General features: G+C 41.5%; 46 protein-coding genes (1 of these 46 running past the window's edge). 11 read left to right on the forward strand and 35 right to left on the reverse strand.

Annotated features, from left to right (window positions below; genetic code table 11):
• From murD to ACH0BF_RS08590, 10 genes are all read right to left on the reverse strand, one after another.
• Positions 1-978, reverse strand: partial view of a UDP-N-acetylmuramoyl-L-alanine--D-glutamate ligase gene (gene murD, locus ACH0BF_RS08545; RefSeq protein WP_340854777.1) — the 5' portion only. 375 nt of this gene lie to the left of the window's left edge; the window shows 978 of its 1,353 coding nt (coding positions 1-978); the start codon lies at positions 976-978; its stop codon lies beyond the left edge, outside the window.
• Positions 979-1,953, reverse strand: a complete 975-nt coding sequence (gene mraY / locus ACH0BF_RS08550; protein ID WP_340854778.1) for a phospho-N-acetylmuramoyl-pentapeptide-transferase — start codon at positions 1,951-1,953, stop codon at positions 979-981.
• 1 nt (position 1,954) lies between these two features.
• On the reverse strand, positions 1,955-3,433 hold the full coding sequence (locus ACH0BF_RS08555; protein ID WP_340854780.1) for a UDP-N-acetylmuramoyl-L-alanyl-D-glutamate--2,6-diaminopimelate ligase: 1,479 nt from the start codon (positions 3,431-3,433) through the stop codon (positions 1,955-1,957).
• Positions 3,434-3,699: 266 nt separating this feature from the next.
• Positions 3,700-5,616, reverse strand: coding sequence for a stage V sporulation protein D (locus tag ACH0BF_RS08560; RefSeq protein ID WP_340854781.1), 1,917 nt, complete (start codon positions 5,614-5,616; stop codon positions 3,700-3,702).
• A gap of 169 nt (positions 5,617-5,785) precedes the next feature.
• Positions 5,786-8,047 carry a penicillin-binding protein gene (locus ACH0BF_RS08565; RefSeq protein ID WP_340854782.1) on the reverse strand — a complete coding sequence of 754 codons (2,262 nt, stop codon included), beginning with the start codon at positions 8,045-8,047 and terminating at the stop codon, positions 5,786-5,788.
• Positions 8,044-8,400 (reverse strand): cell division protein FtsL, encoded by a 357-nt coding sequence (gene ftsL / locus ACH0BF_RS08570; RefSeq protein WP_120037086.1) that lies wholly within the window; start codon positions 8,398-8,400, stop codon positions 8,044-8,046. The genes ACH0BF_RS08565 and ftsL overlap by 4 nt, the downstream gene beginning before the upstream one ends.
• 14 nt (positions 8,401-8,414) lie before the next feature.
• Complete coding sequence (gene rsmH / locus ACH0BF_RS08575; protein WP_340854784.1) at positions 8,415-9,353, reverse strand: 16S rRNA (cytosine(1402)-N(4))-methyltransferase RsmH; 939 nt, start codon at positions 9,351-9,353, stop codon at positions 8,415-8,417.
• Between the two features lie 22 nt (positions 9,354-9,375).
• Positions 9,376-9,807 (reverse strand): division/cell wall cluster transcriptional repressor MraZ, encoded by a 432-nt coding sequence (gene mraZ / locus ACH0BF_RS08580; protein ID WP_120037084.1) that lies wholly within the window; start codon positions 9,805-9,807, stop codon positions 9,376-9,378.
• A 481-nt stretch (positions 9,808-10,288) separates the two neighbouring features.
• The gene (bshC, locus tag ACH0BF_RS08585; RefSeq protein ID WP_340854785.1) at positions 10,289-11,920 is read right to left on the reverse strand and encodes a bacillithiol biosynthesis cysteine-adding enzyme BshC; all 1,632 of its coding nucleotides are present in this window, start codon (positions 11,918-11,920) and stop codon (positions 10,289-10,291) included.
• Positions 11,921-11,996: 76 nt separating this feature from the next.
• A complete protein-coding gene (locus ACH0BF_RS08590) occupies positions 11,997-12,893 on the reverse strand; it encodes a 2-dehydropantoate 2-reductase (protein ID WP_340854786.1) in 897 nt (298 codons plus the stop codon).
• A 172-nt stretch (positions 12,894-13,065) separates the two neighbouring features.
• Here ACH0BF_RS08590 and ACH0BF_RS08595 point away from each other — a divergent pair, with 172 nt between their 5' ends.
• Entirely contained in the window at positions 13,066-13,524 is a 459-nt protein-coding gene (locus ACH0BF_RS08595) for a GNAT family N-acetyltransferase (RefSeq protein ID WP_340854787.1), read from the forward strand.
• 63 nt (positions 13,525-13,587) lie between these two features.
• On the opposite strand, the gene ACH0BF_RS08600 is transcribed toward ACH0BF_RS08595, so the two are convergent.
• From ACH0BF_RS08600 to ACH0BF_RS08610, 3 genes are all read right to left on the reverse strand, one after another.
• Entirely contained in the window at positions 13,588-14,346 is a 759-nt protein-coding gene (locus ACH0BF_RS08600) for an enoyl-CoA hydratase/isomerase family protein (protein WP_340854789.1), read from the reverse strand.
• Between the two features lie 121 nt (positions 14,347-14,467).
• Positions 14,468-14,641: a 50S ribosomal protein L32 gene (gene rpmF / locus ACH0BF_RS08605; RefSeq protein ID WP_041099796.1), complete on the reverse strand. Its 174-nt coding sequence runs from the start codon at positions 14,639-14,641 to the stop codon at positions 14,468-14,470.
• A gap of 59 nt (positions 14,642-14,700) precedes the next feature.
• Positions 14,701-15,231, reverse strand: coding sequence for a YceD family protein (locus ACH0BF_RS08610; RefSeq protein WP_340854792.1), 531 nt, complete (start codon positions 15,229-15,231; stop codon positions 14,701-14,703).
• 132 nt (positions 15,232-15,363) lie between these two features.
• Between ACH0BF_RS08610 and ACH0BF_RS08615 the strand changes: the two genes are divergently transcribed.
• Complete coding sequence (locus ACH0BF_RS08615) at positions 15,364-15,609, forward strand: hypothetical protein (RefSeq protein ID WP_406909272.1); 246 nt, start codon at positions 15,364-15,366, stop codon at positions 15,607-15,609.
• A gap of 97 nt (positions 15,610-15,706) precedes the next feature.
• Positions 15,707-16,918, forward strand: a complete 1,212-nt coding sequence (locus ACH0BF_RS08620) for a nucleotidyltransferase (protein WP_406909273.1) — start codon at positions 15,707-15,709, stop codon at positions 16,916-16,918.
• A gap of 47 nt (positions 16,919-16,965) precedes the next feature.
• Here ACH0BF_RS08620 and ACH0BF_RS08625 read toward each other — a convergent pair whose 3' ends face one another.
• Positions 16,966-18,018 (reverse strand): SepM family pheromone-processing serine protease, encoded by a 1,053-nt coding sequence (locus ACH0BF_RS08625; RefSeq protein WP_340854796.1) that lies wholly within the window; start codon positions 18,016-18,018, stop codon positions 16,966-16,968.
• Positions 18,008-18,802 carry a patatin-like phospholipase family protein gene (locus tag ACH0BF_RS08630; RefSeq protein ID WP_340854797.1) on the reverse strand — a complete coding sequence of 265 codons (795 nt, stop codon included), beginning with the start codon at positions 18,800-18,802 and terminating at the stop codon, positions 18,008-18,010. Before ACH0BF_RS08630 ends, ACH0BF_RS08625 begins: the two co-directional genes overlap by 11 nt.
• A gap of 200 nt (positions 18,803-19,002) precedes the next feature.
• Between ACH0BF_RS08630 and ylbJ the strand changes: the two genes are divergently transcribed.
• Positions 19,003-20,208, forward strand: a complete 1,206-nt coding sequence (ylbJ, locus tag ACH0BF_RS08635) for a sporulation integral membrane protein YlbJ (protein ID WP_120037068.1) — start codon at positions 19,003-19,005, stop codon at positions 20,206-20,208.
• A gap of 68 nt (positions 20,209-20,276) precedes the next feature.
• Here ylbJ and coaD read toward each other — a convergent pair whose 3' ends face one another.
• The 3 genes from coaD to ACH0BF_RS08650 all read right to left on the reverse strand — a co-directional run bounded on the left by coaD (position 20,277) and on the right by ACH0BF_RS08650 (position 23,025).
• Entirely contained in the window at positions 20,277-20,762 is a 486-nt protein-coding gene (gene coaD / locus ACH0BF_RS08640) for a pantetheine-phosphate adenylyltransferase (protein ID WP_340854800.1), read from the reverse strand.
• 13 nt (positions 20,763-20,775) lie between these two features.
• The gene (gene rsmD, locus ACH0BF_RS08645; RefSeq protein ID WP_406909275.1) at positions 20,776-21,333 is read right to left on the reverse strand and encodes a 16S rRNA (guanine(966)-N(2))-methyltransferase RsmD; all 558 of its coding nucleotides are present in this window, start codon (positions 21,331-21,333) and stop codon (positions 20,776-20,778) included.
• A 285-nt stretch (positions 21,334-21,618) separates the two neighbouring features.
• Complete coding sequence (locus ACH0BF_RS08650) at positions 21,619-23,025, reverse strand: stalk domain-containing protein (RefSeq protein ID WP_406909276.1); 1,407 nt, start codon at positions 23,023-23,025, stop codon at positions 21,619-21,621.
• A gap of 203 nt (positions 23,026-23,228) precedes the next feature.
• On the opposite strand from ACH0BF_RS08650, the gene ACH0BF_RS08655 reads away from it, so the two are divergent.
• A complete protein-coding gene (locus ACH0BF_RS08655; RefSeq protein ID WP_120037060.1) occupies positions 23,229-23,804 on the forward strand; it encodes a hypothetical protein in 576 nt (191 codons plus the stop codon).
• 233 nt (positions 23,805-24,037) lie between these two features.
• Positions 24,038-24,430, forward strand: a complete 393-nt coding sequence (locus tag ACH0BF_RS08660) for a DUF7147 family protein (protein WP_406909277.1) — start codon at positions 24,038-24,040, stop codon at positions 24,428-24,430.
• 30 nt (positions 24,431-24,460) lie between these two features.
• On the opposite strand, the gene ACH0BF_RS08665 is transcribed toward ACH0BF_RS08660, so the two are convergent.
• The 5 genes from ACH0BF_RS08665 to ylbD all read right to left on the reverse strand — a co-directional run bounded on the left by ACH0BF_RS08665 (position 24,461) and on the right by ylbD (position 26,504).
• Complete coding sequence (locus tag ACH0BF_RS08665) at positions 24,461-24,736, reverse strand: YlbG family protein (RefSeq protein ID WP_340854808.1); 276 nt, start codon at positions 24,734-24,736, stop codon at positions 24,461-24,463.
• A gap of 122 nt (positions 24,737-24,858) precedes the next feature.
• Positions 24,859-25,308, reverse strand: coding sequence for a YlbF/YmcA family competence regulator (locus tag ACH0BF_RS08670; RefSeq protein ID WP_406909278.1), 450 nt, complete (start codon positions 25,306-25,308; stop codon positions 24,859-24,861).
• 52 nt (positions 25,309-25,360) lie between these two features.
• Entirely contained in the window at positions 25,361-25,756 is a 396-nt protein-coding gene (locus ACH0BF_RS08675) for a hypothetical protein (protein WP_340854811.1), read from the reverse strand.
• A gap of 44 nt (positions 25,757-25,800) precedes the next feature.
• Positions 25,801-26,139, reverse strand: coding sequence for a YlbE-like family protein (locus ACH0BF_RS08680; protein ID WP_340854813.1), 339 nt, complete (start codon positions 26,137-26,139; stop codon positions 25,801-25,803).
• 35 nt (positions 26,140-26,174) lie between these two features.
• Positions 26,175-26,504: a spore coat protein YlbD gene (ylbD, locus tag ACH0BF_RS08685; RefSeq protein ID WP_340854814.1), complete on the reverse strand. Its 330-nt coding sequence runs from the start codon at positions 26,502-26,504 to the stop codon at positions 26,175-26,177.
• Between the two features lie 213 nt (positions 26,505-26,717).
• Here ylbD and ACH0BF_RS08690 point away from each other — a divergent pair, with 213 nt between their 5' ends.
• The gene (locus ACH0BF_RS08690) at positions 26,718-27,200 is read left to right on the forward strand and encodes a PaaI family thioesterase (protein WP_340854816.1); all 483 of its coding nucleotides are present in this window, start codon (positions 26,718-26,720) and stop codon (positions 27,198-27,200) included.
• Between the two features lie 40 nt (positions 27,201-27,240).
• On the opposite strand, the gene ACH0BF_RS08695 is transcribed toward ACH0BF_RS08690, so the two are convergent.
• On the reverse strand, positions 27,241-28,272 hold the full coding sequence (locus tag ACH0BF_RS08695) for a CAP domain-containing protein (protein WP_259455731.1): 1,032 nt from the start codon (positions 28,270-28,272) through the stop codon (positions 27,241-27,243).
• A 307-nt stretch (positions 28,273-28,579) separates the two neighbouring features.
• On the opposite strand from ACH0BF_RS08695, the gene ACH0BF_RS08700 reads away from it, so the two are divergent.
• Positions 28,580-28,939: a YugN family protein gene (locus ACH0BF_RS08700; RefSeq protein WP_120037044.1), complete on the forward strand. Its 360-nt coding sequence runs from the start codon at positions 28,580-28,582 to the stop codon at positions 28,937-28,939.
• Between the two features lie 45 nt (positions 28,940-28,984).
• Here the strand turns inward: ACH0BF_RS08700 and ACH0BF_RS08705 are convergent, their stop codons facing one another.
• The 7 genes from ACH0BF_RS08705 to cyoE all read right to left on the reverse strand — a co-directional run bounded on the left by ACH0BF_RS08705 (position 28,985) and on the right by cyoE (position 35,560).
• A complete protein-coding gene (locus ACH0BF_RS08705) occupies positions 28,985-29,446 on the reverse strand; it encodes a DUF420 domain-containing protein (protein ID WP_182917118.1) in 462 nt (153 codons plus the stop codon).
• A gap of 81 nt (positions 29,447-29,527) precedes the next feature.
• The gene (gene ctaG / locus ACH0BF_RS08710) at positions 29,528-30,439 is read right to left on the reverse strand and encodes a cytochrome c oxidase assembly factor CtaG (protein ID WP_120037040.1); all 912 of its coding nucleotides are present in this window, start codon (positions 30,437-30,439) and stop codon (positions 29,528-29,530) included.
• 192 nt (positions 30,440-30,631) lie between these two features.
• Positions 30,632-30,964: a cytochrome c oxidase subunit IVB gene (gene ctaF, locus ACH0BF_RS08715; RefSeq protein WP_120037038.1), complete on the reverse strand. Its 333-nt coding sequence runs from the start codon at positions 30,962-30,964 to the stop codon at positions 30,632-30,634.
• Positions 30,965-30,967: 3 nt separating this feature from the next.
• Positions 30,968-31,597: a cytochrome (ubi)quinol oxidase subunit III gene (locus tag ACH0BF_RS08720; RefSeq protein ID WP_120037036.1), complete on the reverse strand. Its 630-nt coding sequence runs from the start codon at positions 31,595-31,597 to the stop codon at positions 30,968-30,970.
• On the reverse strand, positions 31,597-33,471 hold the full coding sequence (gene ctaD / locus ACH0BF_RS08725) for a cytochrome c oxidase subunit I (protein WP_120037034.1): 1,875 nt from the start codon (positions 33,469-33,471) through the stop codon (positions 31,597-31,599). The genes ACH0BF_RS08720 and ctaD overlap by 1 nt, the downstream gene beginning before the upstream one ends.
• 28 nt (positions 33,472-33,499) lie before the next feature.
• Entirely contained in the window at positions 33,500-34,585 is a 1,086-nt protein-coding gene (coxB, locus tag ACH0BF_RS08730) for a cytochrome c oxidase subunit II (protein ID WP_120037032.1), read from the reverse strand.
• An 87-nt stretch (positions 34,586-34,672) separates the two neighbouring features.
• Positions 34,673-35,560: a heme o synthase gene (gene cyoE / locus ACH0BF_RS08735; protein ID WP_120038167.1), complete on the reverse strand. Its 888-nt coding sequence runs from the start codon at positions 35,558-35,560 to the stop codon at positions 34,673-34,675.
• A 421-nt stretch (positions 35,561-35,981) separates the two neighbouring features.
• Between cyoE and ACH0BF_RS08740 the strand changes: the two genes are divergently transcribed.
• Entirely contained in the window at positions 35,982-36,908 is a 927-nt protein-coding gene (locus ACH0BF_RS08740; RefSeq protein WP_406909279.1) for a COX15/CtaA family protein, read from the forward strand.
• 36 nt (positions 36,909-36,944) lie between these two features.
• On the opposite strand, the gene pyc is transcribed toward ACH0BF_RS08740, so the two are convergent.
• The 3 genes from pyc to ACH0BF_RS08755 form a co-directional block, all read right to left on the reverse strand.
• Positions 36,945-40,382, reverse strand: coding sequence for a pyruvate carboxylase (pyc, locus tag ACH0BF_RS08745; RefSeq protein WP_406909280.1), 3,438 nt, complete (start codon positions 40,380-40,382; stop codon positions 36,945-36,947).
• An 83-nt stretch (positions 40,383-40,465) separates the two neighbouring features.
• Positions 40,466-41,617, reverse strand: a complete 1,152-nt coding sequence (locus ACH0BF_RS08750) for an FtsW/RodA/SpoVE family cell cycle protein (RefSeq protein ID WP_340854829.1) — start codon at positions 41,615-41,617, stop codon at positions 40,466-40,468.
• A gap of 101 nt (positions 41,618-41,718) precedes the next feature.
• Positions 41,719-42,000, reverse strand: a complete 282-nt coding sequence (locus ACH0BF_RS08755) for an Fpa/YlaN family protein (RefSeq protein WP_049661321.1) — start codon at positions 41,998-42,000, stop codon at positions 41,719-41,721.
• 159 nt (positions 42,001-42,159) lie between these two features.
• Between ACH0BF_RS08755 and ACH0BF_RS08760 the strand changes: the two genes are divergently transcribed.
• Entirely contained in the window at positions 42,160-42,660 is a 501-nt protein-coding gene (locus ACH0BF_RS08760) for a molybdopterin-binding protein (protein WP_120037024.1), read from the forward strand.
• 72 nt (positions 42,661-42,732) lie between these two features.
• On the opposite strand, the gene ACH0BF_RS08765 is transcribed toward ACH0BF_RS08760, so the two are convergent.
• On the reverse strand, positions 42,733-44,061 hold the full coding sequence (locus tag ACH0BF_RS08765) for a PhoH family protein (RefSeq protein ID WP_340854832.1): 1,329 nt from the start codon (positions 44,059-44,061) through the stop codon (positions 42,733-42,735).
• A gap of 169 nt (positions 44,062-44,230) precedes the next feature.
• Here ACH0BF_RS08765 and ACH0BF_RS08770 point away from each other — a divergent pair, with 169 nt between their 5' ends.
• A complete protein-coding gene (locus tag ACH0BF_RS08770) occupies positions 44,231-44,833 on the forward strand; it encodes a YhcN/YlaJ family sporulation lipoprotein (RefSeq protein WP_120037020.1) in 603 nt (200 codons plus the stop codon).
• Positions 44,834-45,027 lie beyond the last annotated feature (194 nt).

Below are 45,027 nucleotides of genomic sequence, written 5' to 3' on the forward strand. Positions count from 1 at the left end.
AAATTTCCGGCCGTTCCATTCGCGAACAAATTGTGTTCGATGTCTTACACCAGAAAAAGTAGTCAGCACTTCCTTAATCGCTTCGTTCGTCACCCCAGCCAATTTAGCTGCAGACACAGCTGCCAGGATATTCTCTAAATTATGAGCACCTGGCAGGGCAACCTCTGCAAGAGCTATAATTCTTTCGCCTCGAAAGACTATATACTTATCCTGCACACATGCACCTGTTGCTTTCAATTCCTTTGTCGAAAAAGGGACGAGTGCTGCTTCCGTCTTTTCTGTAAGCTGTAGCAAATGCTCCTGGTCCGCATTCACTATCAAAAAATCATTCTCTGTCTGGTTCTTCGTAATATTTAACTTTGCTTGCGCATATTCTTCCTTCGTTCCATGGTAATCAAGATGAGCCTCATACAAATTAGTAATAACCGCAATATGTGGGCGGAACTTGTCTATGCCAAGCAGTTGAAAAGACGACAATTCAATGATTACATGGTCCTTCGGCTGCGCTTCCTGCACTACCTCTGAAGCAACCTGTCCAATATTCCCGGCAAGTACTGCACTTTTCTTGTCCGCCTTAAACATTTCATAGATCAGTGTGGTTGTGGTCGTTTTTCCGTTTGTACCGGTAATTCCGATAAATGGCGCTTCAGAGATTAAATAAGCAAGCTCGATTTCTGTCAATACAGGAATCCCTCTCTCAGCCGCCCCGGCAACAAGCGGATTATGATAAGGAATTCCTGGGTTTTTCACGATGATCTCGAACCCTTCATCAAGCAATTCAATCGGATGGCTTCCACAAATCACTTTAATTCCCTGTTCAAGTAAATGTTGCGCTTCCGGATTTTCATTTAAGGGCTGCCGATCGTTTACCGTCACGAAAGCACCTAGTTTATGTAAAAGTAAAGCCGCGCTGACTCCACTTTTTGCAAGCCCTAAGACAAGAATTTTTTTATGCTGAAAGTTTGTTATTGTTTTCAATTAGATCCACGCTCCGATATAAATTCCGATCATCGCACACAGTACACCGACCGTCCAAAATGTAACTACTACCCGCCATTCTGACCATCCGCCCAGTTCAAAATGATGATGGAGCGGACTCATGCGGAACACACGCTTACCTGTTGTTTTAAAAGAGATAACTTGAATGATAACCGACAATGTTTCAGCCACGAAAACAGCGCCAATAACAAGCAGGAGAAATTCAGACTTAGTCAGGATAGAAATAGCCGCGATGGCGCCACCAAGAGCCAGCGATCCAGTATCTCCCATAAATACTTTTGCAGGGTTAGCATTAAATACTAAGAAACCAAGCACTGCTCCGACTACAGCAAAGGAAAAGATGGCAGTCTCATTGAGCCCTTGATTCCATGCAAGTACAGCAAAAGCACCAAAAGCGATAGCAGCCGTTCCGGACACGAGTCCGTCAAGCCCATCAGTTAAATTTACGGCGTTGGAAAAACCAACAAGCCAGAAAATAACGAATACAGCATATAAGATGCCAGCATCAAATGATATATCTGTTAAAGGAATGGTTAATTCTGTAGATAAATTATTTTTCGTGTAGATAATGTAAAACAGAACAGAGATAACAATTTGCCCTGCAAGCTTTTGCTTGGACGTTAATCCCAAGTTTCTCTTCATAACGACTTTGATAAAGTCATCAAGAAAACCGAGCAGGCCAAAGCCAATCGTTACAAGCAGCAGCAATATCGTTTCTGCTCCAATACTTGCATAAACCTGGGACATAAACAAAACGGTCACAATGATAGCGAGCAGGAAAACAATGCCGCCCATCGTCGGTGTACCGGATTTTTTTTGGTGCGATTCAGGCCCTTCCTCACGAATACTTTGGCCAAACTTCAATCTCCGTAAAAACGGAATGAACATCGGCGCTATAATAACGGTAACGAAAAAAGCCATAAACATTGTTAAAAATACATCTCTCTCCAGCATATTAATTCGCCTCTTTCTTTCGGCTGCTGAGTGCCTCTTTGGCAACTTCCCGGTCATCAAAGTCCAGAACTTTATCGCCAATGATCTGATAGGTTTCATGCCCTTTCCCGGCTATAACAACAGCATCCCCTGGTTGGGCATGTTCGATAGCATAGAAGATCGCTTCTCTCCGATCGGGTATGACTTCGTATAATTCTCCTGTGACCCCAGCTTCCATATCATTTAAAATAGTGGCCGGGTCCTCACTTCGTGGATTGTCTGATGTAAAGATCGCATTCGTTGCATATTTACATGCTACGCTAGCCATGATTGGGCGCTTTGTCCGATCTCGGTCGCCTCCACAGCCCACGATCGCAAACATCCGCCCTTCAGTTAATGGCTGAACAGTTTTTAATACATTAACGAGACTATCAGGCGTATGGGCGTAGTCAACGATAACAGCAATTCCCTGATCATTGGTTACCAGCTCAAATCGACCTGCTACTCCCTCTATCCGCTCAATCGCCCGCACCGCCGTTTCAACCTCTACTCCTCCCGCATAAGCAGCAGCAAGAGCAGCTAAAACGTTATAAACGTTAAACTTTCCGGCAAGCTTCGTTTCAACCTTTCTACTCCCTTCCGGATAACAAAGAAGAAATTCTGTTCCCTTAGATGTCAACTTGATATCCGTAGCCCGAAACATAGCTTCATGATCAATCCCGTAAGTCACAATATGAGCAGCTGTCTCTTTCTTGTAAAAGACAGTTGCTTCTTCATCCTCATTCAACACAGCGAATTTCGGCTTGTCAGTTGAATAGGTATTGCCTAGCTGAGCAAATAGCAGACCCTTTGCCCGCCGATACTCTTCCATTGTATGATGATAATCGAGATGATCTTGCGTTAGATTTGTAAAAACAGCGACATCATAATCACATCCCCACACTCGGCCTTCAACTAACGAATGCGAAGAAACTTCCATCACAGCAGCTGTCACATCGTTATCTTTCATTTTCTTAAAAGTTTTTTGTAGTGTCAGGCTTTCTGGAGTTGTGTTTTTCGTGTTGATCACTTCTTCTCCAATCTTCATGTACATCGTTCCGATCAAACCGGTTGTTTCGCCGGCTTCTTTATAAATCTCTGTTAAAAGATGGCTCGTCGTTGTCTTGCCGTTTGTACCAGTAATCCCAACAAGCTTCATTTTGGAAGTTGGCGATCCATAGTAAAAATCAGCGAGAATAGCCATTGCTTTTTTTGTATCCGTTACGGTAATAACAGGCGCACCTTCCACTTTAACCGGCTGTTCCGCCAATATAGCCCGTGCCCCTCTGTTAACCGCCTCCTGTGCAACCGTGTGACCATCAAATGTATAGCCTTTAATGCAAATAAATAAAGACCCTTCTTGCACTTGCCTATGGTCGTTCTCTAAAGATAAAATCTCCGGATTTGATGAATGAGATAATTTATAAAAAGGGAGAGACTTTAATAAGTCTGATAGATTCACTTTTTTCAATCCTTTCCGTACAGCTTCTGTATATGTATTGTTGTTTAAGCAAAGCCTTTTACTATTTTAACTAAAAAGAGAGAAGGATGCGACTTCTTTTCAGAAAAAATCACAACGACCATATTATCACAAATTAAATTTTTTGCATGATTTTTTAGTCATGATTTTGTTATTTCCTTCCCAATAAATGAAAGACCCGCCGATAAAAAGCGGCGGGAAATAAACTTTTGGTCGGCTGGATCTTTGAAAAGCCCCATATCTAACGGTTAATTCATGAATAATCTAATGGTCGAGCCGGCTTCCACTTTAGTGCCAGCTTCGGGAGATTGCTGAACAATCTTTTGCCCGTTTCCTTCAATCTCAAGCTTAAAATTATATAGCTGCTGGGAAAGGTCTTTTTTATCCATTCCTTTAAAATCAGGCACCGCTACAATTTGAGGGTCATTCCATTGCGTTTCTTTTTCGATCTGCTTTTTGCGAGGTTTGACATCAAGCACTTGCAAGCTATCCTCCATAATTTTCCCTACAATCGGCGCTGCTACAGTTCCACCGAATTGGACAGTTCCCTTCGGATTGTCAATGGCTGTGTAAACAACAATTTGAGGGTTATCGGCGGGTGCTACACCGATGAAAGAAACGATATGATTGTTTTCAAGATAGCGACCGTCCTTTGCTTTCTGAGCCGTCCCGGTTTTCCCTCCTACACGATACCCTTCGATAAATGCGTTTCTTCCTGTCCCTTTGGCCACCACACTTTCAAGTGCAAAGCGAATTTTTTCTGACGTTTCAGTTGAAATTACACGTCTTTTTACAACGGGTGCCTTTCGTTTGACTACTTCTCCTGTCGTTGGGTCAATAAGTTCCTTGGCTACGTATGGCTGGTAGAGAATCCCTCCATTGACGGCTGCAGAAACAGCTGTGACCTGCTGAATCGGCGTCACTGCTACCCCTTGTCCAAAAGCAGTGGTAGCCTGCTCCACTGGGCCGACTCTCCCCATGTTGAAAAGAATCCCCTTGCCTTCCCCTTGCAGATCAATACCTGTTTTCTCGCCAAAGCCGAAATTACGGATGTACTGAAATAATTTTTCTTTTCCTAAACGCTCGCCGAGTTCTACAAATCCTGGGTTGCAAGAGTTTTCCACCACTTCCAAGAAAGACTGATGCCCGTGGCCTCCCTTTTTCCAGCAGCGTAGCCTTGCTCCACCAACTTCCACCGAACCAGAATCATGAAAATGGTCCTTATACAAATCCACTTTCTTTTCTTCGAGAGCAGCTGCCAGCGTAATAATCTTAAAGGTCGATCCTGGCTCATATGTGCTCCAAATCGGTAAATTGCGGTTATAAATTTCCGGAGAGACGTTTTGAAATTGCTCTGGGTTAAACGAAGGACGGCTTGCCATCGCCAAAATCTCTCCATTATTTGGGTTCATCGCAATGGTAATGGCTCCATCCGGCTCATATTTTGCTTCAGCAATATCAAGCTCTCTTTCCACGATTGTTTGGATATTTGAATCGATGGTCAATCTTAAGTCCAGGCCATCCACCGGTGCTGCATAACCATCCGGCATTTGCGGCATCCTTTTTCCTTTTGCATCTGAGAAGAACCTCATAGAACCTTTCTGTCCACTTAATTCCGCATCATAATAGGCTTCCAAGCCCATAAGCCCTTGGTTATCAATTCCAGCAAAACCAAGGACGTGAGCTAAGCTTTTTCCAAAGGGATAATGTCTTTTCGAATCCTCCGCGATATATATCCCTTTAATGCCAAGCCTTCGTATTTCCTCGGCTTTTTCAAATGAGATTTTTCTCCCTTCTGGGTGGATCCTTTCAATAGATGACTTTTTCGTTAAGTGAAGATAGGCTTTTTTCTCTTCAATATTTAAGACGGATGCCAGCTTCTTGGCCGCTTCCTCCGGGTTCTCTATTTGTCGTGGAACAACATAAACAGTGGGTGCACTTTTATTCTCTGCTAGAGCCGTTCCATTTCGATCGATAATCTTTCCTCTCTCCGGTTCAAAAGGGATATTGCGGCTCCATAAATCTTGTGCCTTGTCCGTCAAATCATCGCCTAAAGCGAACTGTACATACCCAAGCCTCAGCCCGATAATCATAAATATGGTAATGCCGGCGAGCAACGCGAACACAAGCCGTTTTCTAATCGTGACAGCTGAAACTCTTCTCAAGCATGTCCCCTCCTTCCATTCTCATTCAATATATGTAATAAGGAGGGGATTATGATTATAAGAAAACAAGAGTGTCCTTATTAAAGAGACAGAGCAAGATATATACAAAAAAAGAAAGCTGCCTGTAGCAGCTTTCTACAAAGGATCATCAAGCCTGACGCATACTCCCTCAGCCTGTTGTTTCCTCACTTGCTTCTGATGTTTCCGATTGTTGCTCTTCTTGTTCGTTTTGGCTTTCTTCTTCTTGCTGTTCTTTCTGTTGCTGATCAAATTGTAATTTTTCTTCTTGTTTCATTAACTTTAAAATTAGTTTTTGTCCCTTTTTTAAAGGCGCCCCTGGCTTAATGTTCTGGCTGGCAACATATCCTTCTCCTGTATAGCTGACTTTTAAACCGGCAAGATTCGCTGCTTTCATTACATCTCGCAGTGACCAGTTTTCCATGTCCGGCATCGTAACAGTATCATCTGTTTGCAAGATTACTTTTTCGCCTTGCAAAAGTGTCGACCGCGCTTCTGGGGACTGACCAACTACTTTTGTTCCTGTTCCCATAACGATCGGTTCAATCTTATTGTGTTTCAACTCCTGAACTACTTGGTTTACAGTCTTATTTTTAAAATTCTCCAGTTTAATAGATTTGGCTGCTGGCGTTTGCTTCGGTTCAATGTTCAAATATTGCAAGCTGTTACGCATAACTGGATTAAATATTTTCGAGACCGGAACAGAGCCTGCTTCCCCATCAAGATTCGGCTGGGCAACACCTACATAAACGACAAGCTGAGGGTCTTTCGCAGGGGCCATACCTAAAAAGGAGAAAATATAGTTATTTGCTCCATGTAAATAACCGCCTTGAGGGTTTGGCATTTGAGCCGTTCCAGTCTTTCCTGCCACTTCGTACCCCTGAATTTGATACATTTGTCCGGTGCCATGTTCGGCAGTTGTTACACTTTTCAATACTTCTCTTGCCTGTTGAGCTGTCTCCTTTGAAATCGGTTCTCCTACTTTTTCAGGCTTGTTCTCCACAAGAGCTTTCTTTGTCTTATCATCTACTATTCTATCAATTACATAAGGACGCATCATCTTTCCATCGTTAGCAACAGCAGTCGCAGCCTGGATTAATTGCAAGGCTGTAACCGTCGTGCCTTGGCCAAAAGCTGTCGTTACTTTTTCCAGCGGATAGTTGTAGAGAATTTGTCCTTTTGCTTCGTTCGGCAGCCTGATGCCTGTTCTTTGCCCGAAATGAAAATCATCTAAATACTGTCTGAAAACATCCGGTCCCATTTTTTCCAACAAGTTAGCCATAGCAACGTTTGAAGAACGCTGCACTCCTTCTAAATAAGTAATCGGCCCCCAGCCTGCTCCTCCATTATGATCACGAATAGCCTCTCGGCCCACTTTATACGTGCCTGACTTGTAAAGCTCATTCGGATGAAAAACACCTTCCTCGATGGCCGAAGCAAGTGTAAAGATTTTCATTGTTGAACCTGGTTCAAATGAGTATTCCACAAGATCATTGCTCCAGTTGTCTCCAAGACCTGCTCGTGTATCCGGGTGAAAAGACGGCCGCTGGCCCATAGCAAGAATCTTCCCAGTTTTAGCATCGGCCACAATCGCAAAAGCTTTTCCTGGCTTATATTCCTTCTCTACTTCATTCAACGCATCTTCTAAAAAGGTTTGAATTTTTGTGTCGATCGTTAAATAAATGTGATCCCCATCATCGGGTTCTTGAATCATCTCCTTCTTATCCTGAAGCAAGTATCCCCATAAGTCGCTTTTATATTGGATTTTCCCATCTTTTCCTTTTAAATATTTTTCATAAGTTTTTTCAATTCCCATTTGTCCAACAGTACGCTGAATCACTTGATTGCCTTTTTTCTCTTCAAGCTTTTGCGTAAAACCAATTAAATGAGAAGCAAATTTACCATTCGGATAAAAACGTTTTGAATCCCTTAAGAAGATAATCCCCGGTAGTCTTTCTGCCTCAATTTTCTTTTTTACACTGTTTGACAGATCTCGGCCCTCTTTTCCGAATTCTACTTGGAAAGCCCCTTTTTTCTCCAAACGCTTTTCAATTTCACTTTTGTCCATATCAATATATTTGGCCAACACAGTTGCGGTCTTTTCCGGATCCGTTACGTGCTTTGGCTTTTTTGGATTCGTTGTCATCGAAGGATCTAAAATAGCGGCAAGTGTAAAGGAGGTGGCATCCTCGGCAATCACTGCTCCATGCTGATCATAAATCGTTCCTCTGTTTGACTCCAGCACATCTGTTCGCAAATACTTTTGCAGAGCTTCACTCTTTAATGAGTGTCCGTCTGCTTTTCCCGATATTTGTATAAAGAGAAAACGGGCAAATAAGACAAAAAAGAGCAGGGCGAATATTACAAATAATATCGCTGCTCCTCTTTTCATATTCATTCGATTTTCATTCATTGCGGCTGCACAACCTTAATATTTTGTTCGCTTAAATTTAACCCTAGCTCCTTCGCACGCTTCCAGATTCTTTCGTATGTACTTTCTTCGCTGACTTGTGCTTCGAGGTCGTGATTAATTTTTTTCTGCTCCTTAATCTGCTGCTCGACATCTTGAATGTCCCTGTTTACCTCATAAAGAGCTGCCTGTGTCGAAACCACCTTTGCGCCTAAAAAACAAATCATTAAGGCAAAAAGCAGGAACAACACTTTTTCCCCCGGTGTAAACAGGCGCTTTTTAATCTGCTGTTTTTTACTCTTGGATAGCGTTTTTTCTTCGTGTCTAATTTGTTGTTTTCTCGCAAGATTGCTCATTTTTTCACCCCTGTTTATTTTATTTTTTCAGCAATACGCAGCTTCGCGGACCGAGCTCGATTGTTATCCTCTAATTCCTCTTCTGTCGGCAAGATCGGCTTGCGTGTAATGAGTTTTAACTCAGGTTCATACTCTTCTGGTATCATTGGCAATCCAGGTGGTAAATCTGGCCCTTGGCTTGCTTCTTTGAAAATAGATTTGCAAATGCGATCCTCAAGTGAATGAAAAGTAATGACACTAATCCTTCCCTTGGGACGTAATAATCCGATAGCTGTTTTTAAAGACTCTTCAAACACGCGCAATTCATCGTTTACTGCAATGCGAATTGCCTGGAAAACACGCTTAGCCGGATGCCCCCCTTTTCTGCGGGCGGGAGCTGGGATTCCTTCCTTAATCAACTCCACCAGTTCTCCAGTTGTCTCAATAGATTTTGTCTCCCTGGCTGCTTCAATCTTACGAGCAATTTGTTTAGAGAATTTCTCTTCCCCATACTGGAAAAAAATTCTCACCAGGTCGGCATACTCCCAATGGTTCACTACCTCATAAGCGCTAAGACCGCCAGTCAAATCCATTCTCATGTCAAGCGGCGCATCGTGATGGTAGCTAAAACCTCTTTCCGGTGTGTCAAGCTGAGGGGAAGAAACACCGAGGTCATATAAAATACCGTCTACTTTATCAACCTGTAATCGCGCAAGTTCTTCCTTTATATACTTAAAATTACTCTTGATAAAGGTTACCCTGTCCCCGAACCGGTCCAGTCTTTTTGCAGCATGACGAATCGCCGTTTCATCCTGGTCAAAGGCGTACAGCTTCCCTTGATCTCCAAGCAGCGACAGCAAATACTCGCTGTGGCCTGCACCACCCAGCGTGCAATCGACATAAACTCCATCTGGTCGAATGTTCAGCCCTTCTACTGTTTCTTTCAACAGTACCGTTGTATGTTCGAAATTCATCTGTCACCATTCCATTCAAATTCTAAATATCGAAGTCAATCATTTTTTCGGCTATTTCAGAGAATGACTCTTCCGATTTCATAAAGTAGTCTTCCCATATTGGCTTGCTCCAAATCTCAATACGGTTGGATATTCCAAGAATCACGCATTCTTTTTCAAGCCGGGCATAGTTAGAGAGTGTCGATGGAATGTTGACTCTGCCCTGTTTGTCAAGTTCGCAATCATTGGCCCCTGAGAAGAAAAAACGCATAAAAGCGCGAGCATCCTTCTTTGTTAATGGCAGAGCTTTCAATTTTTCTTCCAGCGCTTGCCATTCTTCTAATGGATAACCAAACAAACACTGGTCAAGCCCTCGCGTAAGCACGAAATTTTCTCCTAAACGCTCACGCCATTTAACAGGTATGATCAAACGGCCTTTCGCATCAATATGATGATGGTATTCACCCATGAACATACCTATTCCCTCCACTTCCAATCCTAACTGTACCACATCCCCCCACTTATCTCCACTATTTTTCATTTCTCCAGAAGTGAAGAATTCCCTTCTTCGCTTCAGCCATTTTCGTTCGATACTTTCTCCTGAGAAAAGCTTTATTTCTACATAGTCATTTAAGGATGGGGAACATGGAGGAAAAATTTCTGCACCACTAAACATATGCTTTCAAAAACGACATAGTTTTTATGAAAATTGAAGGATTTTCCCGGGCAATAAAAAAAACAGCTGCCTTCTAAGGCAGCTGTTCTAAAATGTAAACACAGTCTATTCTGCACATTCTCAGCCTTTGACTCTCAAAGTGCACAGTTTGACAGGGAGCGAAATGACTAGAAAGTTCACGAGCCCTACAATCAGACGAGCAACAACGAAAGCACACGTTTGTCGACAGTCTAAAACGAATCTATTCTATTTTTGAAATAGCTCATTTGGCTCAAAGCGTTCATATCTTTACTAAATAGTGATCACCAGTAAACGTAAAATCAAGTGCCATTAGTTCATCAATAAACTCCAAGCCATATTTATTTAAATACTCGTATACATTCCGTATGCGTTCTTGAGGAGAATCGAGTGGTCTAAGGGCATTTTGTAATTTGTCATACTTGTTCAACACAATAGCGTGTCGTCTTTGAATCATTTCATCTGTTTTGCGAGTCAAAAAAGCAAGCTGATTTAAATGAAAGTCACGATTCTTTAAAACAATAGGCACTGTTTCTTTATGAAGATGACGGGCGCGATTTTCAATCTCAGCATATTGGTCCATCAAAGATTGTTGAACACCAGCGATCAACTCATGAAAGTGATCATCTCTGACAGAATTCCAAAATTTCTCTTTTTGTTCCTTCACTCCCTTTTGAACGACTGAAGGGAGTGAGAGCTGAAGCTCTTCTAAATTCCGGACGATTCCTCTTTCTATGAGAGTCATATTTAAGCGTGCTTCAATCGGCGGCATCTTCATGTGAAGCTGTTCAAACGCCCCTTTAAGTTCTGCCCAGTAAGCAATTTCCCCAGGACCTGCAATAAAGGCAAGCGTTGGAAACAGCCATTCCTGCATAAGAGGGCGGGTAACGACATTGTTGCTGAATTTTTCTGGTTCCTCTTCAAGAAGAGCGAGAAGCTCCGCCTTCGTATATTGGGTATCACCATTTTTACTGAAAAAAATCTGTGTCTGCGGATCATATTCCAACAGAACCCTCTCTTCATTTTCATAAAGAAATAAATTAGCAGCAGAATCAGCTAACTCAATCAATGGATTAAAGTCCTGATCAGATATAATTTTTTGTCCATCGCGAACGGCTCTAGTGACCTCCTCTGCCTGTTCAATTAATTGTTTGAAAAAAGGCCTTTCTAATTCCCGCAATGGTTTATAAGCGGAATCGATAAGCAATAGCCCGTAGCGGTTAAACAGAGAATGGATCAGCCGGCTGAAAAAACCGGTCACTGTCTCCGCTTTTTCAGCTTCTTCACGAACATGCTCCAATAGATCTTTCGTATGATCAGTTTCTCCAAACATAGAGAAAATTTTTTGGACCCAGCTGTTCATCTGTTGCTTATCATATTGAATATCTGAAACCATTCTTTTCCCGATGACTCGCTCAGGGTAAGACATTTTTTCCATAGAGAATTCACTTTCAACATACACGTGGTTAACCTCGAGAAAATCGTGGTCTTCCCCGGCAATCCAGAAGACTGGGACGACAGGAATATTTAATTCTTTTTCCTTTTCCTGGGCCAATTTAATAATTGAAATGACCTTATGAACAGTGTAAAGAGGGCCTGTTAAAAGACCAGCCTGCTGGCCTCCAATTACAACAGCGGAACGTTCATCTTTTAATTTCTCTAGCGAAACCCTCACTTCTTCCGAAAAGGAAAAAGGCTTCATATACGTCTCAATGCATGCAGCAAGGGACGCCCTTCTATAAGTGCGTGCCTGCAAATCTACGGCTCTTTCTTTATAAGCATTTCTTCTATCTGATAAGTTATAATGAAAAAAGTCCGTTACCGGTGCTTCCTGTTTTAAGTAGAGGGAGGCAAACCGGTTGATTGCAGGAACGGAAAGTGATTCCAACTCCATATATGTACTTCCTTTCTTCGCGCATTTTACTTGTTTGAGTATATCATTTCTCCGAAAAAAGAAACAACGTTGCGCTTCACTCTTTCTTCCCGTAAGCTATTCCCTTAATCATATGGTATAAAGCCGCTGATACCGGAAGAGCGATTTCCTTTTCTTCTGCCTGTGAGAGAACATAGCCGAGGATGGCATCAACTTCGGTAGGGCGCTTAGACTCGATATCCTTCAACATAGATGAATGGTTTGCAGCAGTCGTTCGGCATATGTGCATAATTTCATCCCAAGCCCCTTCGTTCAGCTTCTTGCCAAACACAGCAGTGAATTCCTGGTAAACCGTTTCAGCCATTTTTAAATAGTGAGGATTGCTTATGAGCTCCCCGTTCGGCACTCTTAAAATAGCTGTTAGCGGATTGATTACCGTATTAGCCGCCAATTTTCCGAGCAGCATAGTCTCATAATCTTCCCACCACTGAAAAGGAAAACTGATTTTAGCCTGCTCTGTCATGCCCTTAACCGCTTGTTGATCACCCCGGAATACGGCTATATTTGTTTTTCCTCTCCCACGAACATTAATGCGCACAAGATCAGATTTGAGGATGCCATGCTCAACAGCAGCCACGTATATTTGCTTCTGAGGAAGGCTTTTAATCATTTCTATATGGCTCATCCCATTTTGCAAGAATACGAGCGCAGGATATGGACCTGTTTTTTCTAACAGCGGCAGGATGGACGGTAGCGTGTATTGCTTTACAGCGACAACTAGACAGTCTAATCCACATTCAGGAAGCTCATCAATAGAGGCCCCTTGAACAAAATGAACAGATGCAGTTCCCCTCTCTTCTATGATAATCCCCTGTTGATTAACCTTATCCGCCTGCTCTTTCGTTCGCGTAAAAAGAGTAACAGGAAACCACTCGGCCAAGCTTGCTGCAAAGAACATCCCGACCGCTCCACCGCCGACTACTCCAATTTTCACCTCATTTTTGCCCCTTTCACAAGAAATGAACCATTATTTAAGTAAATCCCCAAAATTGAAAGCGTTCCCAGAGGGGGTATTCATTTCTGTCTGTTTCTATTATATAATGAATGTAACTATAAGCTTAATAAAATTCTATACTTTCTATATAGACAGAGGAGGAGTAAGAAATATGGCAATAACAGTTGAGAACCTTAAAATGAATTTTAAGACCATGGATGAATTTAAAAGCTTCAAAGAGTATGGGCTAGAGGAACTTTCCATGCTTGAAGAGTTCCAAATATATATGGTTGAAGACAATGCCACCTCTCCGTTTTACGGTATTTACTATGGTGACAAGCTCGTTGCCCGGATGTGTCTTTATGTAAAGAAAGATGGTTCCGCCTTGTTTGAAAACGGGCCTGAACAATACTTGGAAATCTGGAAGCTAGAAGTCCTTCCTCAATATCAGCATAAAGGGCTTGGTTTAAAGCTTGTAGAGTTCGCCAAGTCATTCAGCCTGCCTATTCTAACAAAACCAAAAGTGAAGTCGCATTCTTTTTGGGAAAAAATGGACTTTACTCCTCTTTCGGAAAACAGCTCACGGCTAATTTGGAATCCCGCTGCTACAACAAGCCAAAAAATCAGCTGATTAGCTTTTGCTATATACCTGCCGCATGTTTAGCTCTATAAAATGCGGCAGGTTTCTTTTTTCTTACTTTTTTCTATTCAAAAACACATCCACAGCCTGATGGTGCTCTTCTCTTGCCCAAAGGACAGCACATTGCCGTACCTCCTGCATCATCCGTTCATATAAACCACTCGCTTGCCATTTGCGGATTTGAATCTGCTTATATGCTGATAAGACTTCACTTTGTATAGATCGTTCTTCTTTTAAAAAACGTTCTGCCACCGTGATGTCTACTTCGTCAACTACTTGGCTAATCATCCCAATATGGTCAAGCTGCTCCGCACGGTAAATAGATGCCTCGGTTAGCAGCTTTAATGCATGTGCGGCATCGATTCGTTCAAAGAGAAGAGTGCCGCCTCCCCAGCCGGTCGTTATCGCCAGACTGCCCTGGATAAACCCTAACTTAGCCCCTATCTTTGCTATACGAAAATCGCATGCTGTAGCAATTTCACAGCCTCCGCCTACCGCTGTGCCATTAATTAATGCAACCGTTGGCTTCGGAAGCACAGCCAGGTTATATAAGATCTCTCCCATCCTCGACAGCATTTCATGTGCTTCTTCCTCTGTGCGTAATGCGTGAAATACAGACAGATCGCCACCTGAACAAAAGGCCTGTTCTCCCTCCCCCGTAATGACGAGTGCTTGAACATCTGCTAATTTAGCACGTTCGATCGCTTCTTCCAATCCTTCCATCACCTTAAAATTAACAGCATTTCTTTTATCAGGACGCGTTATTTTAAAGACCAATATCCCGCTAGGTAGCTGCTCGATCAGATACTCCATTGTCCCCCTCCTTTTCTTCTTATTGTAGCTTTTCCCGACTTCTGTCTTCAATATAAAAAACGCGAAGAGCCATGGTCTCTTCGCGTTTTTCACAAATAGGATCGCCAGGTAGGCGAATCAATTATTTGCTTACTACTTCTTTTCCTTTATATGTTCCACAATTTTTGCATACACGGTGAGCAAGTTTCATTTCACCGCAATTTGGGCATGCTGTCATACCAGGTACTTGCAATTTAAAGTGTGTACGGCGTTTATTTTTTTTCGTAGTAGATGTTCTTCTAAAAGGTACTGCCATTATTTCCACCTCCTTAAAAGAAAATGTAAGTATGTGAAGCCAGAATTAGCTGGTACTTCTCAATTTTTATCCGATTTAAAAAAATCTGCCAGCCCTGCTAATCGCGGATCCACTTTAGTTTCTTTTTCTGAAGCTTGCTCTTCGCTTTGGAATTCCCACCCTTTTCCGGCAGAAATCGTGTGTTCATCTGCTTCATCGCTAATCACCTGCATCGGCACTTCGAGAAGAATTGCCTCCTCTAGAACCGGATTCAAGTCAACAACATCGCCTTCTACTAAATGAACATCTTCGTTTTCCTCATATTCACTGAACGAAGAAGCTTTTAAAATAAATGTCTCCAACAAAGAGAATTCAAATGGATACTCCACATCAACAAGTGTACGTGAACACGGCAGGATCATCTTTCCTTTTACATCTAATTGAAAAGTTACTTTGTCTGATCCAATATCCGCTCGTCCCGTCACATGAACTGGAGGCAAATGTCTAATCTCCGTATTCCGGGCTTCTAAATGGCTCATATCTACCATTTCGTCAATCTGCAAGCCTGTATCACGAGATTTTTGTAATTGAATAATTGACCATTTCATCATCGTTATCACCTCAAGGCAACAAAAGTAATTATAGCTTTCACAAAAACGTTTGTCAATATATTTTCTTGACATTAAAGAAAAGCGAAAGGTGCTCGTTCTGTGCGATAGCAGATTGGAGCTCTCGATGAGGAGTTGCCTTTTCAAACTCTGACAGAGCGAGCGAAATCTCCGTACGCACAAGCACCTGCAGCTGGACACGAAAAGCGGAAGCGGCTGTTTAGACTCAGCAGACATAAGTCGGACCGCCAAAGTGATGCTTTTTGCCACACCGGCGTGACGGCTTATGACCGAGAGTCTAGCCGCTACAGCTGGACACGAGAAAAGCGAAAGGTGCTCGCTCTGTGCAACAGCAGATTGGAAAAACACCTCTTCCCTTAATAGCTAAGAAAGAAAACTTAGTAACAATACATATTGACATTCGCCTTGTACTAACTAACAATAATACTAACACTAACCATAACAAAGGAACATTCTAATGAAAACAGTTGGCATTGTCGTTGAATATAACCCTTTTCATAACGGACATTTATATCATGCTCAAAAAGCGCGTGAATCAGCCCAGGCAGATGTAGTGATTGCAGTCATGAGCGGGCATTTCCTGCAACGAGGTGAACCAGCTCTCGTCAATAAATGGACCAGGACACGAATGGCTCTGCAAAACGGTGTAGATATCGTGGTCGAATTACCCTATGTTTTTTCGGTTCAAAAAGCGGAATATTTCGCTAAAGGAGCCATTTCGATTCTCCATGAACTGTTTTGTGATTCATTTTGCTTTGGCAGTGAAAATGGGCAGCTTGCTCCTTTTGTAGAGACAATCCATCGAATGGAAGAGTCTGCTGAGCAGCTTAATCCGCTCGTTCGTAAATACATGAATGAGGGTTTTAGCTTCCCCAAGGCGCAGACCTTGGCAAGAGAGTCCTTCTTTGGCCAGCAGCTGCCGCTCGACTTATCGAAGCCTAACAACATTCTGGGGTTTCATTATGTGCGGGCAAACAAAATCCTTTCGCAGCCAATGGAGCCGCTTACCATTAAACGCCAGCAAGCCGATTTTCACGAGGCTACATTGGGGAACCAGTCCATTGCGAGCGCCACTGGCATTCGCAAGGCTATTGCTGAACAGCAAGGCCAGCTTCAGACGATTAAACCGTATGTTCCCGCCACTACATTTGATGAATTACATCGCTATTTAAACACCTATAGCCATTTTCATGAGTGGAACATGTACTGGCCGCTCCTTCAGTATCGTCTGTTATCCAGCTCCACAGAAGAACTGGCACAAATGTATGATGTCTCAGAAGGAATTGAATATCGTTTAAAAGAGACAGCTCGCCAAGCGACTAATTTTACTGAATTTATGCAGGCGGTTAAAACAAAACGGTATACCTGGACACGAATACAGCGTGCCCTTGTCCACATTTTATTGCATGTCTCAAAAGAAGAAATGGCAACAGCTATGGAGGCAGTACGATATGTTCGTCTCCTCGGAATGAACAAACAGGGACGCACCTATCTGAGCAAAATAAAAAAGAGTATGTCTCTTCCGCTAATTACTAAGCCAGCTGCCTTCAAAGAAATGCTTGCTCTTGACTTAAAAGCAACCGAAATTTATGCATTAGGCTTGTCCGCCTGCTCTTCTCATTCCCTTCTTCACAGCGAATTTAACGAACATCCAGTAATTTTGCCTTAAGCTTATAAAAAGTTCCTTAAAGACCTTTCTTTAAGGAACTTTTCATTTTATGTTTCTGTAAGCAAATAATGTAACGCCTCATCAAATGTATGCACGGGTACGATCTTCATTTTTGTTCCAATATCTTTAGCGGTGCGCAATGCCTCTTTATAGTTAGATACAATGCCAGGCACTTGCTTTTTTAATTCAGGTGAAATTTCATCGTCTGGTGCCAGGAAGATTTCTGCGCCTGCTCGATCGGCCGCAACCACTTTTTGAGCAATCCCTCCGATTCTTCCCACTGTTCCATCGGGTGCAATCGTTCCAGTACCGGCAATTTTTCTGCCTTTAGCTATGTCTTCTTTTACGAGCTGATTGTATATTTCAAGACTGAACATTAAACCAGCAGACGGGCCACCTATAGACTCGGCTTTTAATTTTACTTTTGGAGTGCTGATTAATTTTTTTTGATCTGTCAGTCCAATGCCAATCCCTGTTTTCTTATTATTTCCTTCAAACTTTTTGAGTGCAATATCTTTCTCCAACTTTTCCTTATTTCGAATAAATGTAATCGTTACTTTCTCGCCAGGCCGCTTCGTCTGGATATAGTCGGTGAACATCTGAGAAGATTTAAACGCCTTGCCATCTATAGCAATGATACGGTCGCCCGCCTGCAGTACCCCTTCTGCTGGCATCCCCGGAAACACGTTTAACACATACACTCCTTGATAGAGAAAATGATAGGGCTTCTTCGCTGCGTCAAACGCCACAGTAATCGCATTTTGCTGTGAATTGGTCATTAAATATTGCTGGCGGACGTTGTATTCATCATTCGTTTCATGTGGACTGCGCACCTCTTCAACAGGCACGATCTCCTCATAATCACGAAGTGAAGCAATCGCGTAGGAAAGGTAGTTTGCCTCTCCCATTTTAATCGTCGTGAGCATCAAGGTGCCAGGATCTTTTTCCCCTCCAGCTACCTCGACGATTGGTTTTAATTCATGGGCCTCCCCTGGTTTCATCACATAATAAGGTAAATTGATAAAAGACGCTCCAATTAACAAAAGTACCAAAACATAAACAAGCGGCAGCCATTTATTTCTCGTGCGTTTATTTCTCATGCGGCTTCTCCTTCCAGTGTTCCATCTCTGCTATAATTTCCGGTATTCGCCGTTGGGTTTCTTCTTCGCCTGCAGTGATGATCTCATCAATATGAGTAAAAGCTTTCGAGCTATACATATCCACAGGCGGGCGAATCATTACGTGAGAAGCAGTCTGGCGATTGGCTACAATCTCCATTTGCAAAATATCAATGCTTTGCATAATGACATCGAAAATTGTTTGAATTTCAGCGCTCTTTTTTACAGATGATACATCAACCCCAACAATAATATCGGCTCCCATTTCTTTAACAACAGACACGGGTACCCGATCAATAACACCGCCATCCACAAGCAGACGGCCGTTTACTTTTTCCGGGACAAAAATACCGGGAATGGCAATGCTGGCTCGAACAGCATCCGCAACCGGTCCTTTTTTAAAGACGACTTTTTCGGCATTTTTAATGTCAGTTGCTACAATGGCTACCGGAATTTTTAAATCTTCAATATTTTTTCCATGAGTAAACAATCGGATAAAATTTTTTATCTTTTTCCCAGCGATAAAACCCATTTTAGGAATCATAAAATCCAGAAAATATTTTCTGCGAAATGCTGTAGAAAGCTTATGAAGCTGCTCCATATCGTGGCCAGTCCCATATAAAGCGGCCACAAAAGAACCCATGCTGCTACCAGCAATCATATCAATGGGAATGTCGGCTTTCTTAAGTGCCTTTAATACGCCAATGTGAGCAAAGCCTCTCGCCCCTCCTGCTCCCAGAGCCACACCTATTTTCGGACGAGTCAATGTATTCCCTCCCGTGTGCAGATTTCTCTTTTAAGCTATGGTCTATTTCTCGATTGTATGAGTATATTGATTAAAAACAGGACAAGTTTCTTTATTATTTCCAGACTCCTATCCATCTGCTCACTAATGCTATTTTACCTGAAACATCAAACGAATCCTAGAATAGAGCCTGGCTTTTGAAGAACAGGAGGTATGAATAGTTGACGTCTACCCAGGTAAAAACCATTCTTTTAGCTATGGGCGTTACGGCTTTTGCTGGTTCATTAATTATCTTTCCCGAAATTTCATTTGAAGCATCCATTCGAGGATTAAATATGTGGTGGGAAATCGTCTTTCCTTCGCTACTTCCCTTTTTCATCGTTTCTGAAATGATGATTGGCCTCGGGGTCGTCAATCTTATCGGTGTTTTGCTGGAGCCGCTTATGCGCCCACTTTTCAGGGTGCCTGGAGCGGGCGGATTTGTATGGGCGATGGCGATGGCTTCAGGCTTTCCATCCGGTGCAAAGTTGGCGGCACGCCTTCGACAAAACGGCGAACTGTCCCAGCTTGAAGCAGAACGTCTCGTTTGTTTCACCAACTCATCCAATCCTCTTTTCATTTTCGGAGCCGTTTCAGTCGGCTTCTTCTATAATTCTCATTTAGGGCTTCTGCTGGCCGCTGCTCATTATGGGGGAAACTTTTTTGTAGGGCTAACCATGAGATTTTACGGAGCAAAAAACGAGAAAAAAACAGATTCCTCTTCTTCCTTTTCAGTCTCTTCGGCTTTTGCTGCCATGCACAAAGCCCGAAGCCAAGATCAACGACCCATTGGAAAGCTGATGGGGGATGCCGTTCTCTCTTCCATTCATACGTTGCTTATGATCGGCGGATTTATTATTCTTTTTTCCGTACTCAATAAGATTCTTTTTCATATGAATATTACTTCTTTTCTTGCAACAGGAGCAGCTCAACTTCTGTCCTTTCTTCACTTGCCGTCTGAGTTGAGTGTGCCTTTTATCGCCGGCTTATTCGAAATCACCCTCGGCAGCCAAATGATCAGTCAAGTCCAACCTGCTAATCTGATGGAGCAGGTAATTGTTGTCAGCTTCGTTCTCGCCTTCAGTGGCCTTAGTGTCCATGCCCAGGTAGCCAGTATTCTGGCAGATACAGATATACGCTTTCGGCAATTTTTATTTGCTCGCTTTCTTCATGGCATATATGCAGCCATTTTTGCCTTCCTCTTATGGAAGCCGGTGTATGAGCAATCTTTCAATCCCGAAGTTACTCAGCCTGCTATACCTGTTTTTCTTTATGAAAAAACAATCTGGGAGAAACTGTTGCTTTATTTACAGCAAATTGGGCCGATTTTCACTATTGGGATGCTGATCGCTTATCTATTCTTTTATTATGCCACTGCTAAGAAATAATTAGAAAAACACCCTCTGTTAAGTGAGGGTGTTTTTCCGTCTGAATATATTCAACCGTCTTATAACGTTTATTTACTTTTTCTCTTACCTTTTAAAGCTGCTTCCACAGCTGGCGGCACCAAATCGGAAATATCGGCATTGTATTTCGCCACTTCCTTTACGATGCTGGAGCTAAGAAAGGAATATTGACTGTTAGTCATCATGAAAAATGTTTCCAGGCTTTCATCGAGTACCCTGTTCATAGAAGTGATTTGCATTTCATATTCAAAATCTGAAACTGCTCGCAGCCCACGCAGGATTGCCTTTGCTTCTCTTTCTTTTGCATAATCTACCAGCAATCCGTTATAGCTATCTACTTCTACGTTTGGCAGATGTTTGGTCACTTCACTAATTAATTCTTTTCGTTCCTCAACAGAGAATAACGGTTTTTTAGATGAATTGCTTAATACAACTACATATACTTTATCAAAGATCTTAGCGCCTCTTTGAATAATATCTAAATGTCCATTCGTGATCGGATCAAAGCTGCCCGGACAAACGGCAATGCTTGCCATTGATACTCCCCCTTTATTCTTTCCCCCATTTAAAAATTGACACGCGGATAATGCCATATGTTTCCATTCTCACCTGTCGCAGTCTGCCGATCTCCTCTGACAAGGTATGGTCAGAACCATGCTCACATACGATAAAACCATTTTGCTCCAGCAGTTCTTGCTCATCAATCCGCTTTAACAAACGTTCTAATTGCTGCTTTGCATAGGGAGGGTCTAAAAAAATACCATCAAAAACAAGACCCCGTTTGGCAACTGCCTTCAGTGCCCGTTCTGCATCATTTCTGTACACTTCGCTCTGATCGGAAAAACGGCAAACAGCTAAATTGGCCTTTACAGTTTGAATCGCTTTCATATCTCTATCAACAAAGATCATTTTCGAAAAGCCCCTGCTCAATGCTTCTATTCCAAGACCGCCGCTACCGGCATAGAGATCAAGGCCGATGCCACTTGAAAAATAAGGGCCGATCATATTAAAGATCGATTCTTTTACTTTATCAGTTGTCGGCCGAGTGCTGTTCCCTGGAACAGCTTTTAACGGCATGCCTTTTTGCGTCCCTGATATGACTCTCATATATATATTCACCATTCACAAAGATTTTCTTTCTCATGTTACCATAACTCATTAGGTGAATCCAGCAGGTTTCTTTGATAATTATCCTGCATATTTTCTAATAAATAACGTTTAAAACCTTCCCAAATGGTTCATACTACTAATAACAACATCACTCGGGATGTTGTCGATCACGGAGAAGACTTATATTCCCCATGAGTTCTTTCTCCAGTTTCTCCTCTCCCTTTGCCTTCTGTCTACTATAGACATAGAAGGGCCCTGCTGAACAGTTCAGCAGGGCATTTTTTATAGATCAAGATCCTGAATATAGATGCTCTGTTTATTTTGTACTTCTACTAAAAATATTTTTTGCAGCCACTTTTGATTAATGTAAAGCCGACCTTCATATGTTTGCAAGGCATTTTCATATAACCCATACTTCTCTTCGTTTAAGATAAAGCGGTGTTGGCTAGGATAAAAACGGTATGTGTTATACTTTCGTTTAACGAGCAACGATTTTTCACCTGTTAAATTTTTCACCTCGTATCCAAGCGACTGAAGTGTTTCAATGAGTGGGAAAAACAATTGACCGTTCTGAACAATTGCTTGCATCTCAGTTTCAGACCCATTTACTTCGATTGAGCGGGAATCATAAAAAAATAATGATTGAAGAGGCTTGTTTTCATTTTTATTTTTCACGAAAAAAGCTGTATTAGCTCCTTTCACCTCTGAAAGAATGTTATCCAGCTGCTCAGCTGTAATTGGCTCTTTCGTTAAACCGAAAAGTTGCTTTTTCCACTGGGCCTCCTCCTCCTCTGTCAATTGCTCATTTAACTGATTATACATTCTTCTTATTTTTTCAGAGCCAGTCGGTCGGCCAATCTTATAAGAAGCAATTAAAAATGCAAGCCACTCCTCGCTTTCTTTAAAATGATAGTTCTGCCCCACTTCGCTCGTGATAAAACTTTCTGCCAGCCGAGAAAGCTGTTGATTGTCCTTTACTATGATCAAGCGGTCGGACAGATAAGAAGGATGTTGACCTGTAAAAATAATGGTGGCCCCATCAACCAATGATTTTCCTATAAGATCAAGCTGATGATGATCAAGCCCGCTTTCAGACTCTCCATAAACAACGAGCTTCTCATTTTTCCATTGTTTTAATGGTTTTAGTTGCCAATACAACGCTCCGGGCTGGCCTTTTCCTTGAAATAGATAATAATCAATCAAGTCTAGCTTCTTCATCTTCGAAGATCCCAAGCCTGAAAACCACATACCTTCTCTCATTTGTTCCTCTGTAAAGTGGATGATTGTATTCTCTGCGTTTGCTTCCTTTAATTTAATCGACCAGTCGGATAATAGAAGGGTCGTTCCAAAGGAAGGGAGCTTCACTGAGTAAGTAATCGAGAACGTTTCTCCTGCTGGAATGATATTGGCACTTTGTCCCCTAAAAGAACATTTTCCTTCCTTCTTGTTATAGGACGCCTTTAAAGCATTAGGCGGCATGATGATAGACAAAGGTTCCTCCGCTTTTAAACGTGTAAATGTATGTTTAACAAACAATCCTGCCTCTTTATGCTCTACATGAATTTCCTGATCTACTCTTGCTTCTTGAGAGGCCATAGACGTTTTTTCATAGCCTATCCATTGAATAAGCAGTACGGTTCCAGAAATAACTATCAAAAAAAAGATAAACAACACGGATTTTTTTAGCATATAATTCTCGCCTTCTCTAGTTAATTCAACCCAATTATAAAATAGCAAATTAGTCCTGTAAACAGCCGAAAATCTACAGTTTTATGTACGCAGCACATATTGTAGTCGTTTACTTGCCATTGCATGCAGAAGAAAGAAGGGTTTCTTTATTAGGTTAAAGAAATACATGTAAGACTACTGTATAAATAATGAGGTGACCTAACTTGAAATTTGCCTATACAAACATTAAAAGTGGCAGTGCCACATGTGTACTGGAAATTAATGATCAAAGGCTTGAGTTTTACCCTACTTTTCATTCAGACGCTCTTGGTGATCTGGTTACATATTTAGCCTCTGTTCATCCTTTGTGTAAACTAAGTTGGAAAGAAGGGGCTTTTCATAAAAGGAATGGCGGTATTGAGTGGCAGACCGGCCCTTTTTTATTGCGTTGGGAATTCAAGCGCGATTTTGAAGACTTAGAAATTATAATTACAGAAATTCAAAATCCACTTGTAGATAGAATAAAGAATACAGATTTGCCTAGAGAAGTGTTAAAGGCAAAGTGTAACTTTGATGAGTTTGTTTTTTGTATAGTAAAAGAGTTAGATCGGATAATAAAACAACGGGGTATTTTAGGGTATCGCCAAGAATGGCAAAACGATACATTTCCGCTTGATGGATTTCTGGCTTTGAAACACGCCTGTCTTTACAACAAACCTTTCGAGATTTCTCAAAAAAGAAATGGCACATCATTGGAAGAAGAACTTAACCTATTAATGAAAAATATAAATGAACAATGAATGAAGGAAGCAGCATGCTTTCCGCTTTTCATCAACCTGATTAACTTACCTACAAAATTATCCTTTTCACTTGAGAAACTACTTTCGTTTGGAGTAATCTTTTTTCAAATCGGAATGTTAGATAGCCCAGCATATAAGTTAGTGCGCTCTTTTTGCAACTTGAGCTTCTCTCCCTGTAAAGGTACAATAAGAAGGCTTTCATCAGTCCCTATTACAGAAATGGAGGTTTTAGCTTGGTTCAGCGATTTATCGAACTTGGAGAAGGATATTCAGATGTATATGAGCTTCTTGAAATTGTCCGTAATAATCACCATCGCCTTACACATATGATTGCTTTCCACTCATCAGAGGAATGTCGCCAGATGACTTCTCTGGCAGTGGTTCTTTCACCAACAGACCCGGGGGATTTCCAGCCTATTTACATATGCCGTGAAGGGATTCCTTACCCGCACAGCACGCCAAACAAGCGCTTTGATCTATTTAAGGAGACGGCTGAATCGTTAAATCGGCCCCTTATAGAAATGGATGTAAAACCTTCCTCTGCTTTTGCAGAGACGGAGCTTTACTTCCAGCACCTGATCGGTATTCTGCGGCTCAACCATCTTCTTGCACCGCTAGGCCGATAAAAACAAAAAGCAGGGGAGTCCCCTGCTTTTTTATACGCCGATTTTGTAATCATATTCTTTTGCTTTATCGGGTTTTGAGTTTTCATACTCTGTTTTCAAAAACGGCTTAAAAGATGGCTCCACTTTCTTAACAAACGATAATGAATTCAATCTTTCCGTCATTTCTTCAATTTCATCCTGATTACAATAAACTACCGCGTATTTCATGCGCTTCGATACGTAATGAACATTCCCATATTTTCGCAACGATTTGACTGGCTTTGTATTGTGAAGCCAGACAATGACAGCTTGTCGATCAATAAACATAATATCTCCCTCTGAATCAATGTGATAAAAACGCAAAAGGTTGCTTGGTCGGCACTCGATTGCGAATAGATCATTCCCCTTGCCTAAGAGCAAGTCCGCTTATAGAGATAAACAGCCGGCTATTAAGCGGAGCAGCCGCAGCTTGAGCCAGAACCACAGCCGCCACCACAACTAGAGCCCGATGAGAAAAATGGATTGCCTGTTGGAACTTTAATTCCTTCTGATACAGCCCGGCCAATTACGACGCTAATTTCATCAAGCAAGACTTGTAATTCATTTTCAGCCACCCGGAAAGCAGCGACATTTTCATCTAAATCCATTTCTCTCTTTGCTTCCCTCACTTCTTTCATGACCCTGCTATAATCCGGATGATAACGTCCAAATCGTTGTACTTCTTCATATTGATCTTTCAGCCGGCTAAACCGATTGATTTTTTCTTTTGTGACAGGGTTTGTATATAAAAGAAAGTAGCATGACTGATAATGTTGAGCTACCTCCGATTTAAGAATCATATGTGCAAGCTCCTCAGCTTGTTCTACAGTTTTAATCTTTTCAATTGTAGCTGTAAGCATTTAGCCCACCTCCATTCCCTATTTTAACATATTATCTGTTAAATAAAACTATTTACGGAATGGATACAGCAAACGATTTTTCATAACCGAGCGGACGATTCGCTTCATCGGTTAATTTAATCTCTATTTGATGGCTGCCTGAATGCAACCCTTTTACAATAAAAGCAGCAGTATGATAGGTTTGATAATGTTGGCCATTCACGTAAACAGACACCTGCCCCTTCTGTTGTGAATTTGTCCCATTATTTGAGAAAGAAACACCAGGCACAATTAATTCGACAAATACGTTATTCCCTCTTAATAAATGCCTCACAGTCCAAGTTTTCTCAGTTGTCTGGGCCTCTGCTTCTCCTATTGAAGCAGAGGGAGAAATTGCCTCTGGTTCAGGAATATTTGTTCTGCATCCTGACAAGGTAATCATTGTAAAAATGACGATTAACCACTTCATTGCCCACACTCCTTTTCAGGTAGTGTGTGCATATTCGGCGATTTTTATTGCTCGTTTCCGCTCATTTCTCCCGTCTGTTCCGCCGCTCCTTCTGGCTGCTCCGCTGTCTCGGACGCTTCTTCAGGTTGGGGGGCTGCTTGAGGTGCAGGTTGAAAGAATTGCGATTGCATCATATACATTAAAGCCGAAGCCATCTGTATTCCATCGTTTAAACGGCCTAACCGATCAGGGAAAGTCTTTTTGTAAAATTGTAGACTGGCCCTTTCAAATTCCTCTATTTGATAAGGATTGCGACTTAACAGCCGGTACCAGGACGGTTCTTTTCGTAAATAATTGCGCCATTCTTTATTTGTTCTTATTTTTTCCATAATCTCCTGTCTCATCCTATCCCTCCTGTAAACGTATGAGCTCATTTTATTTATTTTTTCTCTTTTTGCTGTTCTGCTAAATCAGCTAAATAAATTTGTGCCATCTCTAACATTCCTTGTACGTCGGATAAAATATTGCTCCATTTCATCCCTTCAAATAAAGACAGCACTTTTGCTAATTTAACTGTCCAGTCCGCTGACTGAAAATTTGTTTCCGATTTATTGCGACTGTCCTCTTCTTCCTTGAAGGTGACAGTTCCTGATAAATGCCACTCCTCAAAAAGCTCCTGTAATGTAACACTCCGCTTCCGCACCATCCGCCTTAAATCCGGCCTCTCCTCCATAAACTCTTTGAACTCCTTTACTCGTGGATGTAACAACTATTTCCCCTCCGTATCCCCGCCCAACTGATTTGCTACTAATACATTATGGAACAACCGCCAAAAAGTGAAGAAATGTTTATATTTGCAAAAAGTGATATGATAATAAAAACAGAGTTGGATGCCTTGGATGGCAGGCAGAAGACATACCGGCTGAAGGGGCGTTCTTTAGCCTTTCTGATAGATAAACCGGGGAGAAAGGGAGAAATTTAAATGAAAGAAAAAATTTACTCGTTGATTGAACAAAGTCTGGAGAAAGCAACCAAAAAAGATCTAGAGGTATTGGAGCAACTGCTGAAAGGCTATTTGGAGAAAAGAGAAGGAAACGGTACTTACATAGGAAGACTGTTTCAATTAGAGAGAGAAATCGAGGAGAATGAATGTGTCGTCCGGATGCCAATTACTGACTTGTCGAATAACTCTCTCAATATTGTCCATGGAGGGGTGACGGCTACGGTATTGGATTCAGCTATGGGTTCAGCTGCCTACACCGCCACTCCTGAAGGCTATGCAACCGTTACGTCTAACTTAAATATTCATTACATTGCTCCCGGAACAGGCGATGAACTTACTGTAAAAGCTCGCGTGCTGCACAAAGGCTCAAAAACAATCGTTGTAGAGGGAGAAGCTTTGAGAGCAGATGGAAAAAAAGTAGCCCATGCAACGGGTACCTTTTTCCTCTTAAAGAAAAAATAATTAAAAAAGCAGCTGTTTGCTAGAACAGCTGCTTTTTTAATTATTTGGCAATAAAATTTTGAGTATAATATTTCTGGTAAACACCTACGCCTAGAGATGTAAATTCTTTTTGTAGTAAAGCTTCTCGATGCCCTTTGGAATTTAGCCATCCTTCTACAGCAGACGGTCCATCTGTATAATTCGCTGCTATATTTTCGCCAGCGAGCTCATAGTCAATCTTAGCTTCTTTCAGCCGATCCCCCAGATCTCCTGAGGAAGGAGATTCATGAGCAAAATATTGTTTATCATACATTTCTTTACTATGCTGTTTTGCTACTTTAGCTGTTTCTTCATCCCATGACAATCCATTTAAGTTATGCTTCTCTCTAATAATATTGGTAAGATCAAATATTTGCTTTTCACTCCCGTTTTCAATCTGCTGCCATGCAGAGTCAGAGAGCTCCGGATCGGCTGGCAATTCTCCTCTATACACCATCTCATAGGGCCTTTGTTTAATTAAGTAATCCCTCGTTAAGTAACGCACGCTAGACAACGTACCAGAGAATTTATCCATATACAACTGGGCATATATATCTCCAACCTTAACCATTGGTCTCATATTATAATCTTCTTCTGACAACTCAAAACGATAAGTACCAGAATTATTCTCAACCACTATATCCATGCGAAGGTCATACATTTGAAAAAGATCTTTGGCAGGCTGATCCATTTTAAATGGAGAAACGTCCGTGTCGCCAGCGGCATAGGCTGTGACTACTTGATTATTCTCCACACCAAATTGTACATATTGATGATTGCTATTATAAATCCACCATTCATACCCGTAGGCGGAAGGATCTTTGCGAATAGGTTCTCCCATGGCTTTTCTTAATAACGCCGACTCTTTCCCAATATAAAATCCAGCGCCGGATGCTGGCTTTTCCACCGCTCGGACTGGCTTATTTCTATCTTCCAATTCCTTTTGCATATTCATGTCATGTTTTGCAGGATTGGTTGTAGCGGAATTGTGCAGGACTTCATTTTCTTCTCTCGCCTGGTTAAAATAAATTCCGCCTATTAAAATGATAGACATTACCACCAGAATTCTGATGACTGATCGCAGAAGACTCCCCCCTTTTTTGTTCCTGTGCAGGCATTATTGCCATATATTACTCACATTATAACACTATGCTCATCTTGTATCACTCACTGCAAATAATTTAAAAAATATTCTGCTATTTTCTATGAAATTGCTCCATTATTTGGTGGAAAAGATTTGTCTGTTTCTCCTCATTTCATTGCAAGAAACACTTTTTTCGACTATTATTATTATTGGAGCGGTAGATTAAAAGCGCGGAAATAGATTAGAGGTACGCTAAGATATTCAGGAGGGATTTTTCATGAAATTTGAAAATACGGGTTTAGAGAATTTACGGATTGATTTTGATCGATTGAACTATATCTGTCGGTCACACAAACTAGTTCTTGCAGGACAATGGGATTACGAACGGGTTACGTTCGACCGCAGGTTTGATCTTAAAGAAGGTACATACTATCTACGTGTTTTTGGATATGCTGTTGAAGGTGATGTTGGTTCCTCGGATGCAACTATCCAATTAATGTCTCCTGTACTTGGTAAATATTATTATCCACACGGTGTAGAATACGGAGAAGATGAAAACTTCCCAGCATCTCTAGTGGAAACATGTGAAAAAATTCTAAGTGATCTTAAAAACGAAGTGGAACAGTTCACTTTTTAATAATCTAAAAAGCGCATGAATCATTTCATGCGCTTTTTCTTTCCTTTAAAACCCAAGAATAGCTTTAATAACTGAAGTTGTTTCTCCACCTTTATAAAATACATACAGCAGCAAATAAACGGCTACGCCAGTTATAGCTGTAAAAAACCAAATAATGCTCGTAATTGGTCCAAGTTTTCTATGTTTTTCTAGATTATTTTTCAGCCCTAAAATAATAGTGATAATTCCTAAGACAGCTCCCACAGTGGCTAATGTGATATGAAAAATTAAAAAGATGGTGTAGTAAATCTTAATATCTTCCGGACCGCCAAAAGCTGTGTTGCCGATAAAAACCGTTCGGCTAGCATAAATAACAAAAAAAACAATAGCAAAAACAGCGGCCAAAAGCATTGTTTTTTTGTGCTGCTCGATTTTTCTTTGTTTTATTTGCGCCCATCCAATGGCAACGGTAATTGCGCTTAACACGATAAAGGTTGTGCTAATTGTGGGCAAAATAGGTAGTGACATCTTTATTCCTCTCTCCCATTTGTAATCTTTCAGATAACTATGCAGGAAAAGGAAAGGAAGGTTTCCCTTTCCTTTCCACCATTATTTTGTGTAATCTGCCTGATGATTCATCAAAGCAGAAGCACTCATTTCCTCAGTTTCTTCTTTCTCCTTGCGAACCCACTCAAAAAATACGAAGGCAAGCATACAGCCGTACACAATCTCTTGAATGATTTTCATGATGACTCCACCAAGCTGTTGGTCTTCCATCACAGGCATACTCGAGAAAAGCTCAGGGCCACTTAGGCTCAATCCTTGCAGAGTAGAAGTTGGGACACAAAGCTCCATTGCTTGAAGCCAAGCACCTGCATCGCTGTAAGTAGCGTATACTGGAGCAGAAGCAAATATAATCAGCCCGCATGCAGGTGTCAATAGAATCCCATCAGCGAAAATATAGCCCACTTTCTTAAGACCGCTCAATTTTCTACCTTCTGGCATGTCATTTACTAATGGCCACCACATAAAGAGAGCAAAAACAAACAATCCAATCGTGTACAAACTATGGAGAAGCATGCTCATCTTAATATAATCAAAAACGATTGGCAAATGATAAATTGAAAATAGACCGTTAAACAAAATTAAAGCGATCAGCGGCTTTGTGAAAAAGTTAAAGACGGGCTTGACCATACGATGATCAATTATTTTTTTCCATACCCACCAAGGAACACCTCTTAAAAATAGAGGAACAACCACCAAATAAAGAACGGCCATCTGAATCATATGATACGTAAACATAATATGACCTAACAGATCAATTGGCGAACCCTTCACTGCATACAACACTACCATGGCTGTCACAAATAAAGCGGCCTGATGTTTCATCAACGGCTCCTTGCCTTCGAACTTACTTCTCCATTTCATTGTTCCTAAGAAGTAAAGGACGGTTAGCAATATTAACAGCACGAGAAAATAAGGACTCCATAGCGCTTGAGATCCAAAGATACTAATCGGCATTCCCTTTCACCTCGATATCATATTCAATGCCCTGCTTACATTATAACGTTCCCTATTTTCCCTAGCAATGTTCCGAATTGACAAGTTCATGACAACGCGATAAAGCTGATCGATCACAAAAAAAGCCGGCTCTAAAAAGAGCCGGCTTTTGTGTAACGATAAGAATTTGCAAACCTTAACGCTTGCGAACAATTACCACCAAATGATTGTCATAAAAGCTAATATGGTCAAGAAGGCAACTGTAACACCTGACCACATAAACAGGGATGGTGCTTCATGGCCCTTCTCACTCATATGCATGAAATAATAAAGCTGGAAGCCCACTTGTACTACTGCCAAGAGTAGAATAAATGGAATGACAAACCATTTAGAGAAATCTGCTCCTACTGCTACAAAAGAAACAACAGTGAAAAAGATCATTAAGGTAAATGTTGCTACCTGAATTCTCATACCTTCTGCATTCTTTTTGCGGCGGTAATCATAACTGAGTCTTGGGTTGTTTGAATTCGATTGATTATTTACCATCAATTATCCCACCATTCCCATTAAGTATACTACCGTAAAGATAAATACCCATACAACGTCGATAAAGTGCCAATAAAGGCTTGCCAAGTAAAATTTAGGCGCATTGTAAAGATTCAATCCACGGCCTGCATTCCGAACCATTAACAAAGTGATCCACACTAATCCAAAGATAACGTGGGCACCATGGAAACCAGTTAACGTGTAAAAAGCGGAGCCAAATGCACTGCTAGTAAACGTATGGTTGTATTCAGTATAGTAATGATGGAACTCGTAAAGTTCACAGCCTAGGAAACCAAGGCCAAGAATAACCGTAATTAACAGCCAAAGCTGCATTTTCTTAAAGCTGTAGTTTTTCATATGGTACATGGCATATACGCTTGTTAATGAGCTTGTTAACAAGAGCATTGTCATGACGAATACCAATGGCAGTTCAAATAAATCTTTTGCCAGCATATGATCTGGGCTCGGTACCTTATCTTTCAATGCAATGTAGGTAGCGAAGAGAGAGGCAAACAATACCGTCTCTCCGCCTAGGAATAACCAGAAACCTAAAAATTTGTTTTTGCCTTCAAGGGTTGCTTTTTCAGGTGATTCAGGCCATGTTTGGGGTGTGTATTTTTCTTCAGCTTGCATTACGCCTTAACCCCCTTATCATCATTTTCCTCAATTAAATCTTCTTTATGAATATGGAAGCCATGATCGTCTTTAATTGAACGATAGATCATCGCACCAAAAGTGATCACTAATCCACCAATTAATACTGGAATTGCCCATGCTTTATCATCTACATGGTACATAGCTCCAAAAGCAGCAATGAATAAGCCAAGAGAGATCACAAACGGTGTAAATGAACCGTTTGGCATATGGATATCACCAATTGGCTCAGCCGGTGTTAACGTTTGTTTGCCTTCCATCTTCTCTAGCCAATAAGCATCCAGACCACGTACGAGTGGCAATTGCTTAAAGTTATAGAATGGAGGCGGTGAAGGGATTGCCCATTCTAACGTACGGCCATCTCCCCATGGATCATTGCCCACTCTTTCATTTTTGACAGAAGTGATTACTACATTCACTAACAATGAAATAACAGAGATTGCCATGAAAGCCGCTCCAATGGAACTGACTAGGTTTCCAGTATCAAGTCCTTGACCCGGAAGGAACGTCCACACGCGACGAGGCATCCCCATTAGACCAAGGAAGTGCTGGATAAAGAATGTTAAGTGGAAACCAATAAAGAAAAAGACAAACGTAAATTTCCCGATTTTTTCACTTAGCATGGTTCCAAACATTTTTGGCCAATAGAAATGTACTCCAGCTAACAGAGCAAATACTACCCCACCAACGATAACGTAGTGGAAATGCGCAACGATAAAGTAAGTATCATGATACTGATAATCTGCTGGCGCTACGGCCTGCATAATTCCTGTTACCCCACCAGCTACGAAAGACGGAATGAAGGCAACAGCGTAAAGCATCGGTACAGTAAATTTAATGCTTCCTCCCCAAATGGTGAGAAGCCAGTTAAAGATCTTAATACCTGTAGGTACCGCAATAGCCATTGTCGCAACTGCGAAAATAGCGTTTGCTACCGGGCCAAGTCCCACTGTAAACATATGGTGGGCCCATACCATGAATCCTAGGAATCCGATTAATACGGTTGCGAATACCATGGATGAATATCCAAACAGGCGTTTTCTTGAGAACGTTGAAAAAATTTCCGAGAAAATACCGAAAGCCGGTAAAATCAAAATGTATACTTCCGGATGTCCGAAGATCCAGAAGAAATGCTCCCAGATAATTGTATTACCCCCTGCTGCTACGTTAAAGAAGTTAGCGCCGAACATACGGTCGAACGTTAACATAAAGATTGAAGCAGTCAGTGGAGGAAACGCGAATAAAATTAATGCAGAAGCAACAAATGTTGTCCATGTAAACAATGGCATTCTCATATAAGTCATGCCAGGAGCGCGCATGTTAATGATCGTAACGAGGAAGTTAATCCCCCCCATTAACGTACCAAACCCTGAGATCTGTAACCCCAAAGCATAAAAATCAATTCCATGGCCTTCTGAAGCAAGTGATAAAGAGGCGTATGAAGTCCAGCCTGCATCAGGAGCTCCGCCTAGAAACCATGATAAGTTTAAGAATAATCCTCCGAAGAAAAATAGCCAAAAACCAAGTGCATTAATAAACGGGAATGCTACGTCACGCGCTCCAATTTGCAGCGGCATAACAGCATTCATAAAGCCGAGCAGCAAAGGCATCGCTGCTAAGAAAATCATTGTTGTGCCGTGCATAGTAAGCAATTCATTGTACAAGCCTGCGCTGACAAAGTCATTATTTGGTACAGCCAGCTGAGCCCGTATCATCATTGCCTCTATACCGCCCATTAGGAAAAAGATTCCACCCGCGATTAAATAAAGAATCGCAATTTTCTTATGATCGACTGTTGTTAAATAGTCCCATACCGTACTTGCGAAACCTCGTTTTTGTGCAATGGTACTCAACGGTTTTACCTCCTTCTTTTTCTAATCCTTATTGTTCTTCTACTTTTAAGCTCATCAAGTATGCTGCTAATTGATCAAGTTCTTGCTCATTCAATTGTTTATAAGTACCTGACATCTTATTGCCCGGCTTATACTTTTCAGGATTACGAATCCAGTTTTTCAACTCTTCTTCGTTATGATCCAATATTCCGGCAACACGTGAACGCTCACCGAATGTAGCTAAGTTCGGTGCAAGTCTAGCTTGCTCTGGACGTGCGTCGTCAGGGCTTGTTGCGTGACAGCTTAAGCAATTTTGTTCAAAGAGTTTTTGACCTTGCGCTGCAGCTGTATCAGTTGGCGTAGCTGCCTTAGCAGATTGCATAGCGCTCAACCAATTTTTGAAATCATCTTGTGATTTTGTTTCCACTTTGAAGTCCATCAAAGCATGGGACGGTCCGCAAAGCTCCGCACATTTTCCATAGAACAAGTTATTGGCTTCTTGCGCTTTATCGCCATCAAATTCCAGCCAAAATTTGTTCACGTTATCTGTGTTCGTATCCATTTTTCCTCCCGCAGCAGGAATCCAGAATGAATGCTTTACATCAGATGAAATCAAATTAAAATATACCTTTTGATCTGTTGGAACGACCAGTTCCTGAGACGTGATCACTTTATAGTCAGGATATTCAAACTCCCACCAGTAAAGATTTGCACGTACGTTAACAACAAGTGCATCACGCACTCCGTCTTTATTTGGCTTCTTATCCATTTCCTTTACATTAGCCTGTTCAAATGTAGCTGCAACAGTCGGCACAGCAAGGATCAGCAAAAGGATAATAGGAATAACTGTCCAAATGATTTCAAGCAAATGACTTCCTTCCACTTGCTTAGGAATTTTGTTTTCGTCACCTTTTTTCCGGCGGAAGCGAGTAATGGCAAGAACGAAAATGACAGTAACTACAACAATAACCCCTATCATGATGATTGTGCTTAAAATCATCAGATCATATTGCTGTTTAGCCACTTCTCCGGCAGGTTTGAGCGTGGAAAGGAATGGTTCACCACAGCCTGACAACACGAGTGCCAACACGGCAAAGACTGATAAAAGACGCCATTTAGTTAGCCTATCTTTCATAGCTTAATTAAACCCCTCTTTCTTATGAATTTCTGCAGCGATATGAGCTATATATGGATTTCTTTAACAAGAAAGAATTCCTGTGAATTAAATAACAGTAAAAATAACCATCGCTACAAACAGGACAGTTAAGTACTGCAACGAATAAATAAACATCAGCTTTGCCCATTTGAGATCATCCTTCATTCTATACCCAGATACCCCAAGAGCAAGCCACCCTATATTCAAAACTGTTGCTAAAACAACAAAGGCAGTGCCCAATGATGTCATAAAGAATGGAAGCGGCAAGAGAGCCAGCACCCAAATCATTGTATGACGTTTTGTAACAGCAAACCCCTTCACTACCGGTAGCATAGGAATGCCAGCAGCCCGATATTCTTCACATCGTCTCATAGCCAACGCATAAAAATGCGGCGGCTGCCAAATGAACATAATTAAAAATAACATCCAGGCAACAATATCCAGATTAGGGTCAATAGCTGCCCAGCCAATTAGCGGCGGCACAGCTCCAGAAATACTGCCCACTACTGTGTTGCTAACATGGCGACGCTTAGACCACATGGAATAAACGACAACATAACTAAATACGCCGATTAAGCCAATAAGGCCGGCTGTAAATGTTGTGAGGAACAAAAAAGCTGTCCCAATAATAATGAAAGCGACACCAATTAACATTACTTTTGGATAGCTTATTTTCCCTGTAACTGTAGGACGCCCTTTCGTTCTCTCCATAAGCGGGTCAATATCCCGGTCAATAAAGTTATTTAAACTGGCTGAACCTGCAATAATCAGGGATGATCCGATAAGCGTGTAAAAAACTGTATCCAGCTGAGTTAGAAAGTGCAGGCCGTTAAAAACGATTGCCAGCCACAGCCCTGTGAAAATAGTAATCAAGTTAGAATTAACGATACCGATTTTAATTAAAGCAAGGAAATCCTTCAGGGCTGTCGTTTCTGGAAGTTCAGTATTCCCCATCGTAGTTGTGGCACGTGACACCTTTTTCCCCCCTCTCTAAAAACAAGCGGTTTGTCTTTTGAATAGCTGGTGAGGCCTTAGCTTTTTTACCAAAGGGCACCAAAAACCACTGTTCATTCCATATTAAATCATATCAGCTTGTTTTTTTGTGAACACATAATGAACTAATTATGTCGAATTTGTGTCCGCTGAAAAAGCGCTATTCCTATCGATTTAGTTTTATAGGATAATAATAACAAAAGCTGCAAAAGCTTATTTGTTCGCGTTTTCAAAGAAATCAGTCTACTCGTATCTTCTACGTATAAGCATAACATTTACAAATAATTTTACAAGTTGTCTTTTTATCTCATCTTCTGTATTATCGAGAAGATGAACTCTTTTATAATCTCCTTTTTGCACTATATATAAGTAGGTGAAAAACATGCAACGCTCTTTGAAATGGCTAGCGGTTTTGACAACGTTCGTCATGCTTCTTGTCTTACTGGGCGGTGCCTTAGTGACAAAAACCGACTCTGGACTTGGATGCGGGAATGAATGGCCGCTGTGCCACGGACAACTGATTCCTGAGGATATTACGATAGAAACAATTATCGAATTATCCCATCGGGTTGTCTCTGGTGTTGCCGGCTTGCTCGTAGCCGCATTGTCTATTCTCTCCTGGCGGCTAATAGGCCACAAGAGGGAAACCAAGTTCTTAGCTGTCATGTCTCTGTTCTTTTTAATTGCGCAAGCCTTGATCGGAGCAGCGGCAGTAAAATGGGGGCAAAGCGACTTTGTTCTCGCTCTTCACTTTGGCATTTCGCTCATTTCTTTTTCTGCTGTTCTGTTGTTAACTCTTTTGATCTTTGAAGTTGATCAAAAGTTCGATGCTTCTTCGTTAATTATTGACAAACGAATGAAATGGCATACTATTTGTGTAACACTTTATAGTTACTTAGTTGTCTACACCGGAGCTCTTGTACGGCATACCAACGCCAGTTTAACTTGTTCCGATTGGCCCTTTTGCCTGAATAGCAATCCTTTTATGCCACTGAATACTTATCAATGGATTCAAATGGGGCATCGTCTTGCTGCCGGTCTCATCTTTTTGTGGATCGTCTACATCACGGTTATTGCTGTGAAATGTTATAAGCAGCAGCGAGTGATTTACTGGGGATGGATCATTGCTTGTTTCCTTGTCTCTTTGCAGGTCTTATCAGGTGCCACGATCATCTTTACCAAGCTTAATCTCTACATAGCATTAGCGCATGCTCTATTTATCTCTTGTTTGTTTGGCCTGCTATGTTATTTTATTCTTCTCATTTCCAGAAGCAAAATGAATGCCGACAATATTTCGAAAGTTTCATAAAAAAAGAAGCAGGTCTGGGCCTGCTTCTTTTTTTATTTACTTTTCTAGTTCTATTAACAAGTCTCCTGTAGAGATCGCTTCACCGTTTTGAACATGTATATTGGTTACAATGCCTGAAAATGGTGCCTGAACTGTTGTTTCCATTTTCATCGCTTCCGTAATCAATAAATGGTCGCCCTGAACGACTTTTTCACCTTTTTCGACGAGCACCTTAATCACCGTTCCAGGCATAGTCGCTGCCAAATGGCTTTCATTTTTTGGATCTGCTTTGATCTTGGAAGCAACGGAAGATTTGATGCTTTCATCTTTAATCACTACTTCACGTGGCTGACCATTTAATTCAAAGTAGACAATGCGGGTGCCATCTGCCTGCGCCTGACCGATAGAAACAAGCTTCACAATCAATGTTTTTCCTGTTTCAATCTCAATTTCAATTTCTTCCCCTAATCTCATTCCATATAAGAATGTCGGTGTATCCAGTACGGATACGTCGCCAAACTGATCGATCGTTCTCACATATTCCTTAAACACTTTTGGATATAAAGCATAAGCGATCACATCATGATCTGTGACTTGTCGGTCCAGTTCCTTAGATAACTCTTCCCGCAGAGCCTCAAAGTCCACATCCTTTAGCAGCTCGCCCGGACGGACGGTAAGCGGCTCTTTTCCTTTTAGGATGACCTTTTGCAATTGCTTCGGGAATCCGCCGTACGGCTGGCCTAAATATCCCTCAAACAGTTCAATAACAGAATCTGGGAAGTCAATTTTATCCCCTTTTTCCAGTACGTCTTCTTCCGTTAGGTTGTTTTGTACCATGAAGAGCGCCATATCGCCAACGACCTTCGAAGAAGGCGTTACTTTGACAATATCGCCAAACATCAGGTTTACACGGCTGTACATATCCTTAACTTCTTCCCAGCGTTCCCCCAGCCCGACGGCTTTTGCCTGCTGCTGGAGATTGCTGTATTGACCGCCCGGCATTTCATGCTTATAAATTTCTGTATGAGGAGCGACCATTCCACTCTCAAAATCTTGATAATACTTTCTGACCCCTTCCCAATAATGGGACAGCTCTTCCAAAGCATCGATGCTGACGGAAGGCTCCCGCTCCGTTCCTTTTAGTGCGTAACAAAGCGTATTGGCACTTGGCTGTGAAGTTAACCCAGCCATCGTACTGACCGCTACATCCACAATATCAACGCCGGCTTCAATCGCTTTGGCATACATGTAAATGCCGTTGCCGCTCGTATCATGGGTATGCAAATGAATCGGAAGATCGACGGTCGCTTTTAATTCTGAAATTAATCGATAAGCGGATTGCGGCTTTAACAATCCGGCCATATCTTTAATGCCTAGAATATGTGCCCCCTGATTTTCAAGTTCCTTCGCCATATCTTTGTAATACTGAATATTGTATTTCGGGCGGGTTGAATCTTCAATGTCCCCTGTATAACAAATGGAAGCCTCTGCAATCTTTCCGGTTTGACGAACAGCATCGATCGCTGTTTCCATTCCCTTGATCCAGTTTAAGCTGTCAAAAATGCGGAATACATCAATACCGGTAGCAGCAGATTGCTCAACAAACTCGCGGATAACATTATCTGGATAATTTGTGTAGCCCACTGCATTGGAAGCCCGGAGAAGCATTTGGAACAAGACATTTGGTACTTGCTCTCTTAACGAGATCAGACGTTTCCACGGATCTTCTTTCAGAAAGCGGTAGGAAACATCAAAGGTGGCTCCGCCCCACATTTCTAAAGAGAACACATCCGGCAACAATTTTGCTGTTGGTTCAGCAACGCGGAGCAAATCATTGGTCCGCACGCGAGTAGCGAGCAAGGACTGATGAGCGTCTCGGAAAGTTGTGTCTGTCAGCAATACTTCGGACCGGGATTTCACCCATTCAACGAGCCCCTCTGCTCCTTTTTCATCTAAAATCTGTTTAGTACCAGAGGCAGCCGATTGTAGGCGGTTGACTTTGGGAACAGGTGGCTGATCAAACAGAGGCTTCTTCTTTTTCTCAATGCCTGGAAAGCCGTTAATCGTCACATTGCCGATATAGTTTAGCATTTTTGTTCCGCGGTCTTTGCTTTTCGGGAAGATGAATAGCTCCGGTGTCGTATCAATAAACGACGTATCATAATTACCTGTAATGAAATTCTCATGACGCATGACATTTTCTAAAAATGGAATATTTGTTTTAATGCCCCGAATTCGGAATTCCTTTAGGTTGCGCAGCATCTTGGATGCAGCCTGCTCAAAAGTGAGCGCCTGTGTAGATACCTTCACAAGCAGCGAGTCATAATACGGAGTAATGATGGATCCTTGGAAGCCGTTCCCTGCATCTAGCCGGACGCCAAAGCCGCCACCAGAACGATACGCCATGATTTTTCCTGTATCTGGCATAAAGTCATTCAGCGGATCTTCTGTTGTAACTCGTGATTGAATCGCATAGCCATGAATCGTAATATCCTCCTGTGCAGGAATGCCGACTTTTTCACTGTGTAAAGAATGGCCTTCCGCAATCAGGATTTGTGATTGAACAATATCAATTCCCGTCACCATTTCTGTAATCGTATGTTCCACCTGAACACGTGGATTTACTTCAATAAAATAAAATTGATTGTCAGCAACAAGGAATTCTACTGTACCTGCATTCAAATAGTCGACGTTTTTCATTAACTTAACTGCTGCGTTACAAATGTCGTTGCGCAACTTTTCAGACAGTGAGACGCATGGAGCGACTTCTACTACCTTTTGATGGCGACGCTGTACCGAACAATCGCGCTCGTAAAGATGAATGATATTTCGTTGATGGTCTCCAAGAATCTGCACTTCAATATGTTTCGGATTTTGAACAAACTTCTCTACATACACTTCACTACTGCCAAAAGCCGCTTTTGCTTCTGACTTTGCCCGCTCATAGGCTTCTCTCACTTCTTCAACGCTATGGACAATCCGCATACCACGCCCGCCACCGCCAAGCGCTGCTTTAATTATAATCGGAAAGCCGTGCTCTCTTCCAAAAGCTACTACCTCTTCAAGATCGGAGACAGGACCGTCTGTACCCGGGATCACAGGTATATCTGCCCGTTGAGCTTGAACTCTCGCTTTTACTTTATCACCAAACATATCTAAATGCTGGGATTTAGGGCCGATAAAAATAATTCCTTCTTCCTCGCAACGTCTAGCAAATTCTATATTTTCTGACAAAAAACCATAGCCTGGATGAATCGCATCCACTTCTGCCTGCTTGGCAATCTCGATAATATTTTCAATATCAAGATAGGCGTCAATAGGCTTTTTGCCTTTGCCGACAAGATAAGCCTCATCCGCTTTGTAACGATGGTAAGAACCTGAGTCTTCTTTTGAGTAAATAGCTACTGTACGAATGTGAAGTTCTGTACAAGCACGAAATACGCGAATAGCGATTTCTCCCCTGTTTGCCACCAGCACTTTACTGATTTTTCTCATTTTCCATCTCTCCCCTGTTGTGCGAGTAAAAATATATATAAAAAGGCTCATTTAACTGAACCTTTTTATTACTGAAATGAGTATTACTTTTTATAAAGCTGTTCATACTTAGCAAACATAGAAATGTTAACAAGAATGCCAAGTGAAATTGCTAGCAAAATAAGTGAAGATCCCCCATAGCTGATCAGTGGAAGCGGTACGCCTGTAATCGGAATGACCCCAGTTACCCCGCCGAGGTTAATAGCCGATTGAATGGCAACCATACTTGAGATACCAACAGCCATCATCGTTCCAAATGGATCACGGCATTTGATAGCGATATAAATGCCTTTCAAAACGATGAAACTTAGTCCTCCCAACACAATGAAGACGCCTAAAACTCCAAGCTCTTCCGAAATGACAGAGATAATAAAATCTGTGTGCGGTTCAGGCAAATACCCTAGCTTCTGTATGCTCTGACCAAGCCCTCTTCCTAATACCCCGCCTGAGCCGATTGCCAAGTAAGAGTTAACAAGCTGATACCCATCTCCTTCTTGGTGCTCGAAAGGATCAAGATACCCATTGATCCGGCTCATTTTTCCTTCTGTAAAAATCTCGTCTTTTTTATAAAGAATAAGTGGTGACAGAATTAAAGCCGCCATTATACCGAGGACAATAAGCTTCCACATGCTCTTAAATCTCATCCCAGAAGAGATAATAATCGTACAACCGATCATAAATATAATGAACGCTGTACCAAAATCCGGCTCACTTGCGATGAGCATGCATAAAAAGACTAACAAAATGACCGGTGGTGTAACCCCTTTATTGAATGAGTTAATATATTTTTGTTTTTTAGCGTAAATAGCTGACATATAGATAATGATAACAAGCTTGGCAAACTCAGAGGGCTGAAGTGAAAATCCCCCGAGACGTATCCAGCTTCTCGCATTGTTTGAGATCGTACCAAAAAAACTCAATATTCCTAGAAGCCCGACAATCCCCGCTATCATAAAGAATAAAAATTTACTGTTTTTATAAGCCTTATACGGAAAGAGAGCCGCTACCAAGAAGAAAAAAGAGGCAATGATAATATGAATCTTTTGCTTATTATAAAAGTAGTCGCTTGCCACTTCATAGCGCTGCACTGCTGTTACTGAGCTGGCGCTATAAACCATCATCAACCCAAACAAACAGAGAAGAAAAAACGCGACTATGAGTGAGTAATCATATGATCTAATTATTTTTTTCCACATATTAATCTTCCTATCTCTTAAATCTTGGAGCACGCTGAAATTGCATCCTTTTATGTAAAAAAACTCAAACATCGATATAAGGTGTTTGAGTTTTTTGCCGTTTATTTTCGAGTAGATGCTTCATGGAGAGCTGACAGTTCCCGTTCAAGTGAATCAATCAGTTCTTTCCCATCTTTCTCATCAACCAGACCTAAACGAATCGCAAAATCTATTTCACGGGATAAGCCAAACATCTGGGTATCCAGCACCTCTTCATAAAGAGGACACTGGGGCATCGTTAAGTTGTCCATTTGAACTTTTATGAGCCGCAAGATCTTTCCCGCATCTGCTTCTAATAGAGAGTAGGCCTTTTCCCTGTGATTGACTTTTAATTCAGATGCCACATCGAACTCCCCCTGTTCAGCACAATAATTGACTGTATCTTATAAAATTCTATCGTTAATTCGACTAATTTGCAAGGAATTTTGAATTTATCCCTGACAAGAAAGAATTCTAGCGTTATAATTTATTTAGAACGCTAATTTAAATAAGGGGGACCCCCTGTGAATACAATCATGAGCATTAAAGGCAAAGTTAAATTTCCAATCACTTTGGATTCAGGCGTATGGATCTTTGATGACCGGCGTATCGACTTGAATACATATTTCGACACTGAAGAAGACAGTCAGGCTCTTAAAGATGAAGAGTACACAAAGAATGTATCCAAGTTCTGGGATAAAGAAATCAGAGAAGGAGCTGTATTTCCGCCAACGATTAAATCCGAAAGAAAATATGAAAAGGAAAAGGTATTAACAGGCACATTTGCTATACCTTTCGAACCATTTTTAAAAAATGCCGAGCCCGAGCCGGGAGCCGAGTCTCTTATCATCGAAACAGATGATGAAGAAATCACCCTGCCGCTGGAACGAGCAGAGGAAATCATTCTGGCTTTCTCTAAAGAGGGCAAGCCGCTCCGCGAAGATGGTCCTGTCCATGTCCTTTTTAAGGATGGGTCAAATCGGGACAATCCTATTAGGAAAGTGACTGCCTTTCGGATCTCCTAACCTAAAGTATGGGTATAACAGAAAAGCCAGGCACCCTTCAGCATGCTGAAGGGTGCCTGGCTTTTTATACGGCTAAAGAATATCAGCTGCCAGTTGTGCAAGACCTGACCGTTCCCCTTTCATTAATTTAATATGGCCTGAAACTGCCTGGTCTTTAAATTTTTCAATTACATATGTTAATCCATTGTTATATTCGTCTAAATAAGGGTGATCTATTTGAGCGGTATCACCCATTAAAACGATTTTGCTTCGTTCTCCGACCCTGGTTAATATTGTTTTCACTTCATGCTTCGTTAAATTTTGTGCCTCATCAATAATGATGTATTGCTCAGGGATGCTTCTCCCGCGTATATAAGTTAAAGCCTCCACTTCCACTGAATGGAGTCCTGCTAAAATTTGATCAATTTCTCCTGGTTTTTTCGTATTAAACAAATACTCCAGATTATCATAAATAGGCTGAATCCACGGACGCAGTTTTTCCTGTTTTTCACCAGGAAGGTAACCGAGATCTTTCCCGACAGGAACAATCGGCCGAGCGACAAGTAATTTTTTAAAAAGCTGTAAATCTTCCGTCTGTAGAAGTCCTGCCGCAAGGGCGATGAGTGTCTTTCCGGTTCCCGCTTTTCCTGCCATAGTGACCAATGGAACATCAGGCCTCATTAACAGTTCAATCGCCATCATTTGCTGGACGTTGCGCGGTTTAATTCCCCAGATGATATCTTCATCATGCACAAGTTTTTTTAGCATTCTTCCTTGGGCATCTACTATGCCAACAGCGGACGCTGAACTGCCAAGTGCATCTTTTAGTATAAGAAATTGATTAGGATAAAAAGGGTGATGGGCAATTTCAGAGAGAGGCAGCTCGCCCTTTTTATAGAATAAATCAAGCAACTCTTTGGGCACATATATTTCTAAAAAACCTTTATATATATCACTCATCTCGATGACACGGTCACTCAAGAAGTCCTCTGCTTGTAAACCAATTGCGTCTGCTTTTACCCTTACGAGCGTGTCTTTACTCACTAAAATTACAGATCGGCCGCCTTTTTTCTCTTCCTCTTCTATTGATAAGTTCTTTGCTACTGCCAGAATACGGTTATCATTTGTCTTCTCAACAAATACTTCTTGAAGCTTTTGAAAAGAGCGATGATTCAATTCAATTCTTAGGCTTCCGCCATTTTCTAATTCAATCCGTTCATGCAGCTTGCCGATCTCTCGCATTTTATCAATGAGCTTTGATACAAGTCTGGCGTTCCTTCCTATTTCATCCATATACCTTTTTTTGGAGTCTAATTCTTCTAATACCACTGCCGGGATGACAACTTCATTTTCTTCAAAGGCGAAAATAGCATGTGGGTCCTGTAACAAGACATTGGTATCCAGCACATAAATTTTACTCAACGATACGCCTCCTGCTTTGTTCATCTTTTTTTATTATATGAGAATAGATGGCACCAGGTTCAACGATAAGGCAAAGGCTGATAAAAATATATGTCTGTATGAATAAGAATAGAAGAGGATCACAAAATATAAAGAGCCGTCTTATTCATTAATTAAAGAGGTGACAAAAATGAAATGGATTCTTCCCTTTCTGACAATTGCTCTTCTTTTCGGATGTACCGCCCAAAAAGATGCAGGGCTAAATATGGAAGAACAAGCAACTGATGAAACACGTTATAAAGCACAGGTCAATAATAGTGAAGCAAATAACAACGATCGTATTTCTATGGGTGAAGCATCACGCCGATTGGCAGCAACCGCACGCACTATGCCAGGAGTAAATGACGCAACCGCGGTAGCTTGGGGACGATATGCCATTGTTGGAATTGACGTGGACGCTAATTTGGATCGCTCAGAAGTTGGTTCGATTAAATACACAGTTGCTGAAGGTCTGAAAAACCAGCCTTATGGGGCCGAGTCGGTTGTTGTCGCTGACCCTGACTTATATGCACGCTTAAAAGAAATCGGTCAAGATATCGAAGATGGCCGGCCTCTGCAAGGTCTTGCCAACGAGTTAGCTGACATTGCCGGACGAGCTATGCCTGAAGTGCCTGGAAATTTAGTAGATGATAGGGCCGACCAATCAACGGAACAACCAAAGAAAAAATTATCCCCTTCTGAGTCCCGTGAGTTAGAAAAGCAGCAGGAGGAACAATCGAATCACCACAAATAAAGAGTAGGCTATTTGATTTGCGCCTCTTACTTTTTTGTTATCTAATCTTGGAGCCCTAACACTCGCTGGCTTTCCTATCACTTTTTTAAAAAGAGCTGATTTATAAATCAGCTCTTTTCAGACTGTAGACAAACTCAATGAAATTCTAGAGTTTGTCTACAGTCCTTTTTATTTTGCTTGTGAATGGGGGCTGT

It is taken from the genome of Pseudobacillus sp. 179-B 2D1 NHS (assembly GCF_045370945.1).
In the GTDB taxonomy this organism is placed as follows: domain Bacteria; phylum Bacillota; class Bacilli; order Bacillales; family Domibacillaceae; genus Pseudobacillus.

What these genes read in the sequence shown, in the direction of transcription:
- mraY (WP_340854778.1), bottom strand. Translation starts at nt 1,953, where the DNA reads ATGCTGGAGAGAGATGTATTTTTAACAATGTTTATGGCTTTTTTCGTT.
- ACH0BF_RS08565 (WP_340854782.1), bottom strand. Translation starts at nt 8,047, where the DNA reads ATGAATGAAAATCGAATGAATATGAAAAGAGGAGCAGCGATATTATTT.
- ftsL (WP_120037086.1), bottom strand. Translation starts at nt 8,400, where the DNA reads ATGAGCAATCTTGCGAGAAAACAACAAATTAGACACGAAGAAAAAACG.
- rsmH (WP_340854784.1), bottom strand. Translation starts at nt 9,353, where the DNA reads ATGAATTTCGAACATACAACGGTACTGTTGAAAGAAACAGTAGAAGGG.
- mraZ (WP_120037084.1), bottom strand. Translation starts at nt 9,807, where the DNA reads ATGTTCATGGGTGAATACCATCATCATATTGATGCGAAAGGCCGTTTG.
- bshC (WP_340854785.1), bottom strand. Translation starts at nt 11,920, where the DNA reads ATGGAGTTGGAATCACTTTCCGTTCCTGCAATCAACCGGTTTGCCTCC.
- ACH0BF_RS08595 (WP_340854787.1), top strand. Translation starts at nt 13,066, where the DNA reads ATGGCAATAACAGTTGAGAACCTTAAAATGAATTTTAAGACCATGGAT.
- ACH0BF_RS08600 (WP_340854789.1), bottom strand. Translation starts at nt 14,346, where the DNA reads ATGGAGTATCTGATCGAGCAGCTACCTAGCGGGATATTGGTCTTTAAA.
- rpmF (WP_041099796.1), bottom strand. Translation starts at nt 14,641, where the DNA reads ATGGCAGTACCTTTTAGAAGAACATCTACTACGAAAAAAAATAAACGC.
- ACH0BF_RS08610 (WP_340854792.1), bottom strand. Translation starts at nt 15,231, where the DNA reads ATGATGAAATGGTCAATTATTCAATTACAAAAATCTCGTGATACAGGC.
- ACH0BF_RS08620 (WP_406909273.1), top strand. Translation starts at nt 15,707, where the DNA reads ATGAAAACAGTTGGCATTGTCGTTGAATATAACCCTTTTCATAACGGA.
- ACH0BF_RS08625 (WP_340854796.1), bottom strand. Translation starts at nt 18,018, where the DNA reads ATGAGAAATAAACGCACGAGAAATAAATGGCTGCCGCTTGTTTATGTT.
- coaD (WP_340854800.1), bottom strand. Translation starts at nt 20,762, where the DNA reads ATGGCAAGCATTGCCGTTTGTCCGGGCAGCTTTGATCCGATCACGAAT.
- rsmD (WP_406909275.1), bottom strand. Translation starts at nt 21,333, where the DNA reads ATGAGAGTCATATCAGGGACGCAAAAAGGCATGCCGTTAAAAGCTGTT.
- ACH0BF_RS08650 (WP_406909276.1), bottom strand. Translation starts at nt 23,025, where the DNA reads ATGCTAAAAAAATCCGTGTTGTTTATCTTTTTTTTGATAGTTATTTCT.
- ACH0BF_RS08665 (WP_340854808.1), bottom strand. Translation starts at nt 24,736, where the DNA reads ATGTTTATTGATCGACAAGCTGTCATTGTCTGGCTTCACAATACAAAG.
- ACH0BF_RS08670 (WP_406909278.1), bottom strand. Translation starts at nt 25,308, where the DNA reads ATGCTTACAGCTACAATTGAAAAGATTAAAACTGTAGAACAAGCTGAG.
- ACH0BF_RS08675 (WP_340854811.1), bottom strand. Translation starts at nt 25,756, where the DNA reads ATGAAGTGGTTAATCGTCATTTTTACAATGATTACCTTGTCAGGATGC.
- ACH0BF_RS08680 (WP_340854813.1), bottom strand. Translation starts at nt 26,139, where the DNA reads ATGAGACAGGAGATTATGGAAAAAATAAGAACAAATAAAGAATGGCGC.
- ACH0BF_RS08690 (WP_340854816.1), top strand. Translation starts at nt 26,718, where the DNA reads ATGAAAGAAAAAATTTACTCGTTGATTGAACAAAGTCTGGAGAAAGCA.
- ACH0BF_RS08695 (WP_259455731.1), bottom strand. Translation starts at nt 28,272, where the DNA reads ATGTCTATCATTTTAATAGGCGGAATTTATTTTAACCAGGCGAGAGAA.
- ACH0BF_RS08700 (WP_120037044.1), top strand. Translation starts at nt 28,580, where the DNA reads ATGAAATTTGAAAATACGGGTTTAGAGAATTTACGGATTGATTTTGAT.
- ACH0BF_RS08705 (WP_182917118.1), bottom strand. Translation starts at nt 29,446, where the DNA reads ATGTCACTACCTATTTTGCCCACAATTAGCACAACCTTTATCGTGTTA.
- ctaG (WP_120037040.1), bottom strand. Translation starts at nt 30,439, where the DNA reads ATGCCGATTAGTATCTTTGGATCTCAAGCGCTATGGAGTCCTTATTTT.
- ctaF (WP_120037038.1), bottom strand. Translation starts at nt 30,964, where the DNA reads ATGGTAAATAATCAATCGAATTCAAACAACCCAAGACTCAGTTATGAT.
- ACH0BF_RS08720 (WP_120037036.1), bottom strand. Translation starts at nt 31,597, where the DNA reads ATGCAAGCTGAAGAAAAATACACACCCCAAACATGGCCTGAATCACCT.
- coxB (WP_120037032.1), bottom strand. Translation starts at nt 34,585, where the DNA reads ATGAAAGATAGGCTAACTAAATGGCGTCTTTTATCAGTCTTTGCCGTG.
- cyoE (WP_120038167.1), bottom strand. Translation starts at nt 35,560, where the DNA reads ATGGGGAATACTGAACTTCCAGAAACGACAGCCCTGAAGGATTTCCTT.
- ACH0BF_RS08740 (WP_406909279.1), top strand. Translation starts at nt 35,982, where the DNA reads ATGCAACGCTCTTTGAAATGGCTAGCGGTTTTGACAACGTTCGTCATG.
- pyc (WP_406909280.1), bottom strand. Translation starts at nt 40,382, where the DNA reads ATGAGAAAAATCAGTAAAGTGCTGGTGGCAAACAGGGGAGAAATCGCT.
- ACH0BF_RS08750 (WP_340854829.1), bottom strand. Translation starts at nt 41,617, where the DNA reads ATGTGGAAAAAAATAATTAGATCATATGATTACTCACTCATAGTCGCG.
- ACH0BF_RS08770 (WP_120037020.1), top strand. Translation starts at nt 44,231, where the DNA reads ATGAAATGGATTCTTCCCTTTCTGACAATTGCTCTTCTTTTCGGATGT.